Source organism: Heliorestis acidaminivorans (assembly GCF_008933955.1).
In the GTDB taxonomy this organism is placed as follows: domain Bacteria; phylum Bacillota; class Desulfitobacteriia; order Heliobacteriales; family Heliobacteriaceae; genus Heliorestis; species Heliorestis acidaminivorans.
Genome location: NZ_WBXO01000011.1, coordinates 1 through 57,294, shown reverse-complemented (window position 1 = coordinate 57,294; position 57,294 = coordinate 1). Strand labels below are relative to the sequence as shown.

At 39.1% G+C, this 57,294-nt stretch carries 63 protein-coding genes and 3 pseudogenes (1 of these 66 only partly in view); 32 read left to right on the top strand and 34 right to left on the bottom strand.

The window, feature by feature from the left end:
• Both F9B85_RS12175 and F9B85_RS12170 read left to right on the top strand, forming a co-directional pair.
• Positions 1–1,064 carry the 3' portion of a UDP-glucose dehydrogenase family protein gene (locus F9B85_RS12175; RefSeq protein ID WP_151621322.1) on the top strand. The gene continues 310 nt to the left of window position 1, outside the view, so only the last 1,064 of its 1,374 coding nucleotides appear in the window; its start codon lies beyond the left edge, outside the window; it ends in the stop codon at positions 1,062–1,064.
• Complete coding sequence (locus tag F9B85_RS12170; protein WP_207707116.1) at positions 1,039–2,025, top strand: UDP-glucuronic acid decarboxylase family protein; 987 nt, start codon at positions 1,039–1,041, stop codon at positions 2,023–2,025. Before F9B85_RS12175 ends, F9B85_RS12170 begins: the two co-directional genes overlap by 26 nt.
• 96 nt (positions 2,026–2,121) lie before the next feature.
• On the opposite strand, the gene F9B85_RS12165 is transcribed toward F9B85_RS12170, so the two are convergent.
• The 4 genes from F9B85_RS12165 to ytxC form a co-directional block, all read right to left on the bottom strand.
• A complete protein-coding gene (locus F9B85_RS12165; protein WP_151621320.1) occupies positions 2,122–2,700 on the bottom strand; it encodes a hypothetical protein in 579 nt (192 codons plus the stop codon).
• A 109-nt stretch (positions 2,701–2,809) separates the two neighbouring features.
• Entirely contained in the window at positions 2,810–4,735 is a 1,926-nt protein-coding gene (thrS, locus tag F9B85_RS12160; RefSeq protein WP_151621386.1) for a threonine--tRNA ligase, read from the bottom strand.
• A 167-nt stretch (positions 4,736–4,902) separates the two neighbouring features.
• A complete protein-coding gene (locus tag F9B85_RS12155) occupies positions 4,903–5,556 on the bottom strand; it encodes a DUF445 domain-containing protein (RefSeq protein ID WP_151621318.1) in 654 nt (217 codons plus the stop codon).
• Positions 5,557–5,652: 96 nt separating this feature from the next.
• A complete protein-coding gene (ytxC, locus tag F9B85_RS12150) occupies positions 5,653–6,591 on the bottom strand; it encodes a putative sporulation protein YtxC (RefSeq protein ID WP_170270512.1) in 939 nt (312 codons plus the stop codon).
• Between the two features lie 149 nt (positions 6,592–6,740).
• On the opposite strand from ytxC, the gene F9B85_RS12145 reads away from it, so the two are divergent.
• Positions 6,741–7,256 carry a hypothetical protein gene (locus F9B85_RS12145; RefSeq protein ID WP_151621314.1) on the top strand — a complete coding sequence of 172 codons (516 nt, stop codon included), beginning with the start codon at positions 6,741–6,743 and terminating at the stop codon, positions 7,254–7,256.
• Positions 7,257–7,357: 101 nt separating this feature from the next.
• Complete coding sequence (locus F9B85_RS12140; RefSeq protein ID WP_170270511.1) at positions 7,358–7,837, top strand: ribonuclease H-like YkuK family protein; 480 nt, start codon at positions 7,358–7,360, stop codon at positions 7,835–7,837.
• 45 nt (positions 7,838–7,882) lie between these two features.
• On the opposite strand, the gene F9B85_RS12135 is transcribed toward F9B85_RS12140, so the two are convergent.
• From F9B85_RS12135 to F9B85_RS12125, 3 genes are all read right to left on the bottom strand, one after another.
• Positions 7,883–9,337, bottom strand: coding sequence for a GTP pyrophosphokinase (locus tag F9B85_RS12135; RefSeq protein WP_170270509.1), 1,455 nt, complete (start codon positions 9,335–9,337; stop codon positions 7,883–7,885).
• Positions 9,338–9,556: 219 nt separating this feature from the next.
• Entirely contained in the window at positions 9,557–10,525 is a 969-nt protein-coding gene (locus tag F9B85_RS12130) for a MerR family transcriptional regulator (RefSeq protein WP_151621308.1), read from the bottom strand.
• 186 nt (positions 10,526–10,711) lie between these two features.
• The gene (locus F9B85_RS12125) at positions 10,712–11,356 is read right to left on the bottom strand and encodes a deoxynucleoside kinase (protein WP_151621306.1); all 645 of its coding nucleotides are present in this window, start codon (positions 11,354–11,356) and stop codon (positions 10,712–10,714) included.
• A 151-nt stretch (positions 11,357–11,507) separates the two neighbouring features.
• Here F9B85_RS12125 and F9B85_RS12120 point away from each other — a divergent pair, with 151 nt between their 5' ends.
• Positions 11,508–12,230: a peptidylprolyl isomerase gene (locus tag F9B85_RS12120; RefSeq protein ID WP_243138202.1), complete on the top strand. Its 723-nt coding sequence runs from the start codon at positions 11,508–11,510 to the stop codon at positions 12,228–12,230.
• 268 nt (positions 12,231–12,498) lie between these two features.
• Here F9B85_RS12120 and F9B85_RS12115 read toward each other — a convergent pair whose 3' ends face one another.
• Positions 12,499–12,768 (bottom strand): hypothetical protein, encoded by a 270-nt coding sequence (locus F9B85_RS12115; protein WP_151621304.1) that lies wholly within the window; start codon positions 12,766–12,768, stop codon positions 12,499–12,501.
• A gap of 179 nt (positions 12,769–12,947) precedes the next feature.
• On the opposite strand from F9B85_RS12115, the gene F9B85_RS12110 reads away from it, so the two are divergent.
• Genes F9B85_RS12110 through F9B85_RS12100 form a run of 3 tightly spaced genes read left to right on the top strand, consistent with a single transcriptional unit; the run spans position 12,948 to position 16,379 of the window.
• Positions 12,948–13,985, top strand: coding sequence for an HD-GYP domain-containing protein (locus tag F9B85_RS12110; RefSeq protein ID WP_151621302.1), 1,038 nt, complete (start codon positions 12,948–12,950; stop codon positions 13,983–13,985).
• A 38-nt stretch (positions 13,986–14,023) separates the two neighbouring features.
• Entirely contained in the window at positions 14,024–16,117 is a 2,094-nt protein-coding gene (locus F9B85_RS12105; RefSeq protein ID WP_170270508.1) for a PAS domain-containing hybrid sensor histidine kinase/response regulator, read from the top strand.
• Between the two features lie 37 nt (positions 16,118–16,154).
• Positions 16,155–16,379, top strand: coding sequence for a hypothetical protein (locus F9B85_RS12100; protein ID WP_151621298.1), 225 nt, complete (start codon positions 16,155–16,157; stop codon positions 16,377–16,379).
• 70 nt (positions 16,380–16,449) lie between these two features.
• Here the strand turns inward: F9B85_RS12100 and F9B85_RS12095 are convergent, their stop codons facing one another.
• From F9B85_RS12095 to F9B85_RS12075, 6 genes are all read right to left on the bottom strand, one after another.
• Entirely contained in the window at positions 16,450–16,707 is a 258-nt protein-coding gene (locus F9B85_RS12095) for a cell division topological specificity factor MinE (RefSeq protein ID WP_170270506.1), read from the bottom strand.
• Positions 16,708–16,868: 161 nt separating this feature from the next.
• Positions 16,869–17,075: an aspartyl-phosphate phosphatase Spo0E family protein gene (locus tag F9B85_RS15065; protein ID WP_151621293.1), complete on the bottom strand. Its 207-nt coding sequence runs from the start codon at positions 17,073–17,075 to the stop codon at positions 16,869–16,871.
• 137 nt (positions 17,076–17,212) lie between these two features.
• On the bottom strand, positions 17,213–19,090 hold the full coding sequence (gene htpG, locus F9B85_RS12085) for a molecular chaperone HtpG (protein ID WP_151621291.1): 1,878 nt from the start codon (positions 19,088–19,090) through the stop codon (positions 17,213–17,215).
• Between the two features lie 165 nt (positions 19,091–19,255).
• Entirely contained in the window at positions 19,256–19,426 is a 171-nt protein-coding gene (locus F9B85_RS14475; RefSeq protein WP_170270503.1) for a hypothetical protein, read from the bottom strand.
• Between the two features lie 150 nt (positions 19,427–19,576).
• Positions 19,577–20,125, bottom strand: coding sequence for an NADH peroxidase (locus F9B85_RS12080; protein ID WP_151621289.1), 549 nt, complete (start codon positions 20,123–20,125; stop codon positions 19,577–19,579).
• 235 nt (positions 20,126–20,360) lie between these two features.
• The gene (locus F9B85_RS12075) at positions 20,361–21,260 is read right to left on the bottom strand and encodes a cation diffusion facilitator family transporter (protein WP_151621287.1); all 900 of its coding nucleotides are present in this window, start codon (positions 21,258–21,260) and stop codon (positions 20,361–20,363) included.
• A 420-nt stretch (positions 21,261–21,680) separates the two neighbouring features.
• On the opposite strand from F9B85_RS12075, the gene gshAB reads away from it, so the two are divergent.
• From gshAB to F9B85_RS12060, 3 genes are all read left to right on the top strand, one after another.
• Entirely contained in the window at positions 21,681–24,020 is a 2,340-nt protein-coding gene (gene gshAB / locus F9B85_RS12070) for a bifunctional glutamate--cysteine ligase GshA/glutathione synthetase GshB (RefSeq protein ID WP_151621285.1), read from the top strand.
• Between the two features lie 206 nt (positions 24,021–24,226).
• Positions 24,227–25,255: a methyl-accepting chemotaxis protein gene (locus F9B85_RS12065; protein ID WP_151621283.1), complete on the top strand. Its 1,029-nt coding sequence runs from the start codon at positions 24,227–24,229 to the stop codon at positions 25,253–25,255.
• Positions 25,256–25,452: 197 nt separating this feature from the next.
• Positions 25,453–25,854: a hypothetical protein gene (locus F9B85_RS12060; protein WP_151621281.1), complete on the top strand. Its 402-nt coding sequence runs from the start codon at positions 25,453–25,455 to the stop codon at positions 25,852–25,854.
• A gap of 54 nt (positions 25,855–25,908) precedes the next feature.
• Here F9B85_RS12060 and F9B85_RS12055 read toward each other — a convergent pair whose 3' ends face one another.
• The 3 genes from F9B85_RS12055 to F9B85_RS12045 form a co-directional block, all read right to left on the bottom strand.
• On the bottom strand, positions 25,909–26,091 hold the full coding sequence (locus tag F9B85_RS12055) for an aspartyl-phosphate phosphatase Spo0E family protein (protein ID WP_170270501.1): 183 nt from the start codon (positions 26,089–26,091) through the stop codon (positions 25,909–25,911).
• A 174-nt stretch (positions 26,092–26,265) separates the two neighbouring features.
• Positions 26,266–26,445, bottom strand: coding sequence for a hypothetical protein (locus tag F9B85_RS12050; RefSeq protein WP_151621277.1), 180 nt, complete (start codon positions 26,443–26,445; stop codon positions 26,266–26,268).
• 39 nt (positions 26,446–26,484) lie between these two features.
• Complete coding sequence (locus F9B85_RS12045; protein ID WP_151621275.1) at positions 26,485–28,056, bottom strand: methyl-accepting chemotaxis protein; 1,572 nt, start codon at positions 28,054–28,056, stop codon at positions 26,485–26,487.
• 247 nt (positions 28,057–28,303) lie between these two features.
• Between F9B85_RS12045 and F9B85_RS12040 the strand changes: the two genes are divergently transcribed.
• The 3 genes from F9B85_RS12040 to F9B85_RS12035 all read left to right on the top strand — a co-directional run bounded on the left by F9B85_RS12040 (position 28,304) and on the right by F9B85_RS12035 (position 30,495).
• Complete coding sequence (locus tag F9B85_RS12040) at positions 28,304–28,603, top strand: hypothetical protein (RefSeq protein WP_151621273.1); 300 nt, start codon at positions 28,304–28,306, stop codon at positions 28,601–28,603.
• Between the two features lie 3 nt (positions 28,604–28,606).
• On the top strand, positions 28,607–28,753 hold the full coding sequence (locus tag F9B85_RS14470; RefSeq protein ID WP_170270499.1) for a hypothetical protein: 147 nt from the start codon (positions 28,607–28,609) through the stop codon (positions 28,751–28,753).
• 398 nt (positions 28,754–29,151) lie between these two features.
• A complete protein-coding gene (locus F9B85_RS12035; protein ID WP_151621271.1) occupies positions 29,152–30,495 on the top strand; it encodes a TrkH family potassium uptake protein in 1,344 nt (447 codons plus the stop codon).
• Positions 30,496–30,540: 45 nt separating this feature from the next.
• On the opposite strand, the gene F9B85_RS12030 is transcribed toward F9B85_RS12035, so the two are convergent.
• From F9B85_RS12030 to F9B85_RS12015, 3 genes are all read right to left on the bottom strand, one after another.
• Positions 30,541–30,867, bottom strand: coding sequence for a hypothetical protein (locus tag F9B85_RS12030; RefSeq protein ID WP_151621269.1), 327 nt, complete (start codon positions 30,865–30,867; stop codon positions 30,541–30,543).
• Positions 30,868–31,192: 325 nt separating this feature from the next.
• Positions 31,193–31,624: an MASE3 domain-containing protein gene (locus F9B85_RS12020; protein ID WP_170270498.1), complete on the bottom strand. Its 432-nt coding sequence runs from the start codon at positions 31,622–31,624 to the stop codon at positions 31,193–31,195.
• 258 nt (positions 31,625–31,882) lie between these two features.
• Positions 31,883–32,215 carry a CGGC domain-containing protein gene (locus F9B85_RS12015; protein ID WP_151621266.1) on the bottom strand — a complete coding sequence of 111 codons (333 nt, stop codon included), beginning with the start codon at positions 32,213–32,215 and terminating at the stop codon, positions 31,883–31,885.
• Positions 32,216–32,332: 117 nt separating this feature from the next.
• Between F9B85_RS12015 and F9B85_RS12010 the strand changes: the two genes are divergently transcribed.
• Positions 32,333–32,926 carry a LysR family transcriptional regulator gene (locus F9B85_RS12010; RefSeq protein WP_151621264.1) on the top strand — a complete coding sequence of 198 codons (594 nt, stop codon included), beginning with the start codon at positions 32,333–32,335 and terminating at the stop codon, positions 32,924–32,926.
• Positions 32,927–33,139: 213 nt separating this feature from the next.
• Here F9B85_RS12010 and F9B85_RS12005 read toward each other — a convergent pair whose 3' ends face one another.
• Positions 33,140–33,460 (bottom strand): hypothetical protein, encoded by a 321-nt coding sequence (locus tag F9B85_RS12005; RefSeq protein WP_151621262.1) that lies wholly within the window; start codon positions 33,458–33,460, stop codon positions 33,140–33,142.
• Positions 33,461–33,608: 148 nt separating this feature from the next.
• Between F9B85_RS12005 and F9B85_RS12000 the strand changes: the two genes are divergently transcribed.
• Together F9B85_RS12000 and F9B85_RS14465 are read left to right on the top strand one after the other, a co-directional pair.
• Positions 33,609–34,067 (top strand): GyrI-like domain-containing protein, encoded by a 459-nt coding sequence (locus tag F9B85_RS12000; RefSeq protein WP_151621260.1) that lies wholly within the window; start codon positions 33,609–33,611, stop codon positions 34,065–34,067.
• 335 nt (positions 34,068–34,402) lie between these two features.
• Complete coding sequence (locus tag F9B85_RS14465) at positions 34,403–34,540, top strand: hypothetical protein (protein WP_170270495.1); 138 nt, start codon at positions 34,403–34,405, stop codon at positions 34,538–34,540.
• 196 nt (positions 34,541–34,736) lie between these two features.
• Here the strand turns inward: F9B85_RS14465 and F9B85_RS11995 are convergent, their stop codons facing one another.
• Both F9B85_RS11995 and F9B85_RS15060 read right to left on the bottom strand, forming a co-directional pair.
• A complete protein-coding gene (locus tag F9B85_RS11995; protein ID WP_151621258.1) occupies positions 34,737–35,243 on the bottom strand; it encodes a hypothetical protein in 507 nt (168 codons plus the stop codon).
• A gap of 46 nt (positions 35,244–35,289) precedes the next feature.
• On the bottom strand, positions 35,290–35,457 hold the full coding sequence (locus F9B85_RS15060; RefSeq protein ID WP_423245057.1) for a PH domain-containing protein: 168 nt from the start codon (positions 35,455–35,457) through the stop codon (positions 35,290–35,292).
• A gap of 615 nt (positions 35,458–36,072) precedes the next feature.
• Here F9B85_RS15060 and F9B85_RS14460 point away from each other — a divergent pair.
• Positions 36,073–36,216 (top strand): hypothetical protein, encoded by a 144-nt coding sequence (locus tag F9B85_RS14460; protein WP_170270493.1) that lies wholly within the window; start codon positions 36,073–36,075, stop codon positions 36,214–36,216.
• A gap of 155 nt (positions 36,217–36,371) precedes the next feature.
• Here the strand turns inward: F9B85_RS14460 and F9B85_RS11985 are convergent, their stop codons facing one another.
• Positions 36,372–36,620, bottom strand: a complete 249-nt coding sequence (locus tag F9B85_RS11985; RefSeq protein WP_151621256.1) for a HEPN domain-containing protein — start codon at positions 36,618–36,620, stop codon at positions 36,372–36,374.
• A 316-nt stretch (positions 36,621–36,936) separates the two neighbouring features.
• Positions 36,937–37,314: a hypothetical protein gene (locus tag F9B85_RS11980; protein ID WP_151621254.1), complete on the bottom strand. Its 378-nt coding sequence runs from the start codon at positions 37,312–37,314 to the stop codon at positions 36,937–36,939.
• 118 nt (positions 37,315–37,432) lie between these two features.
• On the opposite strand from F9B85_RS11980, the pseudogene F9B85_RS11975 reads away from it, so the two are divergent.
• Positions 37,433–37,855, top strand: a pseudogene (locus tag F9B85_RS11975) (response regulator transcription factor); the annotation flags it as partial.
• The gene (locus F9B85_RS11970) at positions 37,839–39,227 is read left to right on the top strand and encodes a sensor histidine kinase (protein ID WP_151621250.1); all 1,389 of its coding nucleotides are present in this window, start codon (positions 37,839–37,841) and stop codon (positions 39,225–39,227) included. The pseudogene F9B85_RS11975 and the gene F9B85_RS11970, both read left to right, overlap by 17 nt.
• 452 nt (positions 39,228–39,679) lie before the next feature.
• Here F9B85_RS11970 and F9B85_RS11965 read toward each other — a convergent pair whose 3' ends face one another.
• The 5 genes and pseudogenes from F9B85_RS11965 to F9B85_RS11945 form a co-directional block, all read right to left on the bottom strand.
• Positions 39,680–41,149 (bottom strand): potassium/proton antiporter, encoded by a 1,470-nt coding sequence (locus F9B85_RS11965; protein WP_151621248.1) that lies wholly within the window; start codon positions 41,147–41,149, stop codon positions 39,680–39,682.
• 438 nt (positions 41,150–41,587) lie between these two features.
• Positions 41,588–42,127, bottom strand: a pseudogene (locus F9B85_RS11960) (tyrosine-type recombinase/integrase); the annotation flags it as partial.
• Positions 42,128–42,160: 33 nt separating this feature from the next.
• Positions 42,161–42,544 (bottom strand): site-specific integrase, encoded by a 384-nt coding sequence (locus F9B85_RS11955; RefSeq protein ID WP_207707115.1) that lies wholly within the window; start codon positions 42,542–42,544, stop codon positions 42,161–42,163.
• Between the two features lie 903 nt (positions 42,545–43,447).
• A pseudogene (locus tag F9B85_RS14840) lies at positions 43,448–43,616 on the bottom strand (CAP domain-containing protein); the annotation flags it as partial.
• Positions 43,617–43,961: 345 nt separating this feature from the next.
• Positions 43,962–44,171 (bottom strand): hypothetical protein, encoded by a 210-nt coding sequence (locus tag F9B85_RS11945; protein WP_151621242.1) that lies wholly within the window; start codon positions 44,169–44,171, stop codon positions 43,962–43,964.
• A gap of 424 nt (positions 44,172–44,595) precedes the next feature.
• Between F9B85_RS11945 and F9B85_RS11940 the strand changes: the two genes are divergently transcribed.
• Complete coding sequence (locus F9B85_RS11940) at positions 44,596–45,327, top strand: AAA family ATPase (RefSeq protein WP_151621240.1); 732 nt, start codon at positions 44,596–44,598, stop codon at positions 45,325–45,327.
• A 122-nt stretch (positions 45,328–45,449) separates the two neighbouring features.
• Here F9B85_RS11940 and F9B85_RS14455 read toward each other — a convergent pair whose 3' ends face one another.
• Both F9B85_RS14455 and F9B85_RS11935 read right to left on the bottom strand, forming a co-directional pair.
• Complete coding sequence (locus F9B85_RS14455) at positions 45,450–45,596, bottom strand: hypothetical protein (protein ID WP_170270491.1); 147 nt, start codon at positions 45,594–45,596, stop codon at positions 45,450–45,452.
• A gap of 163 nt (positions 45,597–45,759) precedes the next feature.
• Complete coding sequence (locus F9B85_RS11935; RefSeq protein ID WP_151621238.1) at positions 45,760–46,029, bottom strand: DUF4190 domain-containing protein; 270 nt, start codon at positions 46,027–46,029, stop codon at positions 45,760–45,762.
• A 553-nt stretch (positions 46,030–46,582) separates the two neighbouring features.
• Between F9B85_RS11935 and F9B85_RS11930 the strand changes: the two genes are divergently transcribed.
• The 9 genes from F9B85_RS11930 (at position 46,583) to F9B85_RS11890 (ending at position 54,356) form a co-directional block, all read left to right on the top strand.
• Positions 46,583–47,155, top strand: a complete 573-nt coding sequence (locus F9B85_RS11930; RefSeq protein WP_151621236.1) for a hypothetical protein — start codon at positions 46,583–46,585, stop codon at positions 47,153–47,155.
• 329 nt (positions 47,156–47,484) lie between these two features.
• Complete coding sequence (locus F9B85_RS11925; RefSeq protein WP_151621234.1) at positions 47,485–47,769, top strand: site-specific integrase; 285 nt, start codon at positions 47,485–47,487, stop codon at positions 47,767–47,769.
• A 429-nt stretch (positions 47,770–48,198) separates the two neighbouring features.
• Positions 48,199–48,396 (top strand): DUF2281 domain-containing protein, encoded by a 198-nt coding sequence (locus tag F9B85_RS11920; protein ID WP_151621232.1) that lies wholly within the window; start codon positions 48,199–48,201, stop codon positions 48,394–48,396.
• Complete coding sequence (locus tag F9B85_RS11915) at positions 48,386–48,724, top strand: type II toxin-antitoxin system PemK/MazF family toxin (RefSeq protein WP_243138201.1); 339 nt, start codon at positions 48,386–48,388, stop codon at positions 48,722–48,724. The genes F9B85_RS11920 and F9B85_RS11915 overlap by 11 nt, the downstream gene beginning before the upstream one ends.
• 424 nt (positions 48,725–49,148) lie before the next feature.
• Positions 49,149–50,666: an IS21 family transposase gene (istA, locus tag F9B85_RS11910; RefSeq protein ID WP_170270490.1), complete on the top strand. Its 1,518-nt coding sequence runs from the start codon at positions 49,149–49,151 to the stop codon at positions 50,664–50,666.
• On the top strand, positions 50,663–51,091 hold the full coding sequence (locus F9B85_RS11905) for an ATP-binding protein (protein WP_151621228.1): 429 nt from the start codon (positions 50,663–50,665) through the stop codon (positions 51,089–51,091). Before istA (F9B85_RS11910) ends, F9B85_RS11905 begins: the two co-directional genes overlap by 4 nt.
• A gap of 35 nt (positions 51,092–51,126) precedes the next feature.
• The gene (locus F9B85_RS11900) at positions 51,127–52,368 is read left to right on the top strand and encodes a site-specific integrase (RefSeq protein WP_151621226.1); all 1,242 of its coding nucleotides are present in this window, start codon (positions 51,127–51,129) and stop codon (positions 52,366–52,368) included.
• Positions 52,361–53,347 (top strand): tyrosine-type recombinase/integrase, encoded by a 987-nt coding sequence (locus F9B85_RS11895; RefSeq protein WP_151621224.1) that lies wholly within the window; start codon positions 52,361–52,363, stop codon positions 53,345–53,347. Before F9B85_RS11900 ends, F9B85_RS11895 begins: the two co-directional genes overlap by 8 nt.
• Positions 53,334–54,356, top strand: a complete 1,023-nt coding sequence (locus F9B85_RS11890; RefSeq protein ID WP_151621222.1) for a tyrosine-type recombinase/integrase — start codon at positions 53,334–53,336, stop codon at positions 54,354–54,356. The genes F9B85_RS11895 and F9B85_RS11890 overlap by 14 nt, the downstream gene beginning before the upstream one ends.
• 30 nt (positions 54,357–54,386) lie before the next feature.
• On the opposite strand, the gene F9B85_RS11885 is transcribed toward F9B85_RS11890, so the two are convergent.
• Positions 54,387–54,800, bottom strand: a complete 414-nt coding sequence (locus F9B85_RS11885; RefSeq protein ID WP_151621220.1) for an ATP-binding protein — start codon at positions 54,798–54,800, stop codon at positions 54,387–54,389.
• A complete protein-coding gene (gene istA / locus F9B85_RS11880; RefSeq protein WP_151621218.1) occupies positions 54,751–56,388 on the bottom strand; it encodes an IS21 family transposase in 1,638 nt (545 codons plus the stop codon). The genes F9B85_RS11885 and istA (F9B85_RS11880) overlap by 50 nt, the downstream gene beginning before the upstream one ends.
• Positions 56,389–56,652: 264 nt before the next feature.
• On the opposite strand from istA (F9B85_RS11880), the gene F9B85_RS14630 reads away from it, so the two are divergent.
• Entirely contained in the window at positions 56,653–56,835 is a 183-nt protein-coding gene (locus F9B85_RS14630; RefSeq protein ID WP_207707113.1) for a hypothetical protein, read from the top strand.
• Between the two features lie 120 nt (positions 56,836–56,955).
• Positions 56,956–57,102 carry a hypothetical protein gene (locus tag F9B85_RS14450; protein WP_170270488.1) on the top strand — a complete coding sequence of 49 codons (147 nt, stop codon included), beginning with the start codon at positions 56,956–56,958 and terminating at the stop codon, positions 57,100–57,102.
• The last annotated feature ends 192 nt before the right edge of the window (positions 57,103–57,294 follow it).

Genomic DNA, 57,294 nt, shown 5'->3' with positions numbered 1-57,294 from the left:
CACGTCAAATTGGAAAAACACTACAACCTCATCGTTATTACCTTATTGTTAATAAAAGTACTGTTCCTGTGGGAACTCATCAGCTGGTAGAAGGGCTAATTCAGCAAAGTCTTAGTGAGACAGGAACAGAAAAAGTTAATTTTGCTGTGGCTAGCAATCCAGAGTTTCTTCGTGAAGGTAACGCCATTGAAGATGTCTTTTATCCCGATCGCATTGTCGTAGGATGTCATTGCTCTCAAGGTCTTGCTCTTTTGAAGACTTTGTACGAACCGCTAATTGAACAAAAATTTAATTTACCTTCTTCTTTTCCAGCCAGACCATCTAAGATGAGCAAAGTGCCTTTTGTTCAATTTGATCCCATTAGCTCTGAGCTTATTAAGTACGCTTCTAATGCTTTTCTTGCCACAAAGATTACTTATATTAATGAAATTGCCAATATTTGCGACCTCGTAGGTGCCGATGTAAAGGACGTGGCACTTGGCATGGGTCTTGATCAGCGCATTGGTTCTGCCTTCTTAAAAGCTGGAATTGGCTGGGGCGGAAGCTGTTTTGGCAAAGACCTAAGAGGACTAATATCTGAAGCACAACAGAGAGGCTATTCTCCTGATCTACTCTTAGCTTCGCTGAAAAAAAATTATGAACAACGTTATAGAGCTATTTACAAGTTACAAGAGGAGCTAAAAACTTTGCGGGGTAAGAAAATTGGCCTGCTCGGTCTTACTTTTAAGGCCAAGACTGATGATTTACGAGATGCACCGGCATTAGACTTGATTGAAAGATTGCTACTTTTAGATAGCACTGTCAAAGTCTTTGACCCCCTTGCTATGGAAGAATTGCAACGGCTTCGTCCACAGTGGCCTCTTGTCTATGAACAAAATGCCTATGATCTGGCTGAAGGTTGTCATGGCTTAATACTTGTCACAGAATGGGAACAATTTCTTTCCCTTGATTGGCAAAAAGTTTATGAGCTCATGAAAAAACCTATCATCGTCGATGGAAGAAACTTCTTAGATCGTCAACGATTGGAGGAGATAGGTTTTGTGTATTCTGGAATGGGGCGATAAGCAGAAAGCACCAAGGTCTTTAGTTAGTGGTGGGGCAGGCTTTGTGGGCAGTCATCTTGTTGATAAGTTGCTTGCTCAAGGTCATATCGTGACAGCTATTGATAATCTCTCAACAGGTAGAAAGGAAAATTTGACGGAAGCAAAAAAAAGAGGGCCTGCCTTCCGTTTTATCGAAGGCGATATAACCTGCCCTGCAGATCTACCTAGAGAGTCTTTTGACTTTATCTGGCACTTAGCATCGCCGGCAAGTCCGCCAGATTATCGAGATTTAAGTTTAGAAACAATGGCTGTAAACAGCGAGGGCACTCGCCATTTGCTTAACTTAGCTCTTCAAGAAAAAGCAACTTTTCTCTTAGCAAGTACATCGGAAGTCTATGGTGATCCTCTTGTGCATCCTCAAGAAGAAACTTATTGGGGTCACGTCAATCCCATTGGCGAAAGAGCTTGCTACGATGAAAGTAAGCGTTTTGCTGAAGCCTTGACGATGGAATATCGTCGTCGTTTTGGCTTGGACTGTCGCATTGTCCGTATTTTCAATACTTATGGACCTCGTATGCGCTACAACGATGGTCGCGTAGTAAGTAACTTTATTACACAGGCACTACAGAAAGACCCCCTTACTGTTTATGGTGATGGGAAGCAAAGCAGAAGCTTTCAATATATCGATGATCTTATTGAGGGCCTATGTAGTACCATGTATTCTTCTTACTGTAAGCCTATCAATTTAGGTAATCCAGAAGAGTATACGATTCTAGAGCTTGCTCGTGAAATCTTATCTCTAACAGGCTCAAAGAGTAAACTCGTTTTTAAACCTTTACCTGCCGATGATCCTAAGCAAAGAAAGCCCGTTATTGATAGGGCCAAGAAGGTTTTGCAGTGGAAACCGACTGTGCCTTTACAATTAGGCTTACAGCGAACGATCGAAGCATTTCGCAACTATAATCCTCTTCAGCCCAAGTAACAGTAGCATAGGCAAAGAAAGATAAAAGAGCCTTTTTCTAAGATTAGAAAAAGGCTCTTTTATTGTATCTTTATGTCTTTTCATGAATTATTATTCTCAAAAATCACAATAAGGCTCTAGTGGAACTACCATCCCTTTTGCTACAAGACAGCCCTCTTGGACCTCTGGTACGCAAAAGAGAGCTTTGCAATAGAGGTCGCATAATTGCCGTGAAACAATTTGTGTACGCTCCTTGCGATCCTCTGAAAGTAATATTAAGAGGTCAAAGCAAAGAATGACAGAAACGTTGGGGCCTTGTACCTGATAAGTATCTTCATTTATTATTTCAACTTTCGTTCTCAGATTTAAGGGCTTACAGGCTATGATCTTAGCCTCTTGGGGGACGCCAAATATTTTCAACAATTCTTTGGTGATCACTTCTTCTGTCGCTTTGTAATCAACATAAGATACTAAAATGTTTACTGTCGCTCCAGGTATGTCTAGACATGACTTTTCCTTCTCTTCTACAAGTTGTGCTTCTACTTCCGTATCTAATAGCTTGCGCAACTCAATAATACATTTAAACTTTGCTTTTTCTTTTTTTGGTTTTATGCAGGGAAGTTCTATCGATGCCGTGGCGACTTCATTGGGACGCACGACAACAGTCGTTGATGTATCTTTTAAAGTTAGGTCCACTTGTATCGACCCTCCGTTCCACAGTGTCCTTTCGAGCTAGGTTATAGACAATGCATTATATGCCAAAAGGCAAAAAAGGGACCTTCCTTAGAAGATCCCTTTTTATTTCCTAACATTTCAGCAAATCAGTATTTTCTTTTTCTATTATTTCTCGCTTAATTCTCTCCACAAATTCCTCTAAAGCAACAGCGCCAAGGTCGCCTTCGCCACGCTTACGGACTGCGACAGCGCCATTTTCCGCTTCTTTATCACCTACAACAAGCAGGTAAGGAACTTTCTTAACTTGTCCTTCCCGAATCTTATAGCCAATCTTCTCACTGCGACCATCTACTTCAACACGAACGCCAGCTCGCACGAGAGCAGATTTAACTTGCTCTGCATAATCACGGTGTCGGTCTGTAATAGGCAAGATGCGTACTTGTTCAGGTGCTAACCAGATAGGGAAAGCGCCAGCATAATGCTCAGTAAGAATTCCGATAAAACGTTCAATAGAACCGAAGACAACGCGATGAATCATGACTGGTCTGTGCTTTTGACCGTCTTCACCGATATAGTTAAGATCGAACTTCTCAGGCAATTGGAAGTCAAGCTGAATTGTACCACATTGCCAAGTTCTGCCTAAGCAATCACGGAGATGAAAGTCAATCTTCGGTCCATAGAAAGCACCATCGCCAGGGTTGACTTTATAAGCCATCTCACGTTCTTTTAGGGCTTCTTCCAAGGCTGTTGTAGCCATTTCCCAGCTCTCATCACTGCCCATGGATTTTTCTGGTCTTGTTGATAACTCCACATGATAGTCAAAGCCAAAAGTTTTATAGAAGCGATCAACTAGATTGATAACAGCGATAATCTCTGCCTTGATCTGTGAAGGAAGCATGAAGATATGAGCATCATCTTGGGTAAAGCAACGGACTCGCATTAAGCCATGGAGAGCTCCAGATAGTTCATGGCGGTGCACAAGTCCTAGTTCCGCTAAGCGCAAAGGCAAATCGCGGTAGGAGTGAATTGCTGAGCGATAGACGAGCATGCCACCAGGACAATTCATGGGCTTAACCGCAAAATCTTGTTCGTCAATTTGAGTGAAGTACATATTCTCATGATAGTGTTGCCAATGACCGGAGCGCTCCCAGAGAGCTCGGTTTAAGATAATTGGTGTGCGAATCTCCTGATAACCAGCTTGCTCATGTTCTTGACGCCAGAATTTCTCCAGTTCATTACGCAAAATCATACCTTTGGGGAAGAACAAAGGAAAACCAGGGCCTTCCTCCATCATAGTAAATAGCTCTAGCTCTTGACCGATTTTGCGGTGATCGCGACGCTTGGCTTCTTCTAGTCGATGGAGATGCTCGTCCAACTCCGACTTTTTGGGAAAAGAAGTACCATAGATGCGTTGAAGCATCTTGTTCTTCTCACTACCTCGCCAATAAGCACCTGCTAGACTCATTAATTTATAAGCTTTTAAGCGTCCTGTAGAAGGCAAGTGTGGGCCTGCACAGAGATCGCAAAAATCTCCTTGACTGTAAATGCTGATAGGAGTATCCGGTGGAAGATCTTGAATCAACTCAACCTTGTAATGCTCACCTTTCTCCTCGAAAAAGCGGATCGCTTCCTCACGTGGAAGAACTTGTCCTTCAATAGGATAATCAGCCTTAACGATAGAAGCCATCTCTTTTTCAATCGCTTCTATATCTTCAGGTGTAAATTTGTGTAAAGAATCAAAATCGTAATAGAAGCCATCTTCAATGGCTGGACCAATACCTAGCTTTGTGCCAGGGAAAAGTCTTTGTACAGCCTGAGCTAAAAGGTGGGAAGAGGAGTGTCGATAAACTTCTCTTCCTTCGGCAGAATCAAAAGTTAGAATTTCAATATAGCTATCCTCAGTAACAGTTGTCAATAAACTAACAACTTTACCGTTAATCTTACCTGCTAGTGCTTGTTGGCCTAATTTGCGGCTAATGGCAAAGGCCATCTCGCCGATTGTCGTTCCCTGTGGAAACTCCCGGACCGAACCATCCTTTAGAGTTACCTTTACCATATTCACAGTGAGTCCTCCTCATATAAAATCAACCCCTCCTTCCCTCTTTGGAAGTGAGAGGTCTACAATTCCATCTCAAAATTTAATTCTAAACAACCAGTTAGAGCTTGTCAACTTCACTGCAAAAAAGGAAGCCCTTGTGCCAATTCTTTCTCTAAAATATTGCTTTAAGTAAGCCATGACCGAAGCCCATAGGAGATCAGTGCTTGCACTAAGCCTACAATAAAACCAAGAGCTCCTCCAAGAATCACGATGTGCCGCAATTCCTTCGAAGCAACCCGAAGCACTAGTTGCTCCATTTCTACTAGGTCAAGACTTCTAATCCGGTCTTCTACTATCTCTCTCACTGAAACGTGTTCTTTTATGGAAGTTTCGAGTTGTTTGGCCATACGATCTAAAACAGCCGGTGCTTCTTTGTTAACTAGATCTCGTGAAAGATCTGTTACGATCTGACGTATGCCTAGAGGCAGGAAGGAAGGTACTTTTTCTCCAAGACGTGCTGATATAACTTCGGCAAGAGAACGAGACAGCTTCTCCCTTGTCTCTGTTGTATTAATTCGTGCCATCAGATCATCTTGGGAGAGCAGTTGCTCCTCTACAACCTCCCCAATTTTGATGGCCATTTCCTCTTGCCTTCTTGGTATCAAGCCCTGAATAACCCAGGGCAGGAGCGGTAGCTGAATTGGATGGTAGGGTCTAAAAAGCATACTGACAGCTAAGATGTTAGTTACCCAACCAATAATTGCTCCAATAATAGGCATAAAATATAAATCAATCGTTATCATAGGCAAAGAATAGCAGATAAGAGGCTTGTGAAGCAAGTTTTCACTTTCATCTTCCGCCCTTTTTCATCAAAAAATTTAAAGCCAGTAAAAAAAGGCAGTTTTTGCACTGCCTTTATATGTTCCTAATCGATCTTATGTTGATGGATTGACTACCCAGACTTCTCGTTCTCTACCTTTGATAGCGGTCATACATCTTTCGCAACCTGGACAATAGTGAAGACGATCTCCAAAGACAGCTTTGATAGTATTTAAGGCTTCACTGCTTTGTTCGCTTTCTGGTGCATGTATTAGGACTTGTTCGGGAGCTACTGTAATTAATGAACTGATGAGTAAATCGTCATGGCTTATATATTGATCGACTTCTTCTTCCTGTAATCCTTCCATCAAGTCCTGTGAGACTGGATTACCCGCATTATCGACTAAATAAAATTGCCCTCCTGAACGTAAAAAGACATGAATGAGTGGGATACGCGTATCTTGAATTTCTAGAAAGTATTTAAGTAACCGGACAAATTCATTGTATTCCTTTTCCATCATATATTCATCGACAGCTAAATCTACAGCTTCACATAGTGATTTGACATAGTCTTTCAAGCGAAAGCGAATAAAACCATCAATGTGTACTTCTTTGTTAAGAATCATCACATCTAATAATCTTTCAAGAATACGCTCATTACGTCCTACTCGATAGATTATATAGTCTTTCGATGTTTCTTCTTCTTGTTGTAAGATTTTCCTTGCTTTGTCTGTGATGTTTTTCTTTTCTGATTCGGAAAAGTAATAGTACTTTGTCTTTAGATACTTATTGAGGAGCGCTTTTTCCCAGTCATCCAAAATCCATTCAGTGATTTGTCGAGCCGTATACTGTTGAAGAATTAGAGCTATTTCTTCAGATTTTTCATCTTCTGGAACTTCTTCTATTAGACATTGCAACTGATGATTTTTTCCATCAAAAGATTTGACTAGCTCAATTTTCCATCCTTCACCAGTAAGAGCTCCTATCTCACGCATAATTTTTTGTCCTAATACATCCAGGTTGCGGCTTGCTCCTATTGTTACGATTTCTGACAAGGAGCTCACCCCTTTCCTTGCTGTTAGTATATGAAAGAAAAGATAGGAGTATACAGTTTTGACGAATCCCCCTTCAAAAGCAGATTCTAGAATAGTCATGCCACGTTGGTGGGTATTTTAAACGATGACAAGATAAGGAGGGCATTAAAATGTATCGATTATTCTGGCTCTTAGTTGCTTTTTTTGTACTGATTACAGCCCTAACTTCCTGTATACCGCAACGAAGGCCTGCTGAAACACAAAACCAACAGCAAGGTCAGGAGCAAGGACAAGAAGGTCAAGGTCAAGAAGACCAAGAGCAGGAACAAGAAACACCAGAATATCAAGATCTTAAAGCTATGATGATTGATATTATTGAAACTGATGAGTTTCAAGAAAAGTTGGCTCGAAAAATTCGCGATCCCGAGTTTCAAAGCCTCATCGTTGCTCAAGATCCAAAGTTTGAAAAAATGTTAAAAGAAATACTTCGTGAACAAACTTTCCAAGAGCACTTAGCTCTAGCGATGATGGAAGATGAAGTCAAAGAATCGATCAAAGAAGCTCTTAAAGAAGTTCTCGAAGAACCTGATGTGCAAGAAAAAGTAAAAGAAGCAACAGAAGAAGAGTCCGAAAATGGTGGTCAAGAAGAAGGAGAGGAAAAAGAACAAGGTGGTCAGGATAGTTAAGAGAAATTTTCAAAGTTCTTTAATACTATCTTTGGAAAACTGTCGTAACATAGTAAAGAACAGCAAGGTACAGGCTGCGAAACCTAAAGGGGGGTCGCCTTGTGTTATTTCGAGGACAGCTAGGTTTATTACCACTAAATCATGTGGTGGAAGCTTTTCAACGCTTTTCCTCAGAGTACCCTGATGTTAAAGTGTCCATCTGGGTGGGGACAGATAGTCAGAACCACGGTACATCTACCCGTGTGGTTACCTCTGTTACAGCTTATCGCAAGTGCAAAGGTGCTCAATCATATCAGTATATTCATAACCTTAATCGTTTATTACCTCTCGGTGAAAAATTGGAATACGAAACTCATATGTCCATTGAAATAATAGGACAGTTGCGAAAAATTCTTAACGAACAGATGTTGTGCTATGAATTAGAACTGCACATTGATGGCGGACAAAAAGGAAAAAGTCGCCATCATCTGCAGAGAGTAGTAGGTTGGGCTGAAAGTATGGCCTCCATATACAATTACTCTATTCGCACAAAGCCATTGGCATTTGGTGCTAGTCAAGTGGCTGATCGTTATGCAAAATAGACTATCCCCTTGCCTGTAACAGACAAGGGGATAGTCTATCATGCATTAGCGACTGATAACCATTGAAAAAGGCTCAGGACGTTCCTGAAGTTCCGCTTCAATCTGTGCAAAGATGCGACTAAGTTCACTAGCATTGTACAGAAAAGATTCAGGTTCGATGAGCTCCGGTTCATGAAATTCATCCCATTCAATCTCTGGATAAGTGTAAGATACTTGCACTTTACCGATAACGCGATAATTCATCTTAAAGTAGAGAATTAATGTTTCCGCTTCTCCGTGGTGAGGATCCCATTCTGAATCTACTTGTACAGTAAGTCGATCTCCCATAACAGCCTTGAACAAAGTGACTGTTCCCACATCTAGAGAAGATGACTGTAAGGCTATGGATATCCCTTTGCGAACTGCCGTTTGTTGTAGCCTTTTACGCAAGGGACTTCTTACCTTCTCTGAGAAAAATTGGTATATCTTTCTGCTTAGGTGCTTCGTTTCTTCTTGTTCTTTCTGTAACCAATCACGATTAACAGAGCTTAAGGGTGCTAGTTCACGTCGTAAAATAGGAATAATGAGGGAGTAACAAACTTTACATAGTCTTACTGGATCGGCCGTCTTCTCTGCAATACTGGTGCAATTGGTTGTGAGCACGCGAACTTTCTCATGGAGCAAAAAAGGAGTATCACAGCAGGAGCATCGCGATAAGGTCTGCGGATTAAAGCCTGACGGCGCAATTCCTTGTTGGCCTAATAAGAAACTCAGCTCTAGAATACTCATTTTTTCAAAGTAGGAAGACGGATCAAGGTTGGTAATTGGTTCTACTTTGGAGCCTTTTTGTTGAAATAGGCTATTAACGAGTTTCTCGGCATAAGCTCGGATGGCATCAGTCTCTAATTCCCGCGATACTGCCCAACGCATGACCATCATTTTCTCGTCCATATTACTCGTTTCTTCTGCAATTAGTCGCAAGTTTTCTGCAACGTGACCAGGGACTTCTAAGCCATATTTGTACATCATGGAGTGTTGTAAAACGGCCCAAAAATGTTGTCCTACGGTCCTGACTTGTATCTCAGCATAGCGAGTGGCTGGTCCTTTTAGATCGTTGAAATCGTATTGAACAATTAAATGATAACTTCGGTAACCACTTTGTTTGGGGGACCGGACGAAGTCTTTCTCATCAACAACCTTAAAGTCTGTTCTCTGGCGTAGCACATCCACAATGCGATCTATATCATCAACATGTTGCACAATGATGCGCAGGCCAGCAATATCTTTGATGAGATGAATTGTTTCATCTGTAATTTGCCAGTCATAACGTCGTGCTTTTTCGATGAGACTTTTTCCTTTTTTGGTCCTACTCTCGATAAATAAAATTACAGGTCTCCCAAACTTAAGTTCTAATGGACTCTTAAGCGATTCCAGCTTCACTCTTAGTTCAGATTCAATTTGTCTATAACATGCCAAGACCTCATCTAGTTGTTGAGAGTTGAGAGTCACTTTTTCTTTCACCTCAACAGCCTCTAATCCATGTGCAGGAGCACACATTCTCTTGTTTCGACAATCTCTCACTGAGTTCCTCCCAGCTTTTCATTTTACTTTATTAAAATTACTATGATGACTCTTAAGAGCTATTTTTTTTAGAAATTTTCTCAACAAAAAAAAGAAGCCATATAGAATAGCTTCTTATAGCTTTACTTGGCAATTTGTCTTGAAATTCTCTTTATCTCTTTACTTAGATAGTGCGGGAGAGTTGCTTCCCCAGAAGCGACTGAACCACCCTTTGATACCTTTAGAGTTATTAGGTTTGCTTTGCTCTCTTTGCGTCTTATGTCTCCACTTAATGATCATGTCTGTGGTTCGATCGACAGAGCGTTTGACACCGTCAACGGAGTTTTTCATGTCTTCAAGGTGCTGTTCTAGCATCTCGGTGCTCTTGTCTTGTTGACTAGATATGTTGCTCACCACTTCATTCACGTCCACAAGAAGCTTTTTCACTTCTCCCACTGTAGACTGGTTGTCTACAGTAAGTTTGTGTACAAAAGCTTGACGCATTTCGGAATCAGTCTGACTGGCCGCAACATCTTGTATGGATGCTCTCATTTCTCCAATAAGGGCATCTAAGTTGTCATGCCAACCATCAATACCAGCTCTTACATCTTGGAAGTTCTGATTGCTATTATGGCGCAAACGGTCTACAGCCGCTTTCAATTCGCCATTAACACTTTGTTGTACATTGACGACTCGGCTTTCTACTTTACTAAGATGTTGATGAACACCTTTCTTCAAACCAAGTACGTCTGCTTGAACTTCCACCATTTGCTCAATGAGCTGTTCCATTCTCTGCTCCCATTGTGGAATCTTGTGCATGAATTCGGTGACCTCTGATGGCACCGCGACAATGGGTTGAGTCTGAGGAGTCTCTTCAGGAAGAGGTACTACCTCTTTTGTCTCTGGAGACTCTTCTGGTGTTGGCACCTTTTCTGGACCTTCTAGTCCCAAGATGCTTGATTGTATACCCCGACGACGTCCAAAATCTTTCAGACTGCCCAGGGGAATAAGATACTGAAACCCTCCCGGAATTTTCTGTTGCTTGGCCGGCAATTCGCCACGGTGAATTGCATCACGAATAGTATACCTTTGCAGGCCCATCGTCTTAGCCGCTTGCGCAACAGTCAACTCCTCTGGCAAGCTAATCATCCTGTTCCCTCCTTTTTGAATGCTCTATTCGACAGCCCCTATGGAATTTCCTTCCATATCGTAAACTTTTTTGGAAATATTTTTCATTTTTTTATAATCTTTGAATAGGATGTAGATTGCTCAAAAGAAAAAAGGCTTTCCTCTAGGAAAAGCCTCATTGCTTTAGGGTTTTCTTTACTTATGCTCTTATGCTTTAGACTCATAATAGGCTGTAATAATTTTATCAAGTAAGCGGTTGCGATCTTGTGAATTATGGACAAAGTCCATGGAAGTAACATCGACTGTAAGTAAGTTAGCTCCGCAGTAGGATTGGTAAGTATCATCATAACAGTAATTAAGTCTTTCCCAATAGGCACTTTCTACGTCTAATTCATCACAACGCCCTCTTTTGTGAATGCGACATATAGCTTCATTAGTATCTACTTTCAGTCGTACCATAAGGCGTGGCGGCTGTAAGTCTGCAAGCATGCTTTGCAACAAGTTGTTATAAACGGCAAATTCTTCTGCTGTTAAGTACCCATCTTGTCGATACATACGGGCAAAGATAGCGTCTGAGTATATGGAGCGGTCCATAATAGCACGTTCCATAGAAGATGCTTCTCGATATTGTTTATATCTATTTGTCAAAAAGTTAATTTGCATGGGAAAAGCCCAGCGGGCGCGGTCATAAAAGAATTTATGTAATAACTGGTTTTCATCTTCAAAAACTTCATTATAGGCGACTAGATTTAACTGTTCTGATAGGATTTGTACAAGACTGCTTTTGCCAACGCCTGTAACGCCATCAACTACAATCTGCACTTGCCCCTGCTTGTCTTGATTTAATGCCATTGACTATCTCGCTCCTCTTCCCTTTTGCTATTTCTTCATAATTCTATGGAAAAAAGGTATTGTCCTTCTAGGCTTGTCCCTTTTTCTAAAGACCATTATACTAAGAGGTGTTTTGTGTTGCGAAAAAATAGACTTGAGGAGTGTTATGTTAATGTTGCCCTTAGTGAGCGTAAATTCCAAAGTGAAAAAAATGCTATTACTTGCCTTATGTAGCTTTGTCTTGCTAGCTGGTTGCACAGGAGGCGGCGATGAAGGTCCTAGAGGCACAGGAACTGAAGAAGGTCCACAAACGAGTCCACCTTCTGTAGCTATGAAACAAAATCAATATTCTCAAGCTCCTGAGATGATCATTGAGCCAGAGAAAAACTACATTGCTACAATTGAGACTTCTTACGGCACTATGAAAGTAGAGTTACTTCCTGAGGCGGCACCATTAGCTGTCAATTCTTTCGTTTTTCTTGCTCAAGAAGAGTACTTTGATGGTATTCGCTTTCACCGAGTAATTGAAAACTTTATGATTCAGACAGGAGACCCTCTCGGACTAGGCTTTGGTGGACCTGGCTATACTTTTGCCGATGAACTACCACCTGCTCTTCCTTACGCTCCTGGTGTACTAGCCATGGCTAATGCTGGCCCCAATACGAATGGAAGTCAGTTTTTCATTGTTACAGGCAGTGAGACATCTCCTTCAATTCAGTTTCTGAATACACAAGCTCCTAATTATACAGTCTTTGGACGCGTCATTGAAGGACTAGAAGTAGCGCTAGAGATTTCAAAAGCGCCTGTAGAAGCTAGTAATGGTGGAGAACAAAGCTTTCCTGCAGAAGAAATCATAATGGAAAGAGTGACTATAGAGGTTTCCGAAAAGAATTAATAAGTAGTTAAAGTATTGAAACAGAAACAGACCTACCTAAAGTATTATAAAAAGGTGCTAGCCTCTCTTTGAGCTAGCACCTTTTTTTATCAAGTTAATTAAATTACCATTCTTTTACTTGTTCTGCCAGAGAAGCTTAAGCTCTTTGCTACTATTAACCTACCGACTTTGTTCCTTGTTCTTTTTTGTCCAAATACTATATACTATCATAGAATTCCTAGCTACGTCATCTGTGATTATTTGTAAAAAAAAAGAGGCCGACTATTAGTCAACCTCTTTCTTCTTCCTCTTCTCTTATAACAGAGTCTTCATGCAAAAGCAGTTTAGCCCTGTATAAGTCAGAAAGGGGGACATGAAGATCTACACCTCGTAAAGTTCCACCAGTAATTACCTTCATGAAATGATCTTTATAAATTCGCCGCACAGGGATTTCTGCGTTAACAAGAATAGCCTCTACCATATCTGCTTCATATAGTTTTGCGTTCATCAAAAAAGTCCATTCATCTTCATCATTGAACCATTGAATATTCATCACCATTGTTACCATCACCCCTGTCAATTCTATGTTAATATCTATATGGATAATACTAAAATCTCGTACGCAAAATAGTTTATATAGAAGGATTCAAATAACTCTTTGTCGAATAAGCATTTTTTGAAATAATTGTTTTGCGAGCTAACTATCCTTTGGCGCTTTATAGTTAGGGGGTTCACAGCATGTTACGTATATCCATTGAATTAGTAGAACCAGGAACTGTGTTAGCAAGACCCGTTTACGATGGACGCGGTGGAACATTGCTTGGTCGAGGCGTTATTTTAACCCCTTCCTATATTCAACGTTTGAAAGAATTTTCTATTCCTGTTGTTTATATAGAAGGCCCATTAAGCGATCTAATAAGTTACGAAAACGTTGTTTCTGATAGAACATATACTAAAGTAATAAAAGAGACTAGACAAGTACTAAAGATGCTTACTAAGCCACAAGCTGGATTAGACATAAGTAGTGCTCAACGTTCTGTAGAGTCTATCTTAGACGATATCATGCGTAATCGCGGGATACTTCTTGATGTAACGGCCCTCCATGATTTTGACGAGACCATTCTAGTTCATAGTGTTTCTGTCTGTGTATTGTCTGTTATTATTGGGATGCAATATAATATGAGTCGCCAAGAGTTATATTTACTCGGCGTAGGTGCTCTTCTTCATGACATTGGCATGGTTAATTTCCCTAAAGATCTAGTTAATAAACCTGCCCCTTTTACAGAAGAAGAGATGGAGATTATACACCAACATCCTATAGAAGGCTTCAAAATGTTACGAAAGACACACCTTTTGATTGCCCATGCTGCTTTTCAGCATCAAGAGCGTTATGACGGTTCCGGCTATCCGCGAGGTTTGAAAGGTAATGATATTCATCTTTTTGGACGTATCGTAGCCGTAGCCGATGTTTTTGATGCATTGACCTCCTCTCGTCCTCATCGTAAAGCTTGGTCAGTTCGAGATGCTTATGAATATACGATGAGTTTTTCTGGAACTTATTTTGATCCTGAAATATTACGAAAATTCTCTGAATCGGTAGCAGTCTACCCTAATGGCACTATTGTGAAGCTATCTAATGGTACCGGTGCTTTAGTGGTAAAGCAAAATAAGGGCTTTCCACTTCAACCTGTAGTATTTACATTACAAAACAATCGTGTCGATCAGCAATATGATTTATTAGCTTTAGAGAATAGTGATATCACCATCATTAGCTAATTTTTTCACTGATGATGTAAATGAGAGGTGATAAGACAATGACTGAGCGACGTGAAGTCCACAAGTATCTATTTGAAGAATTAGTTGCTTCATTAGTAAAAGGTCCTTGGGGCGAAGTTAGTGAGAGTAAGTTTCTTCAAGCTATTGATGAAATGCCTGGACTAATTTGGTTAACTAATGAAGAAGGTTATTTCTACTTTTTTAATAAAAGTATACTACATTTCAAGGGACGCTCTCTTGATGAAGAATTAGGTATGGGTTGGACACAGTCGATTCACATAGAAGATCTTCAGTCTTGTCTGACTACCTTTCATAGTTCTTTTCTGGAACGAAAAAAAATAATTCATGAATATCGTTTACTTCATCATAGTGGAAACTATCGGTGGGTCTTAGAATCAGCTATGCCTAGGTATGGAGAAAATCAAGAATTTATCGGTTTCATCGGTTACTGTGTTGATATTACGGATTATAAAGAAACGGAAAAGGAACTCACTTCCACTAAAGAACAGATTCAGAATATTTTTGATAATCTTGAACAAGTTTTCTGGTCTATGGATATGGGCCTTTTTCGTTTTTTAACTATCTCTCCAGCCTGCGAGCATATACTAGGCTATACTACCACCGCTTTCTATGAAAACGCTCTGCTCTGGCAAAATATTGTATATCCAGACGATCTTGACATCTTTTTCTCTATGGAAAAAGATTATTGGGCAGGTAATATAACGGAGAAAAGTTATCGTATTATACATAAAAATGGAGCTATTCGCTGGGTAAGTAGCCGCATTGTACCTGTTCTAGATGCTCTGGGTAACTTAAGTCGTATTGATGGTTTGGTCACTGACATTACAGAGCAGAAACGGATCGAGAAGGAGCTCCAATTAGCTAAGGAGGCGGCGGAACAGTCTAGTCGTGCTAAGAGCGATTTCTTAGCTATGATGAGCCATGAATTGCGCACGCCCATGAATGGTATTATCGGTATGTCTGAACTATTAATTGAAACACCTCTCCAGCAAGATCAGCGCGAGTATGCTAATACCATTTTAGAGTCTTCTTCCCTACTTCTCGGCATTCTCAATGACATTCTAGATCTATCGAAGATCGAAGCTAATAAGATGAATCTTGAGCTTGTAGAGTTTCATCTTGCCGATCTAGTCTACAGTTCTATTAAACTTCTTCGCATGAAGGCTGAAGATAAAGGACTTAAGCTAATTGTTGAACTAGACCCTGCTCTAGATTCTTCAGTTTTCAAAGGTGATCCTGTTCGTATGCGACAAGTACTGCTCAATCTACTTAGCAATGCTGTGAAGTTCACAGAACATGGTGAAGTTGTTCTTAGTTGTAAGCTTTTAGATGTACAGGATGATTTGTCTACAGTCTACTTTGAAGTATCCGATACAGGTATTGGCATCTCTAATGAAGCTCAGGAGAACTTATTCCAACCTTTTACGCAAGCTGATTCTACAACATCTCGTAAATTTGGTGGCACTGGACTGGGACTTCATATCTGCAAACGCTTTGTTGAACTCATGGGTGGTCGCTTTGGCTTTTCTAGCATGCTCCATCATGGCTCTACTTTCTGGTTTGCTGTTCCAATCCTCCGCTCCCATAATGGTTGTCAGGTCCTTCAGTTTACACAAGCACCTATTAGTTCTTTAGATGTACCTTCACCTTCACATACTCCTTCTGATACCAAGATGATTCAGCAAACTTCTCTTGTAGATTCTGCTCAAGATGTGACCGTATTACTGGTAGAAGATAATCCTGTTAATCAGAAATTAGCTACAGCTCAATTGGGAAAATTAGGCATTTCTGTTCAGGTGGCTAATAATGGTCTGGAAGCTGTGAGGACTCTGGAAAATGCTTCCTTCAGTCTAATTCTAATGGATTGTCAAATGCCGGAAATGGATGGTTTTGAAGCGACACGTATTATTAGGAAAAGAGAAAGTAAGAGTTCTAATCGTATTCCTATTATCGCAATGACAGCTATGGCTATGCAAGGCGATAGAGAAAAGTGCCTAACTCACGGAATGGATGATTATATTAGCAAGCCAGTAAGTCTAGGCGTCCTCAGAGAATTATTACAAAAGTGGTTATCTATACCTAATCGACCAAATCAGAAAAGCCAAGCCTAGTCAGGAGGCGAAAAAAATTCTGGGAAAGAAAATTGCCATGGCTTTTTTTGCTTTTTCTACTTTTGTTTCTATAGCAGTTCTCAACATTATTATTGCAGGCCTTGTTGCCGCCTTAATATCTTTTCTTTTCAATCTTAACTTAACCTTAGAGGAATTGGCCAAAGTAGGCCTTATAGTTTTTTCTGCTAATCTTATTATCGCAATTATCAAGAGACCCCACGCCTTACTGAAGCTCTTTCATTGGTTTTGGAAAGGAAAATAGTAAAGCTATAGCAATAAAAAAACCGTAACTGTTTCTGTTACGGTTTTTTTATTGCTATAGCTGAATTATATTAGATTCTTGTTGCAGTTCGAGGAATGTTAGTTACATCTGGTATGTAGATTATTATTTTTTTCGTATCTTGTTCCGAACTCAAGTTAACTTTGACTTTCGAGCAGTCAATTTCTATATGCTTAGAAATAACTTTAATCATATCTTCGGTCATTGCTTTTATCAGTTGTGGAGTTACTTCTGCATCTTTATCATCTATAAAAATAATTAATTGGTTGGGATCTTGCAAGAAATCGCTTTCCTTGAATACAACATTCACTATAGATCACCACTTTCCACGAAACTTTACCTTACTCTCTTTTTCTACTTTTTTCGACAAGGCAATCTATTTTCCTGCTCTTACATGAGACTTTGGTCCCAAAATTTATCATTTTAAAAGAACATAGAACTATCTGTTCTATGTTCTAACCATCACTACCACTATGGGTAAAAATTTTTTTTAGATACTGATTGACTCGAATCTTTTTTGGGGAATTTTTTTATGTATTCTGTAACTAGTAAATCTAATTCCCGAGATATCCGATACAATATATCTGTATCCTCATCATTGTTCATTGCTCGATACATTTCTTTTCTTTTTTTGTCTATCTCGATTAATAAATCCAGTTTATCCCTCAAGAACCTCATTCCTTTGCAGGTGGGATTATCTGTTTTATTCTACATTGGCTTACAAATTCCTTCATCAAGCTGAAAAATGTCTCATGTTTTGCAAAATAATGGCATCTCGGGGCAAATTAAAGTGAGGCTTTTCAGCCCCACTTTTCTTAACTCATTAGCTTACATATATTATTGGAAAACTCCACTGGATCTTCTACTGCTAATCCTTCAATCAGTAAGGCTTGGTTGTACAATAAGTTTGTATATAGCTTAAGCTTCTCTTTATCGCCCTGACCAGCTTCCTTCAGTTGTTGAAAAACTGCATGGTTGACGTTAATTTCTAGTACTTTATCAGCCTTGATATTTTGGTTGTTCGGCATAGCGCTCAAGATCTTTTCCATCTCAATGGAAAGATCGCCATCGTTGGTCAGGCATACAGGATGATTTTTCAACCTTTTGGATGCTTTTACTGACTTGACTTTGTCGGCTAATAATTCCTTCATTTCTGTGAAGAGATCTAGATTAGACTGATCATCAGCATCGGAGGTATTAGCTTCTTCGCTTTCAATACCTAAGTCTCCGCTCGATACAGACCTAAACTCTTTTTCCTTATAAGCCCCTAGCATACGAATGGAAAATTCATCTACATCGTCTGTAAAGTATAAGATCTCATAACCTTTGTCATTCAGCAATTCCGTCTGAGGCAGTTTGTCAATGCGCTCAATCGATTCTCCTGAGGCATAATAGATGTATTTCTGTTCTTCTGTCATGCGGGATAGATATTCATCGAGAGTAACCATCTTTTTCTCTTTCGATGAATAAAAGAGCAATAAGTCTTGTAGGTCCTTTTTGTTAGCCCCATAATCACTGTAAAGGCCATACTTTAATTGTCTACCAAAAGATTTGTAAAACTCTTCGTACTTCTCTCTGCTGTTTTTCAGTAGATCTAAAAGCTCATTCTTAATTTTTGTTTTGATGTTCTTGGCGATTAATTTCAACTGCCGATCATGCTGTAACATTTCTCTAGATATATTGAGCGACAAGTCTTCCGAATCGACCATCCCTTTGATGAAACTAAAATAGTCAGGTAGAAGGTCAGCACACTTATGCATAATTAAAACGCCATTGGAGTACAGCTCTAGGCCTTTTTCATATTCTTTGGTGTAAAAATCAAAAGGCATTTTCTCTGGAATAAACAAAATAGCTTTGTAGCTAATCGTTCCTTCTGCACTTATGTGTATATGTTTTATTGGTTTGTCAAAACCAAAGTGCTTTTCCGCATAGAAGTTGTCGTAATCTTCTTGGGTCAATTCGTTTTTGCTCTTTTTCCAGATCGGCACCATGCTGTTGACGATCTCTTCTTCTTTGTATTGTTCGTATTCTTGTTCAGTGCCTTCTTTTAGTTTCGATTTGATTAGTTCCATTTTAATAGGATAGCGAATGAAGTCAGAGTATTTCTTGATGATTGATTTCAGACGATATTCCTCTAAGAATTCGTCGTAGTTCTCATCGGCTGTATTCTCTTTGATCTTAAGCACGATCTCAGTTCCGACGTTTTCTTTGCTGCAACTTTCGATGGTATAGCCGTCTGCGCCTTTGGATTCCCACTTATAAGCTTCATCACTGCCTAAGGCTCTGCTGGTCACTGTAACCACATCGGAGACCATAAAAGCAGAATAAAAACCTACGCCGAATTGACCAATGATGTCAAAGCCCTCTTTTAATTCTGTTTCTTTTTTGAAGGCGAAAGAACCACTTTTGGCAATAACACCTAAGTTTTCTTCTAGTTCTTCTCTAGTCATACCGATACCAGTATCTGAGATTTTCAAAAGCCTGGCTAACTTGTCTACTTCAACTTTAATGAAGTAATCTTCTTTGTTAAAGTTCAGGGCTTCATCAGTTAAAGCCTTGTAGTAGATTTTATCAATGGCATCACTAGCATTAGATATTAGTTCTCTTAAGAAAATCTCCTTATGGGTGTAGATGGAGTTCACCATCAGATCTAGCAGTCTTTTGGATTCAGCTTGAAACTGTTTTACTGTCATTGAAAACTCATCCTTCCAGCAACTGAAAGCATTCCACTTTCAATTTTTTTATACTTAACTGTTAGCACTCTTATCCCGAGAGTGCTAACAGTACTTTTTTTACCAGAAAAAATCCATGATGTCAATAAAAATTAGCAAAGAGCCTTTGCTCTATTTTCAATCAAGTTATGAGCGATGCTCTTGTAGCTGTAATATTCCTAAAGATATAACTCCAATTGATAATAAAGTTATTGCACCTTTAACATCGATTGTGCCTAAAATATTAAGCACCAATGTACTAACGCCCATCGAGACTGCCGTTGCTTTCAATATAAGAGAAAAAATATTTCTATTCATAAGCGACTCCTTTTTTAGCTAGCTCTTCATACTAGCTTTTTCCCGAAAATAAGTTTACTAATTCCAACAGAAGAAAAAAAGAGTCCCCTTCATAGCGAAGGGGACTCTTGCTTTACATAGCACTTATCTATGCAGTGAATTAAGTTGTTCTTACTTTTTGAAATGGCGATCGAGCAGACCTTTGAAGGCCGCGCCATGACGAGCTTCGTCTTTGCACATTTCATGAACTGTATCATGGATGGCATCAAGTCCGAGTTCTTTGGCTCTTCTGGCTAGATCTAGCTTGCCTTGACAAGCGCCATATTCAGCTTCAACTCGAAGTTCAAGGTTTTTCTGAGTAGAAGTAGTTACAACTTCACCAAGCAGTTCGGCAAACTTAGCGGCATGTTCCGCTTCTTCCCAAGCAATTCGCTTATATGCTTCAGCTACTTCAGGATAGCCTTCGCGGTCCGCTTGACGGCTCATAGCTAAGTACATACCAACTTCAGTGCATTCACCCACGAAGTTCATTTTAAGTCCTTCGATAACTTGCTCATCTATTCCCTTGGCGACACCAATACGATGTTCATCGGCCCAAGTTAATTCACCAGCCGCTTTTTCTTCAAACTTACTGGCAGGAGCTTTACAGGTAGGACAAACTTCTGGTGGAGCATCGCCTTCATGGCCATAACCGCAAATAACACAGATAAACTTTTTCACTGAGGAAACCTCCTTGAAATACTTTTAGAAATAGTTACTCTTAGCATATTCGTTGCAAGAGCTCCAATTCCTGCTACTCTTTTGAAATATTTTGTGAAAAATCACAAGATAATTAGATAATAAATTTATGTATTGAATGCCTGAACTTTGGCGAAAAGAGGTCATAGTCCATATTAAAACCCGTCAGCTTTTGACGGGTTTTAATATGCCTTAATTTCTTGTTAATTTCTTAATCTTAGGAAGGTTCTTGACTGTAGGGATTAACGTGAACAAATACTTTATTAATGTTACTGTGCTTCTTAAGTAAAGCCTCTTTTACCTTTTTAGAAATAGAATGTCCTTCTGCAACAGTAATAGTTGGATCTACACTAATTTTTATATCAACAACAATGTAGTGTCCATGTGTTCTAGCTAGCAGTTCATCAACCCTACTTACACCTCGAACCTGTTGGACTGTTTCAATATATGGTTCTGTTTCTTCCTTGTCTAGTACTTGCTCCATCATAATTAAACCTGACTCTTTTGCTAAAGAGTAGCCTATCTTGATTACGAGGAGAGCAACAAGTAAGCCTGCTAAGGGGTCTAGATACAGTAAGATGGGATAGTTCATTTGTTGCCCTATAATCGAACCTAGTACTCCAACGAAAGCGGCTATAGAGGAAAGGGCATCAGAGCGATGATGCCAGGCTTCAGCTTGTAGTGCGGGGCTATTAATCTTTTTGGCAAGGCGGTTTTTATACTGAAATAACAGTTCTTTTACAATAATGGAGATCAGAACAGCTATTAAAGCTATGCCTTTAGGAGCACTTGGCACTTCGCCAAAAAAAACTTTGGATGCTGAAAGGGCTATTTCTACGCCCACAACGATTAAAAGTATGGCTACAATTATGGTGGCGACGTTTTCTGCTTTCCCATGACCATAAGGATGGTCGGCATCTGGTGGCTTCTGAGCTGTTCTTAAGCCAGCTAGTACGGCAATTGATCCTGCCACATCTGAGGCTGAGTGGGCCGCATCTGCTATTAAGGCACGACTACCAGCAAGCCAACCGACAAGACCTTTCATAACTGCTAATAGCCCATTAAGGACTATACCGACCCAGGTCGCGAATTCAGCTTGTTTAAAACGATTATCCACAATAAATTACACCGCCATGAAAATATATACCTCTTTGGCACTTCTATTTATGCCAGTAGTATGAGCTTCTATACTTAATTCTGAACGGAGCAAACCAAACAAATAATAAGGGTATTTTGTATTTTATCACGTTTCATGGCTTTGATGTGTAAAAGGTCAATAAAGTCCTCGTCACCTGAAGAGAAAGTGAAAAAACAGACCAATTTTTAGCAGAGGTAGTTTGTCAAAACAGGATTTTTCTTTTTCATGGCGAATCAATGGCGAATCAATGGAAATCCATTATCGCATACTTAAGCTTATATGGTAGGATAATATTATTCAGGCTTATATATGTAGCAGAAAGTTCAAGAATTCACTTAGGCTTACCTTAGACCTCCTATCGTATTATCCTGCTAACTCCATAATGAATAGGGTGTTAATATGCATCGATTAGACAACAAGCTAATGGAATACATAATAAAAGAAAATCTCACGCTTCAATTATTTAAAGGTGATTTTGGGCTAGAAAAAGAGAATGTCAGGGTCGACGGTCAGGGTAAATTGGCTTTGACTCCTCACCCTGAAGAATTTGGTAGTAAACTGTACAATCCCTATATCAAAACAGATTTTTCGGAAAGTCAAATTGAAATGATCACTCCAGTCTGTGGAACTATTGAGGAAGCCTACAGTTTCCTAGAAAATCTTCAGGATATAGTCTCCTTAAATATTGGCGATGAATATCTATGGCCTCAAAGTAATCCACCTATTTTACCAGAAGAGGAAGCTATTCCAATCGCTGTTTTTGAAAGTGAAGGCAAATCACAAAGCGAGTATCGTCATAGGTTAGCTGAAAAATATGGTCGAAAGAAGCAGATGCTTTCGGGGATACACTACAATTTTTCTTTTGATGAAGATTTTCTGAAGATTTTACATGAGCAATTTGGCGCTAAGGAGAGTTACCGCTCTTTTAAGGATGCTCTATACCTTAAGGTAGCTAGAAACTTTTTGAGGCATCGTTGGCTATTAATCTATCTGACTGGTGCCAGTCCCGTTTTCCATAAGACTTATGGGGAGAATTTTGAAGCTATTAGCGAAGCGCTAGGAAGCGATTGCTTGTACTTTAAAGACTTGACCTCCTTAAGGAACAGCCAATGGGGCTACAAAAACGAAGAAGATTTTATTGTAAGCTACGACTCTTTAGCTGGTTATATTAAGGATGTTCAGTCCTTAATTGATGCCGGAAAGATTGCCAATGCCAGTGAGTTTTATAATCCCGTTAGGTTAAAAGCAAAAGGTCAAAAGGGCAACTTAGAGCTGTTGAAGGATGAAGGCATTAAGTATCTTGAGCTTAGAATCTTCGATCTGAACCCTTTGAGTAAGAACGGTATATTTATTGAAGATGTCTATCTTGTTCACCTCTTTATGATTTATATGTTATTACTAGAAGACTGTCCCTTCGGTGCTAAAGAGCAAGAGATTGCCAACCAGAACCATGACATAGCGACAATGCTAGGCAGACAAGCAGATGTACCTATTTATAATGAAGCTAGACAGTTAGTTCCCTTAAGAGAAGTAGCTCTCGATATACTGGCAGACTTAGAAAGAATTATAGAGGTACTAAATACCAAAGTAGATTTATTTACCACTTTGATAGACTCTTCCAAAGCAAAGGTTAAAGATCCGACAAAAACTTATGCTCAGAGAATTATTGAAGCAGTTCGTGAGCAATCCTATGTAGATTTTCACTTGGAGATAGCAAAGGAGTATTTGGAGGACAGTAGCAGTAAATCGACTTTATGTGGCTTTGAGGATCTGGAGTTATCAACGCAAATCTTGATCAGAGATGCTATCACTAGGGGAATTAGCTTTGAAATTCTTGATAGAGAAGAGAACTTTCTAAAGCTCACGCAAGGCTCTAAGGTAGAATATGTAAAGCAAGCAACCAAAACTTCCAAGGATTCTTATATCTCTTACTTAATCATGGAAAATAAGGTTGTAACCAAAGAATTGCTTAAAGAACAGGGCCTAACTGTACCTGCTAGTCTTAGCTACAGTTCAATTGACGAGGCGAAGTTATCTTTTGATAAGTTCCAGGGTGCTAAGATAGTTATAAAGCCAAAGTCGACAAATTATGGAATTGGCATATCCATATTCAAGGAGCACTTCACTAAGAAAGAATTTGATAGGGCTCTGGAGATTGCTTTTCGATATGATCAAACTGTCTTAGTTGAGCACTTTGCGCCTGGTAAAGAGTATAGATTTTTGGTCATAGGCAACGAGGTAGTTGGAGTACTTCAAAGAGTACCAGCGAACGTGCAAGGAGATGGCCACAAGAATATTCGGGAACTAGTGCAGGTAAAAAATAAAGACCCCTTAAGAGGTCAGGGCCATAAAACACCTTTGGAAAAAATTGCTCTCGGCGAGATAGAGGAAGGCTTCCTAAAGTCACAGGGGAAGGATTTTGACTATATCCCCGCTCAAGGCGAGGTCGTCTTTTTAAGGGAGAACTCCAATATTAGCACGGGTGGTGACAGTATCGATTATACCGATACTGTTCATGAAAGCTATAAGCAGTTAGCCTTGAAGGCGGCACAAGCTGTTAGAGCGAATATTACAGGCGTTGATATAATGATTCAAGATATTAACAAGCCTTATGATGACTCTAATTATGCCATAATCGAGTTGAACTTTAATCCAGCTATGTATATGCACTATTACCCCTATCAAGGTAAAAGGCGACCGGTAGGAGAAAAGGTGTTAAGTTTGTTATTTGACAAGTGAGCGGGTTGATAGGTAGGGTAATTTCTTAAGTAAAAATGTTATTTGATCATATTCCTTTATTATCGTTAATTGTGTTATAATGGAAATCTAAAAACCCATAGACAATGAGGTCTAAAAAAGAGGTAACTATACTTCTTTTTTAGACCTTTTTTATATTTTTTGTTACACATAAAAAACCTTGATTCTTAAAGGAGATAGATGAAAAAATGAATAAAATATTAATATCTCAACAAGATAACGGTCTTTCTGATCTTTTAAGTCGTCTCACAAAAGGGACAGATAATTTAAAAAAGGCGCTTTTATCTATTAATAAAGTTTCAAAACAGACTAACTTGCTTTCAATAAATTCATCGATCGAAGCCGCAAGAGCAGGAGAAGTCGGTCGTGGCTTTCGCATCGTAGCTGAAGAAATAAAAAAACTAGCCGATACAAGTGCTATTGCTACACAAGAAAGCTCTAAGCTAATTGAAGAAATTCATCAAACCTCTTTAGAAGTTGTTGCTGTTCGTACAGAAGATGTTGCTTATGATACAATTGATAAAGTTGAGCGAAATCTTTTTGAACGCAATTGTGATGTGCAAGCATGGGCCACCTTTGAAGAAATTCGCAAGTGCTTACAAGATAATGCCCCCAATCGATTTGAAAAAGCTACCGCATTAATGAAAAATATCATTCATATATACGAGGTGTATCGAGATCTTTATCTAACAGACTGTAATGGAAAAATTGTAGCCGCTGGCATAAATCAATCATTAATTGGTTCAGATGCATCATCTGAGAAATGGTTTGTTGAACCTATGAAAAGTGGTAATGTATATGGAAGTGATCTCTTTTACTGTAACCGCTCGAAAGGCTATTCCTTGGCCTATTCCTGTCCCGTTAAAGATTGGAATGGCAATATCATAGGCATATTCTCAACACGTTTTAACTGGGACTATATTTATGATATTTTAGATTCTGCTAGAATTGGAAGGGAAAGTAATCTTTATATGGTGAATCGTAAAGGTCTTATCATAGCTTCAAAAGATCGCTCTGGTATATTACAAAGAGATTTATCTTCTCTAGAAGCAGTACGTCGTTCTTTTCAAGGAGAAGAGCAAGGCCATACCCTTGAAGCGAACCAATTCGGTAAAATTCTTATTTTCGGATTTGCTCGTTCGCGAGGTTACAACTCATATCTTGGCAAAGATTGGACTGTGGTGGTTGAGGAAGAATTTGTACATAGAAAAGGTTAGATTCTAGCCGGAAAGCATAGCCCTGCTGGCTTTGATTTTCTCTTTAATATTTGGTTCTAAAGATAAAAACTTTCCACTGCGATACCCCTTTTATTTGATTTTTTCGTGATTGATTTACTCTTTTAAGGGAAAATCTAATCTATATGATAATAAATATTGTTCTTGCCTTTTTTTTGCCCTGGATGTTTGGTCTTTTTTTGTACAGAAAAGATAAGTTTATCGTCTTATTGACAGCCCCAATTGCTTCTGCAATTGCTTTTCTTTTTAACGAGCTTGGCTTTGCTTTGGGCTTTTGGCTACTTTATCCTATTTATGACCATGTCTCTATAAGTGCCCTGCCCTTTAATCTTGGATTTTACCCAGTCGTAGCATCTTTTTTCGGATATTTGCTAATCAGGCGTTCTATGAGCCCTCCATGGTTGATTCTGTTATTTCCCACTGCACTTACTGTGGGTGAAACCATTGTCTATTATCTTGGTCTAGTCACCTATTTTAATGGATGGCACATGGGCTGGACTTTTGTTTCTTACCTCGCTTGGATTTTAATCATTTACTTTTACTTGAAAGCAATCTACCCTCTCCTAGAGCCTGAAAAATAAAAAGATCATAGACTTATTTGTTCTATGATCTATCTTTCTTTATGCAAGTAATAGTTAACAGGCTGATTGAACTAAATCTCTATCACTCGGATATTTTTTCATATATTCAACAATTAAGACATCAAGTTCACAGGATAGCTTTAAAAGTTCTTCGTAAGCTTGCCCTAGTTCAGCGGCTCTGTACATTGCTTTTCTCTTTCTATCTATCTTTCTCAGCAAAGTTAATTTATCCCTCATAAACCTCATTCCTTTGTAAATGGAATTACTTTCTTTATTCGACACTGGCTTACAAATTCCTGCAGGTTGGTGAAAGATCTTTCTAATTTGCATGGAACTGTTGCATTTTTTCTAAATAAAAAGTGGAACAGTTGATCAACTGTCCCTTGAACAAGAATGGTTTGTAATTTCTTTCTAACGAACCATACTTTTACGTAATTCATCGAGTAGCTTCTGTATTTTCTCCCAGTTCTCAATTGTAGAGATAGATGCTTCAGAGTAAATTAAATCGAACTCTTCTTCTGACATTTCACTAATTCTCTTTTTCAATTCTTCAGTTTCTAATTCTAATAATTCATTAACTTTTTTAGACAATCTCCTCCCCCTCTCTAAAGAACGTTATCCCTTTCTAAGTCACAATCTCTCGACCATTGTTTTTAATCTTTCTGCGATTTCCATAAGTTTTCTAGCATTTTCAGCTACTTGTTCTGCTCCTGCAGATTGTTCTTCTGTTGTGGCTGATACTTCTTCTATGCTTGCAGAAATCTCTTCACTGACAGCTGATATATTTTGTGCCGACTTAACTACTTCTTCTGAGCTTGCCATCATTTCTTCTGTTGCCGCCGAGACCTCTTGAATATCGTCAATAACAGACTGTACTGAAGTAGATATAACTTCAAATTGTTCTTCAACCTCTTTTATCATCTTCGCTTCATCTGATACAACAAGAGCGGCTTTTTCAATTTCCTGTACGATATAACCAATCTCTTCTTGTACAGTATGAACAATATTGGATATATCGACAGCTGCTGTTCCTGCTTGCCCTGCTAATTTTCTTACTTCATCTGCTACGACAGCAAAACCTTTTCCAGCTTCACCGGCTCTAGCCGCTTCGATTGCCGCATTGAGAGCTAATAAGTTGGTCTGATCGGCAATGGTTGAAATGGAATTAACGATTTTTCCTATCTCTGCTGACTTGGCCGATAGCTGAGATGCTGCTTTTTTGTTATGACTAACAGCATTTTCTATAACAATGATTTCTGCAGACACCTTATGCAACTGCTCTATACCAGACTTTGTTAAGTTCATAGCTTCCACGGAAGCTGATGAAACGGAGCTTGTTCTATTTGCGACATCTTTTAATACTTGAGCTAGTTGTTCTAATAAGACTGTTGATTTTTCTGTGTCCTTAGACTGTTCCAATGAACCTCTTGCTAGTTCTTGTATAGTAAGTGCAATTTGCTCTGAACCTTTTCCTGATTCTACTGATGTTTTTTCTAGTTCTTGTGAAGATTTATTTATCTCAATAACATATTCATTAAAGCTTGCTACAACCTTCCCAACAGAAGCCGTTAAATCCTTGCCTACTACCCAAGAAACCGTACTAGCTAAAACGAGGAGAATAGCAAGCAAGCCGTAAATTAATAGCTCTATTTTCTGGGAATATAAGTATTTTTCTTCTGCAATATCTTGATTCAGTAGTACAAGCGAATCGAAAAGACGATCTAAATCCGTTCCTAAGACTTTCATATCTCCTTGCATAAGTATATCTAACTGTTCCATATCTTTTTGCTGACTAATCTGTAAAGCTCTTTCTTCGAAGTTTTTTAACTTAGGAAGCATTCCTATAAGCTCATTCATTAGTTTTTCTTCTTCTGGGACAAGATAGGATTCTAAATATCTCTCTACTGCCTTTTCTATTTCGTTAAAATGCTGATATATTTCTTGTGATTTACTTTCCATTTCAGCTGTATCATGACTGATAATGTGTTCCCGTAAAAGAACTTTCATAGTCATTAAATGATGTCTTGCTGTTGTGATTTCTTGTAATGGAATTACTCTATCATGGTAAACTTCATCTAGCTCTGTGTTAACTATGAAAAGTCCAGCTACTGCTACTGCAACTGTTATCATCATGATACTTATTATTGTAATGAGACCCGTTTTTACTTTACGGACAATGGGTAGTTGACGAAACCACTTCATAATGTTCCCCCTTTCTTTTTTGGTAAATATTTACAATTTAGGATATGTTCTTTTATTAAAAGGGTTAATTATAAGAAGCAAAAAAAAGCGTGAGGCTTAATGCCCCACGCTTTTCGTAAAGGTCTGCACCTATGTTCCTTGATAGTACCCCACACCGATGGTATCAATATGTCCGTTAATACAGAAATCAAGAATACATCTTCATTTTACCAAGCATAAGCTATACAGAGAGGAGCTGTTGGCTATTATGCAAAGAAACAAAGAAAAGAACTGCCGAAAAATTACAGACTACAGTACCAATGATTTATTTTTAGGCAAAAATCTTGACATCGTTACAGCAGCTTTGTTGCTAACAGGCAAACTCAAAGTGGACTCTGTAAAGCTTTATCGTGGATCGCCTGTTGTATCCGTAGAACTGCTCGGCAAGTACTTGAACAATAATAACGAAAAATCGAATAAATTGGCCGAGTTTTTGAAGAAAAATGGCGATATGACTATTGATGAAGTTTTCGAGGCCTTTCAAAAAAGAATGGAAAAGGATGATTAATCCATGACCTATCAAAAGGATAAGAAAAAAGAGAAAGACTTCTCTTTTCCCGGTCAGGCTTTGTCAGAAAGCATAGCTCTGCTGGCTTTGATTTTTTTGTTAATATTTGGTTCTAAAGATATAAAAGATTTAACAGACGCACCGGAATAACGTCGGTACTTCTCTCCCAAATAGCTGTGATGGGATATGTTTTGTATTTACAAGTAATTAGGATTAAACACCAATCCATAAACATAGAGGGACTTTTCCCCTTTATGTAGAATAAGGAAATAAGAAGTTAAGTTATGAAAAGGAGGCCTGTAATGACTGTTTAGTAAGCCATTACAACATTTTCATACGATGTATTGGATTTTTACTTCAATTCATAGAAACTTATGGCCTTTTGCTTATGTTCATAATCGTGATGATGTTCGCATTTTAGAAAGTAATATTATTTATGATATGCACACACATGACATAGATATAAGGAACTTGGATGTCAAGTTATCCGTATCAAGTTTTAACAATGACGGTTAAATGACTTCAGATTAGGAAGAAGGACTATCAGCATGCTTGTCTATCGTGGGAAGCTTGCTTCCTATCAGATTATGTTACTAGGTTTTGGGATTATTATTTTGCTGGGAGCAGTCTTATTACATTTGCCTGTATCATATGCCTCAGGTCAAAGCCTGGGGTTTATTGATGCTTTATTTACTGCTACTTCTGCTGTCACTGTAACGGGTTTGATTGTTGTAGATACAGGAAGCCATTTTTCTCTATTTGGTCAGATTGTCTTAATGGCACTAATTCAAGTCGGTGGTCTCGGATTTATGGCTTTTGGCGTTCTTTTTGCTGTAGCACTAGGAAAACGTATCCGACTTAAACAACATTTAATGATTCAAAACAGCACCAATGCTATCTCAACTCAAAGCGTTATTAAGCTTGCTCTGGCCATTGTGATTATTGCTTTTTCTTTTGAAGCCGTTGCAGCACTTGTACTTGCTTTTCGTTGGTATGAGGAATTAGGGATGGCTACTTCTCTATACTATGGTCTTTTTCATGCTATTTCTGCTTTTAATAATGCAGGTTTTGCTCTGTGGTCTGATAGCTTAATGCAGTATGTTGGCGATCCTGTTGTGAATCTTATCATCTCTGGTCTTTTTATCTTTGGTGGGCTTGGCTTTACAGTTATATTAGATATGTACCACAAGCGTAATTGGCGGAATCTGGCACTTCATTCGAAAATTGCTATCATCACTTCCACCTTACTTATTGTCATAGGCTTTTTCTTTTTTCTTTTTGTTGAGTTGTTGAATCCAGCTACCTTAGGTAACTTGCATTGGAGCGAGCAACTCTGGTCTGCTTACTTTCAAAGTGCTGTGACAAGAACAGCAGGCTTTAACACAGTCGATATTGGGGCCTTGATGCCTGCAACCCAGTTGTTCTTTTTGTTTCTTATGTTTGTCGGTGCTTCATCCGGTTCAACAGGTGGCGGTATCAAAACGAATACACTGGCTATTCTCGTTGCATCCATGCTTTCGATTATCAAGGGGGAAAAAGAGGTTCAACTCTTAGAACGACGTATTCCGCGTGAGACCATTCTTCGAGCTTTGGCTGTTATTATGATTTCTTTGGGTATTATTTTATTTGTTACGTTGGCTTTAACTTTAACGGAAGAAGCCAGTCACAACGAAGTATTGATGATTCTTTTTGAAGTGGTCTCTGCTTTCGGTACCGTTGGCTTATCCATGGGTATAACCGATCAATTAAGCGATATAGGCAAACTTCTTATATGCATTACTATGTTCATTGGCCGTCTTGGACCTCTGACGATTGCTGTTGCATTGGCTCAAAAAGTTGAGAAAAGACAAAAAAGAGTCAAGTATATTGAAGGAGAGGTTTTGATCGGGTAAAAGATCACGACGTAACCATGTCAAAGGGCTTTCTATATCGCTCCATCAGGCTTTGAACGGCACGAACACAGACTTTGTCATTTCGCTGAGAATCAAAGAGATATTCACTTTCTTTGCTACAGGTTGATGCCTATCAAAAAACTGTAAACCAGAGAAAAAGTGAGTAGCCAAAAACTGGCCAATACTTACTACACCGATCATAATAATGAAATTACGAAGTGTCTCTTGAACAACAGTTATCCAGAATCCTTGCTTTTTCGCTTTCGACCACTTTCGATAAAACCTTTGATCAAATTCACCTGCCTTGACGATTCGAATCGTTGCAGAGACAATTAAAATGACAACTACCTGACTTGATTTCAGCGTTTTCACCTCCGAGTGACAATGAGCGATTAATAGCGTCTAACTTATGGACTCTTGATTGAACTAGCATTCACTTAAATCGTACATACATCGAATCCTTTTTGCAATTTGTTTGGGTGGTGCATACATGCTGTTGATGTTCTTGACAAAGATCCCTTTGGTGGAGGCAAAATTATCGATTCATATGGTGGTAAGTCTCTCCATCATCAATCGCATGGTGAAGCGTTGTTTTTCCTTGTCGGAGCTGGGACATTGGTCAAGGCAGTTTTGCCGTTGAAGACTTAAATAGGGTTATAAACAAGATATTTTATCTGTTGGAAGCTCACGCAATAAATCAGGATAAGAAGATAAAGTCAGATCTAAAAGTTATATCTAATGAAAATAGCAGTAAAACGATTGCTTCAACGATTCTTACAACGAGTCGAAATCTATTTGCTAAGTCGTATTCTCCTGATATATGTTGAAAAAAGTCAATTCCTGCTAAAGTATGGCTAAGATTAAATACGGCAACAGCAAGGAAGGCAAATCCAATCATATGTATTTTAGGAGAAGCCCTATCAAATAAAAACCAAGTAATCATAAAACCAGACAAGGCAAAAAATATGGCAATAAGTTCGACTGCTGTATGAGCAAAAACAATATTAGAGTCCTGGATTACAGCAATTAGAAAAAAAGAGACTAAGCAAGCAACGAAGATAAAAGCTAAAAACTGCAATAATGTCTCAAATAATGGAGGAACTCGCCTCACTAAATTTAGGCTATTCAAGATGACATTCCCCCTAAAACGTCAAGATAATCTCATTATAGACGTTGTTACAAGGAGTATATGTCGAATTTTGACAGTTGGCGTTATTTAATTTTTTACACAACAGAAATTCCTGCACCACCTCCCTCAACCGTTCATGCGCTGCTTCAATATACTGCTGTTCAATATCAAAGGCGATAAACCGTCTCCCCAGCTTTTTCGGGCTTTTCTTTTTTACTAACTGTTGGCCACAAATAGTCGCAGCAGAGATTCTTATTTTTAATGAGTCCACTCTAGCAAAATAGCCTTTTCACCAATATGTTTCTTTATAGATGAAATCATTTGCTCTTTATGGGGGCAGGCGAATCCAATAGGGCTGCCTTTTGTAATGCAAGATGCTAAGACTATCGCTTCGACACCACGGTTTACCATTGTTTCGGCTCGGGTTACGCTTTTTTTCCCTGGACAGCCTCCGCAACTGTTAAAAGCAACGATCTTGATAGGTTCAGAAAATTGTTCAAAAACGCCTTTGTTTTTTTTGGCTACAACAAAATCTGTTATTCCTGGACAGAAATCTTCTGTTTGTTGACACCGAATGATTCCAACTTTCATAAAAAGGGCCTCCTGCTACTGCATTTTCTCAGATATATTTGGCTATTATTTTAAGCGATGATATCCTATAATAAAAATATTTTTTTTTACTGAATCCATAAGAAAAATATATAGGTTGTGGCACCCTTGAATTTAAATCACTTGAGAATTTTTTATGCAGTCGCAAAAGCCCAAAGTTTTTCAAAAGCAGCTGAAGAACTATTTGTGAGTCAACCTAGCCTTTCTGTTCAGATCAAACGCTTTGAACAAGATCTAGAGGTTAAGCTTTTTCATCAAGTAGGAAGGCAGATTGTATTAACCGATATTGGTGAAAAAGTTTTCCTATACGCACAAAAAGTTTTCTCTGTCGTTGATGAACTGGAGCATCATCTTCAAGCTTACAAAGGCCTTAACCAAGGTAGATTGGTTGTAGGTGCTAGCACCACCCCTGGAACGTATATGCTTCCTAAAATTCTTGGACAATTTAAACGAAACTTTCCTGCCATTGAGGTAACTTTAGAAATCGGCAATTCCAAAGAAATCGAAGAAAAAATACTGAACCATCAGTTGGAAGTGGCTTTTGTCGGAGAAGATGTTATTGAAGAACGGTTACATATTGTCCAAGTGCCTGAGTTGATGATTTCTCGAAGTATTAACGTAATTTACCTCAAAGATGTTGCATTGTCTGTCCCTGCTGTTGCTCTTTTAGACAAAAAATGCCCCCCTCAGTAGCAGATTTTAATTATTTCATCTGTCTACCTTAAGGGGAGCATATCATTATTCTGACGGGTCTCTCTTTCTACCAGTATCCAAAATATCATTCACTGGCGAAGTCTAACTGTGTACCTCCCTCACATCACTTTGAGTTAAAGCCAATTGGAGGTCAAATATGCTAAACAGCTTTAGAAACATCACAACTACAAACTTTGGTGTATGGGGACGTAGTTATAGGGCGACGGTTTTAAACAACGTTGCCTTTGGAAGTGGTTGCTCTAATTGGTGAAAAATAAAAAAAAGACGAAAAGCGTTTAATAACACCCTCACATCGGCACTTTTCTTTAAGTGTTCTTCTGGCTTGTCCTGATAGTATTCTCGATCCACGACAGGCAATAGAGCATACAGCTTTGGGTTGCTGCGTTCTAGAATCTCTTCGTACTTCATTGCACCTACGTCAACAGTACGATAAGAAAAGTCTAGGTGCTGTCCTGGAGCGACAAAGTATTTGAGCCGTTCTTTCACTCTATGGTTATAGTCATGAGTAGACAAACGAACCCTATCAGTGGTATAATATGGTTGAGAAAGAAAGAACATGATCTGTATCGACTAAATACCAGCCTGGCTGTACCGAGCAGCTTTAGGGCTGGTTTTTTGTTAGGTCTAGGCTTTGTATTTTGTCGAAGGAGGAAGGATAGTTATGAGTTATCATTTTGAAGTAAGCCAAGAACCTGCTCAACCCGTTCTATCAATTCGTACAAGATCAAGAGTTGATGACTTGCCAGCACTTTTTAGCAAAGCTTATGAAACTATTTTTCAGCATCTCCATAAAATTGGAGAAAAACCTGCTGGTATCCCCTTTGGAGCCTATTACAACATGGATATGGATAATCTCGATATAGAGATAGGCGTTCCTGTGTCTAAGCAACTTAGTGGCAAAGGCGACATCCAAGCTAGTGAAATTCCAGCGAGTCATCAAGTATCCTATCTGTATAAAGGTCCATACAAAGATTCGGCCTCTGTTTATGAGGCTATGCAAAAGTGGACGATGGAAAATGCTTATAGTCCCACTGGTGTAGTCTATGAATTTTACTACAACTCACCTCTGGAAGTTCCAGAAAGCGAGCTGTTAACGAAGATCGTTTTTCTTCTAGAGTAAGAATAAAATTTGCTTATCTAAATCTTCAGGTTTATTAAGTTAAGGCATTTCAACGATGTAAGGTCTATCAAAATTACGATAAAGAACTTGCTGGCGATCAATATGTAAATACAGGCACAGGCTTTGTGTGTTACGACGTCAAAAGGGACAGCAGTTCTACAACGGAATCTAACGAGAAAGTTTCATCAGCTACTGGCAAAAGCTAACCTTCCTTTATATAGCCTATTTTCGATACGGAAAACCTTTGCTGTTCAACTGCTAGAGATGGATGTCCGGCCAGAAGTTATACAGGAGTTGATAGGGATCGGCAGTTTGGATAAAAAGGAGGTTGTAAAATGGAGTTTATTTTAACTCCTATAGCATTTTTAGCTCCTATAGCATTTGTTTTCGCTCTGGCGGCTATTTCACAAGTAGGTTCACTAAAAAAAGATATAGCATATTTAAAGAGTGAAATAGAAAAACTAAAAAAATAAGATGAAACTTTTATGCAACTTACTGGAAGCGATAGTTCAACAGCAATACCACTTATAAGGAAAACACCATCAGCACGATGATTTTCAGTCAGCCGATTATTGAAACAACTAACAGAAGAACAGTTATCGGAAAATAATATGAGCCAGTTGGTTTGGCAATAAGTTTCTTGTTTGTCATGAGTTGCCCCGCTAAACTCTATAGCAAGTGATAGTAGTAATAGTTTGCACGTTCAATAAATTCATTCAACTCGATATATTTCAATGCGATAAATACAGACAAAAAACAGATCGCCGTAATCAAAAAAGCTTTTAATTTAGTAATCTCTCTACTACTTTCTTTACTTCGCCATAAAAGAGTCAAAATAACAATCAAAAGAACAGTATAGATTCCTAAAAATAACAGGCTGACTCTTTGCTGAATAATTTCATCTACTGCTTCTTTAAACTGATGAAGTTGGTTGTGGTTGTTTTCGTTTTCTCTTATACCTACCCTAACTTCTTCTACTGATAGGCCGACTGTCCAATTGTATTCTACCTCTTCTACCTTAACTTGTTCTATCTTATAGAAGGAAGTACCGCTATTTCCTGTCCATACACTTTTAATTTCATCTCTTTGTATGAACAAGAAAGTTGTAAAAAGCAGAGTTATGGTGACAAAAACAGCAATCACCATTGCAATCTGTCGTTTTAATAATGAACTCAAAATAGACACCCTCCCTCCCATAAACAGAACGAACATCTTAAGGAAATTAGCTCCGTATACTGCCTTCAATTTTCATCTGTGGACATCGCTGCTTTAACTTCGAGACAAAGTCTTCCTGGTGTTCTGGCGATATAAAAACGCTGTTAGCAGGTTCACCATGAATTATTTCTAAGCGTTCGATAGAAAGTGCAGGTCCAGACTGAAAAGTTCGGATTTTTCGTATCCTTCCATCAGGACAAAACCCACCTTATTGTTGATTTATGTTTATTTTACCATGATTAAATTTGTAATTCACTAAAACAAAATCCTATGGAAAACTGGATCAGCGAGAATGGCTGATTACATACGACAAAACCCGTCATTTCTGACGGGCTTTTCTTTCTTTGATACAGATTAACTACAGCAGTTTGTCAGACGTAACAAAACCAGAACCCCTTCCTTTTTCGCCCAACTAAAAATACACTATCGCTACTTTGTACTGAAGCCAATATGTTACAATAGATCTAGTGAATTGAAATAGGAGTGGTTTGTTAGTATGGATCGAAAGAATAGTATCATTCTTATTAGTTCTCTTTTGTTGCTATTCTCAGGTGTCTTTTATTTTTACCATGATTATAATCAGAAGGTATTAAAGAGAAGCATATATCCTATAATGCATGAAGATATTAGAGCTAAAGGCGCCAATTAGCAAAGTTATCACAGATTGATAGTATGTTAAACGACCAACGACCTAACCCTCTTCCTCCCTGTTCCAAAATATCGTTCACTGGCGAAGTTAAACTGTGCAATGATATTAATTAAGCTAGAGAATAATAAAGGAGAGTTTGCCTTGAAGAAGATTATTGACAACAGAGGCGAAGAACATGAGTGGATGCTTATAATCGCTACAATTTGTTCTTTTGTTACTTTTAGAAAAATATCAAAACTTGAACAATATAAAAACAAATTAAAAGGTACATTTAAACCTTACTAAAAATTAGGGGGTCTCCTTTATATGATTAGCTTATTATTTTGAATTTGCTCAACAATCGAATTAAGTCTAGCCCTAGTGATACACAGAAAAAAACCGCCAGAAATCATGAACTACACCCTACCTCTTCCCCTGCTTCGCCAACGAGCGAACCACTATCAGCATTTCTCTTTTGCTAATACAACCATAGGTTGATAATCTGCTCTGTGCCTAACCTCAAATAATTTATCATATAATGAACCAAATTTTTTGGGCACTACCATTGTTTTTACCATATTAAGATGAAAAGCTGCTCTTACGGCAGAATGCTTTTTTAATAACTGCTCTTTTTCCATTGCAGTTAACACGGCAGCTACAGCATAAAAAACAGAATAGCAAAGGCGACTCACTGTTATGATTTTAGGCACTTTACTTTTTGGGCCTTAGAGAATCATCGAAAAAAGCACGATACTCTGAGAGGTGAACCACCTATGTTAACACTAACAACCTTTGATTTATTTTTGATGGGAACTATTGTGGTAGTAATAACCCCTTTGATGCTTTTGGTCGTAAGAAGGGTAAAGCATCTGATACCTACGAAAAAATGGTTCGCTACTATGGTGACCCCTTTTCAGTTGATAAAAAGTACATAGTCATTGCTTCGGACATTTTGCTTCAAAAAAGAAAAACCTCCGTTTAGTGGAGGTTTTTCTTTTTTACAGTCATCAGCGATACCTAGTGTTCCTAGAAGTGATCTTTGTCACCGCCTCTTTCGCCGCGTTCCCAATCTTTAGATTTCTCTTTATGATTTTCCGATGAACGTACCGTAACGTAGAGAATATTTCCTTGTAGGTTTTTCTGTATAAAGGCTCGATCACCAAGTTGAATGGTTGTCGTATTGACGGGCACTCCCGTTAGGTTTATGGTTTGTGTTCGGAAAAAATTGGCCACTGTAATTCTTGATTCAGTAACATTCGTTACTACACCTTTTACTTGGAAAATGGCTTGAAAGCCAGCTGAAGCCGCTGATAACAGGACGATTACGATGACAATGCCTATGAGTTTCTTTTTGTGAGCTTGAAGAATATCTTTTGTCTTTTGGAGCACTTCTGTCATCTGCATTGTTCCCCCTCCTTTTTTGTACTGGTTCTAAGGTGAGGATAACAAATTAAAATTACAACGCCATTAGAGTCAGATTAGAATTGAATTAGAAATGACTTCTAAGTCTTTTGTTTTACAAGAAAAAGTGCAAGGTCTTGACATAGGTGCCGATGATTACTTAACCAAGCCTTTTGCCATTCAAGAGTTAGTGGCTCGCATCCGTGTGGCTCTTCGCAAACAAAAATCAAGCTCCCTTCATAGGGAGCCGGAGCTGCGAGTAAAAGACTTAGTTCTTTATCCTCAACGCTACCATGTACAAATATATAAAGAAACCATTCATTTAACCAAAAAAGAATATGACCTCTTGGAATATCTCGTCCGCAACAAGCAAGTGGTACTAAGTCGCGAACGGATTCTCCAAGAGGTCTGGGGTTACGACTATATCGGAGACAGCAATGTTGTTGATGTCTATGTCCGGTATTTGCGGAGTAAGCTTGATGAACAGTTCGGTCAAAAATATATTCATACAGTAAGAGGTGTTGGCTATGTGGTCAAAGATTAAAAAGCTCCCCATACCAATATCTATAAAAATTAACATACTCTATACGAGTATTCTTTTTTTGATTCTTCTTATTACCAGTGTTCTAACAATGACCACACTTTATTACATGCTCTATCAGCAAGCGAAAAATGAAGTTCTAGTGAATGCTGATAACGTAATGGTCTATTTGTCAGAGGGAAAACCGATGAATGAGCAATTGTTGCGTGCTAATGTCCTTTCAACAGATATAACACTTCGAATATACGATTCTTCCAATTTTGTCATTTTTGATAGCAACCCTTACATGGATGATGGTAAAAAAGAGAATCGTCGTCAAATGGATCGCCCCCCTAAAGCACCAAAAGATAGATTCGTTAATCAAATTGGCAAGCCTTATTACACTCATACGATAACTTGGAAAGGCAATCAGACCTATACTTTGAAATTCATTAAGCCCATGTTTGGCCAACTTGATTTTCTAGAGTATTTGGGCAATAGTTTGGTGATTACGAACATCATTGGCTTATTCATTACCATTGCTTCTGGTATTTACATGAGTCGAAAGATTCTACGTCCGATCCATGACATAACTTCAACGGCTAGAGAAATTGAAGTAACCGATTTAAGCAAACGAATTCACCTAGGCGAAGTCCGCGATGAGTTACATGATTTAGCGAGCACTTTTAATCTTATGTTAGATAAGATCCAAAATGGCTTTGAACAACAACGTCGCTTTGTCTCTGATGCTTCCCACGAGTTACGCACTCCTATCACAATTATCAGCGGCTATGTCAATATGCTGGATCGCTGGGGCAAAGAAGATCCATCTGTTTTAGAGGAAGGAATCGAAGCCATAAAAACGGAAGCCTCTAACATGAATCAACTTATAGAGAAATTATTGTTTTTGGCAAGGACTGACCAAGGAAAGCAAATTATGAATAAAGAGCCGATTGATATAATGCCATTGATTCAAGAAGTGTATCAAGAAACCTGTCTCATTGCTCCAAATCACCAAATTCTTTTAGGGCAAAATGAGTCTGCTGTTGTGTCTGCAGATGCTTTTTTTCTTAAGCAAATGTTACGAATTTTTATTGATAATAGCATTAAATATACACAGTCAGGTGGGATCATTTCGATAAGTTCGCGAAAAGTCGATGGGCATATGAATATTTCGATTCAAGATAATGGGATAGGCATCAGTGAAAAAGATCTAGATAAAATTTTTGAACGCTTTTATCGAGTTGACAAGTCTCGGTCAAAGGAAACGGGAGGTATAGGACTAGGACTATCGATAGCTCGTTGGATCAGCGAACAACATAACAGTGTAATTCATATAGATAGTTCCTTGGGAAAAGGTACGACCATTACTGTAAAAATTCCATTGCCTCTTTAGCTTCTCGCTCTGCGAATCTGATGATTTTGTAGGGCAAAACAAAACCCGCCAGATTTTTCTGACGGGCCTTTCTTTCTACAGCGATAACTACAGCCTTAACGTACGGCCAGAAGTTATACAGGAGTTGATGGGGATTGATAGCTTGGATTATTTCATGGAGAAGTACGGTTGTGTTTCGCAGAGATTGAAGGTTAACGCTGTTGAGAAGATAGGGATGGCGATGAAGGAACAACAGCAGAGTTACGGCATGGTAGGTTGAGTTAATGGATGACTACAGATAACTCAACGATTCTTTCCGATAGCTTAGCGAGCATTGCGATAGCCACAGGTAGCCAAAACGAAAATACGATCAACTGGATCAGCGAAAATAGTGGATTGCTTACGCCAAAAAACCCGTCATTTCTGACGGGCTTTTCTTTCTACAATCGCAACTACATCTTTAACTCAAACGATCAACTAGAACAGCGACCAAGCTTAAACCAAATTTTTAAGTTTTTCGAGTGTTCTTTCGGTGTTAAGACGTAGATTATATCATTAGCCATCATTTCTGTTTGTCCTCTTGGTGCGATTAATTCACCATCTCGAATAAGCCCTACGATTAATACACTATCAGGAAGACAAAGCTCAATCACTTGTTTCCCTACGGCTGCATCGTCTTCACTCAAAAAATATTCTATTATATCTGCGTTAGCCTGGCCAATTGAAACCAATTCTAAACTATGAGGAGATACGGGTGCTTTATCACCAGTCAAGCCTAGTTTTTCAGCAAGTGGAGACATTGTTAAGCCCTGAATCAGAGTCGAAGTCAAAACTACGAAGAATACAACGTTAAAAAACATCTGGCTATTTTCAAGACCGGCCAACATTGGGTAGGTAGCCAGAACAATCGGTACTGCTCCACGAAGTCCTGACCAGGAAAGAAAAACTTTTTCCTTTATGGAAAACTTAAAAAACAACAAGCTAATAAATACACTTATAGGTCTCGCCAATAAGATAAGAATAGCAGAAAGTATAAGCCCCTTAATAATTACATCGCCAATCAGTTGAGAAGGAAAAACAAGCAAACCTAAAACAATAAACATTAGAATCTGCATCATCCAGGCAAATCCTTCATTAAATCGAAAGACAGAATGGCGATAAGGTACATCCGAATTTCCAATAACAAGAGCTAAAATATAAACAGCAAGCAGTCCACTGGCATTTATCAAAGCTGTTGAACTATAAACAAGTACGGCAAAGCCAAGTGCCAATATAGGATAGAGTCCGCCAGAATCAAGGTTGATCCGATTCATAATAGCTACAGCCACTTGACCCATTGTATATCCAATAACCAAAGCAGCTCCCATTTGCCAAATAAAAGATGGTATCATCAACCAATAGCTTGACGTATCCCTCAGGAGCAGTTCAATAAGAGCAAGTGTTAAAAACATAGCCATCGGATCGTTCGTTCCTGATTCTGCTTCTAAGGTAGAAGACAGTTTTGAGCGAATACTTTGTCCTTTAAGAACAGCAAATACGGCCGCTGCATCGGTTGAGCCAACGATAGCTCCAAACAACAGTGCCTCCAGCCAACCAACACCTAATATGTACTTGGCAGCAACAGCAACAACGCCTGCTGTTAATAACACACCAACAGTAGCGAGAGACAATGATGGATAAAGAACCGGTCGGATTCTTTTCCAATCTGTCTGCATCCCGCCCTCAAAAAGAATAATGATAAGGGCTAAGATACCAAATAACTGAGCTAATGAGGCATTGGCAAAATCAATTAATCCTAAACCATCACTGCCTACTAGCATACCTACACCAATAAAAAGAACCAAGGCAGGCACACCTAAATAATTTGAAAACTTGGTGGCAACTACCCCTGTTAGAAGTAATAAGGCAAATAAAAACACAAAGTAATCTGTGTTAATTATCAAATCGGTCACTGAACCACCTAGCTTTCTCTACTTATCAACCTACCTTATTGAATTATTCTTAGCTTATATCCTAATATGAGACAAGGCATCTTTGCATCTTAATTCGCAATTATTTATTATAGAATTCGTATATTAAAGTCCAATTATATATTTTAATACTTCAACTGGCTATTTGTCAATATCTGGGCAGCAGATAGTAAGAATCTCTACCAACTCCTGTCGATAACGACTACCAGTCAATTATCCAACTAACGGGAGCGACAGTTCAACAGCAATATACGTAAAAACCCGCCAGAATTTTTTGAACTGCACCCTGTCAAGTAGACAGTGTGCAGTTCATCATTTCTGACGGGTCTCTCTTTCTACACCAATAACTACAGCGTTAACTCAACCTATTAACTACAACAGTCATTCTGCCTACAGTCAACCACAATAACCCTACCTCTTCCCCTGCTTCGCCAACGACCTAACTCTCTTTCTACCTGTATCCAAAATATCATTCACAGGCGAAGTCAAGCTATGAACTTCCCTCACATCACTTTGAGTTAACGCTAGGTATCGTTTCGTCATATTCAAATCAGCATGACCAAGAATACGTTGAACCGTAAACACATCTGCCCCATTTCGCAAATGATGCAAGGCCGAGGCGTGTCTAAACATATATGGCGTTACGTGAACACCAATGTTCTTACCATAAGCCTTCACTTTCTTCCCCCAGCTTTCCAAAGCTAACTTCCTACCATCTTCTGTGCAGAAGATCGGCACATCGCTGCCCCATTCATCAGGTCTGTAACGTAGAAACTCATTAATCGCATTGACCACCTGTGGTAGCAACGGCAACGTCCGTTGTTCATGGGTCTTCGCATGTTCCTCACGAATAATTAACTCACGTGATCGGAAATTGTAGTCATTCGGAGTTAACGACAATAACTCATTGGGCCTTGCAGCTACTTCGATGGACGTAAGCATCAACGTATAATCCCTTAACCCTGCAAAGGTTTGACGGTTTGGCTACTGTAATAACTCTTTTAACGTCTCTGTCGATAACTCAACGATACGATTCGTCTGCTTCTTACCCTTAATGTTCTCTAAGGGATTGCAGGGAATTACGCCTTGGCTGTGTAGCCACCGGAAAAATGGCGATAAGGTACGTAGCTTGCCGTTAAAGTAGTTATTGGACTTGGTGCCGGAAAAGTGTTCTTTAACTGCTGTAGTTAATGCTTGCTTGGAGCCACTGAAAGCTTCGGGGTGGTTACGGAAGAAACGGCTAATGTGGCTTCTGTAATCTTCGATGGTTCGAGGACGAAGGTTCTCACTTTCTTTTTGAAAAAGAAAATCCTCCATCGCTGATTCCCAGCTGTCGTAAGTTACGGACAATTTTTTCATTTTTCTCATCGTCTTTTCATCGCCTTTCTGACAAGTTTTCTGGCCAGAAATAACGAAAAAACCGCTGACCTACTTTGTAAATAGGCCAACGGTTTACTCAATTTTATCACAGTTTTAACGATTTTTCGGTGCTTTACTTGAAGCTTTCAAAAAGCCCAGAAAGCCCGATATATCAATAGTTTCAAAGGTTTTGGCAGGGGAGACAGGACTTGAACCCGCAACCTACGGTTTTGGAGGTCAAATATGTAAAACCGTTGGCTAAAACTGCGACGTTATTGAGTTTTTCCCTTATCCGTGGCCAGATTACGCTACGATCTCAACTCGTACGGTTTTTTGAATCGCAGGTGTGCTGACCACTATATCTAGTTGTTTTAGCACTAGCAACGGCATTTTCTGCCTAGATAAAGGGCTGTGGGGACTGTGGTGGCAGTCTTTTTTTCGTTTTGTGGAGATGTGTCGTGAGGGGAGTAGTGTAGTTATAGGGTGACAGGTTGGAAAAAAAGTTGGGTCTGTTTAGATATAAGGCTGTAGTTTACTTGCTAAATACAACAAGCAAAAAACTACCAATGAATAAAGCTAGATATATAGAATACCGCATCTTCTTAGATTTAATATTTTTATCAAGTAGGTCTCCAACATAATAGAAAAAAACTATTCCGATAGTTAGAGCAAAAAAATCCCACAAGGCTGTTGCGATATGCTCCCTCAATGCAAATAATAAGAAAAGGACAAGAAGTAAAATAGTAAGCTTAAGCCGACTGCTTATCTCCATATTATTCACCTCAACCTTTACCTAAAAAAAGATGGTGCAATAAACCAATTTTCTGTTTTATGTATTTCTATTCATAGTCAACTAACCCCTTCTACAAGAACGTAAATTTGTTTTTTTACGATCAAAAAGAAACGTGAGGCTTAATGCCCCACGCTTTTCGTAAACATTTGCACCCATGCTCCTTTGTAGTACCCCACCCCAATCGTATCAAAGTTCGCATTTAAGGATATTTGCCCTATGCCCTTGACTGTTCATCCAAGCATTCATAACTTCCTGTGGCGTTCGCTGCCCCCTTGCAATATTCTCGCCTACATAAAGCATGTTCGGATTCGTAATCTTGTTGACCCTTATCAACTCAACCAAAGTTATGCCTTGCTGCTGTGCAATCAAAAGCTGCTTCCCTACGTTGACGAACCTTTAACTGCATATTGTTAAAAACTGGATATTCCGTATTGGACACTTTATCAGGATGTCGTTAACACGCCCTCGCCATTGCTACTTCTTCATATTCAATTTTTGCAACTTTTCTGTACATTAATACACGTATATATAATATGGAAGGAACTCGTCGAGATAGAGAGAGACAGGCACAGGCCGTATTTAAGCTATGTCTGTGTTATTATAATTACAACGAATCTTCGTGAACTATGCCAGCTAAGAGATTGGCTTAAATAGCACTTTCCTTTTTTCTTCCAAAGATAATGTACTGTCTAGAATCACTTCAGTACTTTTCTTCAAGTGTTCTTCTGGCTTGTCCTGATAGTATTCTCGATCCACTACAGGCAGTAGAGCATACAGCTTTGGGTTGCTGAGATTACGAAACTCTTCGTGCTTCAAGCAACTATTCCGGATTGTTTGAGCCACCCTTCCGGATAATGAGCCCCTTAAGGTACTTGGCATTATTTATAGCGATGTCGCACAAACACCGCCACCTAGATTGTCCGTTCGAGACCGCCGTCTGTCAATGGCAAGGGGCTTCGCCCGCCTCTTCGAGGCCCATTGACATCCGTCAGTCTCGAACGGGTACGGCATTTAGGCGGTGTTAGTAGCTTTGTGTGTTTTTTATGTGGCTCAAAACCTCCGGAAATGTGGCTCATTTTTTCCGGAGAAGTGGCTCAACTACCACCGGAATTGCGGCTCTCTGGAACCGTAATATTCAGAGGCGACATTCTATATTCGATTCACGCCCTGTCCACCCGATACGTTTATGCCAAACTGAGCCCAATATGTTACAATAAATCGTACATACATCGAATCCTTTTTCTGCAATTTGTTTGGTGGTGCATAGATGCTAGAAGAAAAGCGAGATATGTATATCCGAAGTATTCGGATTCGTAAAGAAGAATTACCTTCATATTCGGAATATCCTTTTTCCCTACCAGCTGTTCGAGAACTAGATGAAATCAGACTTCATCCTAAAGTGACTTTTTTTGTAGGGGAAAATGGCACAGGTAAGTCAACATTATTAGAGGCTATTGCTGTCGCTATTGGTTTCAATCCAGAAGGTGGAACGAAGAATTTTAACTTTTCTACCCAGGATTCTCATTCAGATTTACACCGTTATCTTACAGTAATCCGCAGTCCAAAAAAACCTAGAGACGGATTCTTTTTACGAGCAGAAAGTTTTTATAATTTCTCTACAAATGTTGATGTTCTTGGCATTATCGATTCGTATGGTGGCAAGTCTCTTCATCATCAATCGCATGGTGAAGCGTTTTTTGCAACATTCATGAACCGTTTTATGGGTCGTGGAATTTATATCTTAGATGAACCAGAAGCTGCACTTTCTCCTACTCGTCAAATGGCAATGATCTCTCGAATCCATGATTTAGTTGGTTTGGATTCACAATTCATTATCGCTACTCACTCACCAATTATTATGGCCTATCCTGACGCAACGATTATGCACTTTTCAGAGGAAGGCATCGCTGTGATTGCCTACGAAGAAACAGAGCATTTTCGTGTTACCAGAGAATTTCTTATGAATAGAAAAAGAATGCTGGAAATCTTGATGGAATGAAAATTTAAGCTGTAACATTTTATTGCAAAAACCCGCCAGAAAATTTTCTGACGGGTCTCTCTTTCTACAACCGACAAAATGGTGCACAAAAAGTCGGACGGATATATTCAACTACAGTTATTCTATTGATAAATGAGGGAGGTCATTTCGTAAAGGCCAGCTACCACATTACGGCCTGCCAAAGCTAGTAGTGGATAGACGTAGACGATAACACCTACAATTTCTTTGCCGTTGACCAGTTTGTAGATTTCTTGGACGGCCAACGTCATTACCCTTGATCTCTTTGCTACAGATAATGCATTTAGGTTTATCCCATAGACTTTTCCACAGCTCCGTCAACTTTCCTCCAATTAGATTTCGTATTGGGAGATGCCTTTCTTAAGAATCTTTTTTTGTGAGGATTTTCATTAGCTATTAATTACACCTAATAGTTTAATAATTAGTATAGTTCAGATAAGCCGTATACGCAAAAATAACTGCCAATATGGGTAGAAGAGCACCGATACTACTACAAACAATTCCTGCTATTGCAATGTTTTTACCTTTTTGTTCAAGACGTTTTATTTCTTGTAGTCCCAAGATTCCAAGAATTAAGCCAACAACACCAAGTATAAGTCCTATAGATACTAAGATAGCAGATAATATGGAGAATATACCCAGTACCAGTGAAGCGATAGCTTTACCATTCGTCATATCACTCATTCTTCCCCCCTATGTAATTCTCTGGTGAATTGTTTCCGGCAAGAGTATATACGTATTATCCTAGGACAAATTCATCCACTTTACAAGCGACTGTTTCAATAAGAGAGGCGTTAACTGATTTTGTACTTGGAAGACACCGTCCTCCCTCTTTTTATGAAACTAAAAAGACCCTTATCCAGCTACTTCGTAGATTGGCCACGTTTGATTCGTTACCCCTTTTGGTATGGGAAATATACCTATCCTACCCTGTTTTCGTAACAGGAGGCAAATTAGATATTTCTGTGGCGATTCACAGAATGTAGATACAGGCTTTGTGGTTACAACGTCGAAAGGAACAGCCGTATTGCAACGGAATCTTACGAGGAAGTTTCATCAACTCCTGGCGAAAGCAAACCTTCGCCGTAAGAGATAAAAAGTTATATTCACGGTAAGATATCGGCAAAAAGCTACTATGTTCATGATGGATTACGAGCATTTATTTAACTAGCGAGCAGTTTAGTGGAACAAGAGTTTTATTATTGTAGGGGTCTACTATATAGAGAGGAGATAAGGTATGAAAAAGTTAATGATTACGCTTCCTATTTTATTGGTTATCGTATTTATATTTTTTATTAGTGAATTTAGGTTTACGGCAGTAAGTTCTGCTAAAAATCATTCCTTCCTTGAGAACGATGCAGAGTTGATAGGCGAATATAAAGTAGGTTCATCTTTTATTTTTTTGTTTAAAAGTGACAAGGAAGAGTTATACCGAACTGTATTAACTGAAAAAGATGGGCTTTTTTATCGTAGTAATGTATCAACCTATACACCATATAGCTCAGATAAAATTCAAACAGCTGGTGTTCTAAACGTCTCAACAGGAAATACGGACGCAACTTTTATAAGTATCATCTCCAACGATGAAGAAGTCTCATATATAGAAGTTGGTGTAGAGCCTAATGTAAAAAGTAAGAGAATTAACATGGGAGAACGTGTTACTTTCTTGTTTCCAGTTAGTAAACAAATATATTTACTTAATCCTACTGCATTTAATAAAGATGGGGAAAAACTTTTTTACTATGGTCTTCCCAAGGATACAAATGTATTCAATACTGATGATATTAAGTGGCATAAAGTAGCCGAATAAAAAATAATTTTAGCCTGCACTTTTGCCAAATAATTGTTTAACTAATGGGTGCGATAGTTCACAGCATATACGTAAAAACCCGCCAGAAAAATGATTTCTGACGGGCCTCTCTTTCTACAGCGATAACTACAGCCTTAACTCAAACGACTCACGCAATTAACTACAACAGTCATTCCTATGTTCATAGGCCGTCTTGGACCTCTGACGATTGCTGTTGCATTGGCTTAAAAAGTTGAGAAAAAGTCTTGTGGGGGGGTTCTCTTTCGCCAGCCATTCGGTAAAGCGAGTCCAGCTATTACGATAAGCCTTCTGGGTCTTGATAACTTTAGTTGATTCTGTTTACAGCTAGGTCGGCTTTACGAAAAGCTGTTGAAGAAGGTCATGTAACGGTCAACATTGCTAATACCGTACATAAACCACGAAAAGAAAATAACAACGAAAACACCGATATGGCCTATATGAGTCCAACGGAGATGGCGACTTTCCTTGCCATCGCCAAAGAGGACAGACTGTGTATCGCTTTTCAACTATTGCTAGGAACGGGGTTACGAGTTGGTGAACTGCTGGCCCTTCGGTGGGATGACGTGGGTTATACAGGAGCTTATGGGCATTAACACTTGGACTACTTCATGGAGAAGTACGGATGTGTTTCGCAGAAGTTGAAGGTTAACGCTGTTGAGAAGATTGGGATGGCGATAAATGGCTGACTTCTACGATTGAACTTTATTTATACTGAATTATCGTTTACAATTGCTGTAAGAGGTGATTGACCGATGCCTACGTCTTCATTTGAAGAAGACATCGTAATTGAGACTAACGAAGCAGCGAAGCGATTCCTGAATTATTAGAGTCGAATAAACGAGAGTCATCAAAAAAGACATCTATTTTGAAAGAGATCGAAAGATGCGAAGTCTTGTTAAAAAAGTTATATTCACGGTAGGCTAACAGTAAAAGGCAACTTTAGCTCATGACGGCTAACGGCTAGTTATTTAACAACGAGAGTTTCGTAAGATAAAATACTCATGAAAGAGGTGAAGAACATCATGAATACTGCTAAGGAACGACTATTAAAAATTATTGATGAAATTCCAGAGCAAGAAGTCAATAAAATCTTAGACTTTGCTGAATATTTAAAAGCAAAAAAAGAAAAAAGTTTATCAGAAGATTTAACAAAAGCGAGTGAAAGTAGTATTGATTTTTGGGATAATGATATAGATGATGAGGTTTGGAATGATGCATAAACAAGGTGATATTGTTTTAATTCCAGTTCCATTCAGTGACTTAACAAGTAGTAAACAACGTCCTGTTCTAATTATTTCAAATGATGATTATAATCAAATAACCGATGATGTTCTTGTTGTTGCTATTACATCAAAATTAAAAGACCTTGATTATTCAGTCTTGATTGAACAAAAAGACTTAGACGAGGGTGCCCTTAAAGTTATATCAGCAGTAAGAGCAGACAAAGTTTATACACTTTCAAAAAGAATCATCAGGAAAAGATTTGGTAAAGTGAACACAGAAGTATTAAATAGTGTACGAACTAAAATAGAACACTTAATAAAATAGCAATTAATACTTGTCTAGATGGACTGCGATAAGCAGTCCTTTTTGGTTAAAAACCAGCCAGAAATCATTTCTGACGGGCTTCTCTTTCAATAACATACAGCCTTAACTCAAACGATTAACTACAACAACCCTACTTCTTCCCCTGCTTCACCAACGACCTAACCCTCTTCCTACCTGTATCTAAAATATCATTCACTGGCGAAGTTAAACTATGAACTTCGTACATAATCTAGGCAACCTCCTTACGACGATATAATGTTGCTATCTTACGAATGGCAGCGTTAACGTGATTGCAATCGCTATAATAAAAATTGACCACTAGAATAAAAAACGCTAGAAAAAAAGTTGACCACCCTGACCATCAAACCTGCTAAGCTGGAGTTGACGAGACAACAGCAAAGGCAGGTAGAAAAGGATGATCAAGGTGGATACATATAAGTATATCAAAGATCTTCACATTAAGGAACGTAAGTCAATCCGACAAATTTCTAGGGATACTGGGCTTTCTCGCCAAACAATCCGCAAAATCCTATATGGTTCTGTAGAAGAAGTTACACAGTACAAAAGAAATGTGCCGCCACCAGCACCACTTAAAGAACAATATGCTCCCATCATTAGGGATTGGATAGTCGAGAATCTAACAGCTCCACCGAAACAACGCTACACCGCGAGTCGTATCTATGAACGCCTCCAAGAGGAGAAAGGTTTTGCAGGCGGTGCATCAACAGTTAGGGGTTGGGTAAAGGAAATAAAGCACGAATTGAACATTGAACGTGTTGAGACCTACGTTCCTCTAGAACATGACCCCGTTGGCCGTGCTCAATGTGATTGGACCCCTGCTGTGGCAAGAATAAATGGTCAGGACATTAAGGGCGATTTATTTTTAATGCGGTTTAGCAACAGTAGTGCTTTTTATATCCGTTTTTACCCACACCAGAGACAAGAAGCATTTTTTGATGCTCACGAGAAGACATTTGCTTTCTTTAATGGCGTGCCACAAAGCATTCTCTACGATAACCTAAAAACTGCAGTTAAGCGTGTACTTGTAGGACGCAAACGAGAGGAACAGGATTCTTTTGTCAAGTTTCGGGCTCACCATGGCTTTGATAGTGAATTTTGTAATCGAGCTAAAGGAAACGAAAAAGGTAAAATAGAGGCTCTAGCTCGCTACGTTAAGTGGCACATCTTCACGCCAGTACCCGAATTCCCTACCATCGAGGCCCTCAATAACTGGATTGAAGAACGTTGCCGCAAACTGAATGCCAGGCCAAGGGGACGGAATCAGCAAAGTTTCTGGGATGCCTTTGAGCTTGAAAGAGACAAGCTATTACCCATCTCCATTCACACATTTGACTGCTGTAACAGAAAAGAAGCCAAAGTCAACCGTTTTAGCTTGGTGCAGTTTGACCGTAATCAATACTCAGTGCCCACCGAGTACACTGGTAAAATGGTCACAGTAAAAGGCTATGTGGATAAAATAGAAATCTATTATCAAAAAAGCAAAATAGCCGCCCACGAACGCTGTTACGACTCAGGAAAGCAAATGTTTCAATTGGAGCATTACCTAAAGCTTTTGGAACGCAAACCTCGTGCTGTAGGCCAAGCAAAACCAGTACGGCAAGCGAATCTTCCTAAACCCTTTGCCAAGTACCATGAAGTGGTTCAAAGTATGGACCCAGAAGAAGGAGACCGCCAGTTTGTAAAGGTACTGTTATTACTAAAACGCTTTCCTGTCCACATAGTAAGTGAAGCTCTAACCTTAGCTATAAAGCAAAACAGACTTAATCCAGCAGATGTAGAACAGATCGTCGACACAATTGATGAACCAAGTACAAAAACAGTAAGTAGCACCAAAACAGAGGTTATGAAACCGACTGGCCAAGTAGCTCCCACCCAATTGCAACGTTATGCGAGCTTGGTTAAAGGTGGTGTTGGTGCATGAATCAAATGACGACTTCACATTACCTAAAGGAGTTACGTTTACCGGCAGCAGCAAAAGCACTGCCCAACCTACTGCGGGAGGCACAAGATCGAGACTTTAACCATCTAGAGTTCTTAAGTGCTTTACTCCGTCAGGAGCTAGACCAGCGAGAGGAAAATATGGTTGCCAGAAGGATTAAACAAGCACGTTTTCCACAGATCAAAACTCTAGAAACCTTTGACTTCAGTCTAATATCCACAGTGAGTAAATCCCGTATCTTAGCCCTAGCCCAAGGTCAATACATAAACGAAAAGCGACATGTAATTTTTATGGGTAATTCTGGGACAGGAAATTATCGAAAGTATTTAGTTATGGAAAGAAATGAGCGTATCTCCCGCTATATCAAGGATTGTACGTTGATTTCTTTCGATAACACCTCAGAATAGATAATGAATCTATCATGTCTATTGGGAGGTAAGTCATGGAAACAAGAAAACCGATTGAAGCGCTCTCTGCTGAGGTGATCAAGGAACTTGAACGATTGAACTACGCATACAACACCGTATGTGGGTTGAGAGCTTCGTTCAAAAGGATCTGTGCATTTGCACAGGACAGAAATGAGCTGTATTTTTCCGAAAACCTAGGAAAGGAGTATTTAAAAGAAAAATACAGCTGCACAACGGACTACTATCTGGAATCATTTCCCCCAAAAGCAAAACAGGCCATCCGGTCAGTCCGGCTTCTCGGCGATTACCAACTCCATGGTGTTGTCATTCGTAGGATCAAGAAGCGCAAAGGTTATGTGAAGCCGCCGCAGTTCGAGGCAGTGCTAACTGCATATGAAAAAGAATGCAAAAGCAATGAATACTCCTTACGCGGAATGCGTACCAGACTTCAGCGATTATTCTTTTTTGTCGATTATTTGTCACTGCGCAGAGTTGCCGACGTAAGCGCAATTACGCCTGAGATCATCTCCGACTATGTCATTAGCATCTACCCCAATCATGAAAAAAGCATTGGGTCGATTCTGACGACTCTACGGGTGTTCTTGCGGTTTCTCTATTTGAACGAATACATAAAACAAGACTTATCGCTGACCGTACCAAAACAGAATAAATACTATTACCCTCCCGTACCATCAACCTGGGAACCGGATGAAGTAAGAAGGATGCTTGATGCGATTGATCGTGGAAGTCCACTTGGAAAACGAGACTATGCAATTCTTCTTCTTGTTGCAAAACTTGGAATACGAGCTGGAGACATTAAGGCATTGAAACTTTCGGACTTAAATTGGACTTCCAAAACGATTACCATCACGCAACAAAAAACAAAAGTTGAAGTTGCCTATCCGATTTTGCATGACGTAGGATGGGCGCTCATCGATTATCTCCAGCATGCCCGACCTTTGTGCGACACGCCATATTTGTTTGTCCGACTGAACGCGCCTTTTGAAGCCTTTGGTGAGAATGCCAATCTTCATAATATCATTACAAAATATACTCGCTTGGCCGGAATTGCAATTCCCCGCGGAAAAAGGCACGGGCTTCACTCGTTGAGGCATTCGTTAGCAAGTACGCTATTGGAACAGGGAGCCTCTCTTGCTGTGATCTCTGAAATACTGGGGCACGTAGATTCGAAGTCTACTTCAGTTTATTTGCACGCTGATATGAAAGGGCTGAGAGCCTGCGCACTTGATCCCGAGGAGGTTCTGCTTGATGATTAAGGCTCACCAATTCAAAAGTGTTCTATCTCCCTTAATTGAAGGTTTTATCGCGGAGAAGCAGGCTGTAGGGTATGAATTTAGGAAAGGAAGCAAGTTGCTAAAGATATTTGACTCCTATATACATAGCCAGCGCCTGACAGAAAAGGTTTTAAGTAAGCAACTGGTGATGGACTGGACCGCTAGAAGACCCAATGAAACGATAGCCACACAGTGTGGCAGGATTTCATTGTTGCGGGGATTGGCAGAGTATATGAATCGCGTAGGATATTCAGCGTATGTATATCCCCGGGCAATGTCCAACATAAACAGATATTCATACATCCCTTACATATTCTCGAATACTGAATTGAAACGAATATTTGATGTTTGCGATCAATATCCCGTAAGCCGTTACGCACCTAACAGGCATTTAATCTTGCCACTATTACTTCGAATGCTTTACGGAAGTGGCCTCCGAATTTCCGAGGCGGTGAAGCTGACTCTTCAAGATGTTGACCTGAACAATGGGTCTTTATATATTCGTGATACTAAGTTCAACAAAGAACGGATATTGCCAATCTCGGATAGTCTTAACGAGCGATGTCAAGAATATTGCAAGTCTGTTGAACTTGGAAAGTCTGAAAACCCGTATTTCTTTCCTTCTCCCTATGGCGGACATTATTCTGAGGCGACTCTGTACAAGCTCTTTAGGCATGTTCTCTGGAAAGCAGGAATCTCCCATTTAGGGAGGGGAAAAGGACCTCGCATTCACGATTTTCGACATACCTTCGCCGTACATTGCTTGAAGAAGTGGGTTTTAGACGGAAAGGATCTTAATAATAGTCTCCCTTATCTTTCGGTCTATCTGGGCCATGAAGATATACGTGGTAGTCAAAGGTACTTGCGACTGACTGCTGATTTATATCCTGAGATAACAAGCAAGGTGGAAAAAAGCTGCTCATATATCATTCCGGAGGTCAAAACGTATGAAGCAGACTGATTTCGCGAAAACCCTTACTCGATATTTGACGGACTTTCTACCCGGACAAAGAAACGTGAGTCCCAATACGATTAAATCCTATCGTGACACCTTCAAGCAATTTCTTGCGTTTATGCAAGAGCAAAAACAGACCAAGCCAGAAAAGATTTCATTTACTTCTGTGACTACAGCAAACATAAAGGATTTTTTACAATGGCTAGAAACGGCTAAGCATGTAAGCATCAGCACTCGGAACCAGCGGTTAGCTGCCATACACAGTTTTTTCAGGTATGCCCAGACCGAGAATCCTGAAATCCTGTTCGAGAGCCAAAAAATAATCAGCATCCCATTTAAGAAGAAGCAACAGCAGACGATTCCCCATCTCTCCATGGATCAATTGGCCTATTTGTTTGAACAACCTGATACTTCAACGAAACGAGGGCGCCGCGACTTGGCATTAATGGTCATTCTCTATGATACTGGCGCGAGAGTACAGGAATTAATTGATCTTAAGGTCTGCGATGTGAGGTTGACCAAACCCACAACGATCACTTTGACGGGTAAAGGCTATAAAAAAAGGAATATCCCGATTATGGTTAAAACTCGAGGTGTTCTTGAAAGCTATATGACTGAAAACCATTTACTTAACAATGGGCGACAGCAAAGTCCTTTGTTTTACAACAGCAGATACCAATCGTTTACAAGACCCGGTGTTACGTATATCCTCAATAAGTATTACAAGCAGGCAAAACTCAGACATCCTGAGGAAATTTTTCCGGAAAATTTGCATCCCCATATGCTGAGACACTCAAAGGCTTTACATCTTCTAGAATCTGGTGTCAACCTAATTTACATCCGCGATTTGTTAGGGCACGTTAGCGTGACTACAACGGAGATATATTTGAAGTTTGATACAGAGGTCAAAAGAAAGGCTTTGGAAGCTGCATATCCTCAAGTAAGCAACACGGAAACTCCAGCGTGGGAGGAAAACACGGACATCCTTCAGTGGTTGCAAAACCTCTGCCGCTAATAATTATTATGGAAAGATTTTTGGAAATGCCTATGCATAATACTTAGGCGCTACTAAAAATCTTTCCATAACCAAAAACTTTCGATAATTCCCTGTACCTGGATTTCCAGCTAGGATTACGTTTCGCCCTTCAGGTATAAATTGAAGTGTTCTAAGCAATTTTAGTTTCTTTTGTGCATCTTCCGGTAAATCCAAGAGAGATAAGTCTTCAAGGTATTTCTTTTGTCTAAATTCAGCTTTATGTATTCGATTGTAGCGAGCTGTTTCTTGCCGTGCTTCACATTCTTTTGCTAATAAACAAGCCAAAAATTCTTCGTAACTAATATTGCGTTGGTTTGCTTCTTGTATATGATCGTCTAAATTTTTATGTAATGTAGGTAGCTTAAGCTCTTTACTACACTCCAGTATAGCTTCTTTCCATGCTTTTAGTTGCGAACGGCTCATGAACGTTATCCTCCTTCGATTTAATCAAGTGGGTGTGAAACATATCATCATACATACGCAAATGCTCTAGTGAGCGTTCTGCAATCTCCTGAGCCGTTTTAGAAACGGGTGTTTGTACAACTGTCATATCACGGTTTTTAGCACACAGTATTTTGACTTTATCGGTAGTCACGTGACTAGGGTGTATCGCTTTTAATGTAGCTATTGCTTGCTCTACTTCAGCAAAAGTAGCTGTATCACGAATATATTGCAACAACTGTATAAATTCTTTCTCTCTTTTGATAAAATAGGTTTCATAAAGATTTTTTATTTTTTTAGGGGCCTGATGCAATGCTGTACTCCCAGCTAATGCACCAGGCTTTTTCTTTAGTGTTTCCAAGTAATGATTGAGATCAAGTCGCCATTCTTGACAACCTGTTAGTCGATCATGTTCAGCCACTTGTTTTTCATGCAGAAAACAATAAACTCGAGTTGAGTATACTTTGATCATGAGTAACTCGCCAACAAGATGATCCGGCACAGAGTAGCGATTTTGGTCTATTGTAATTGTTGAATATTTATCGACTCTCCCGTAAGTCACTCTAGCCGCATCAAAGGGTGGTAAGTAAGGGAGCAGAAAGGAATGTTCCTCTTCAAGGCGCTGAATCGCTGTCTGACCATGCTCACTCTGCGTTTTACTATTTTGTAATTGACATACCTCCTGTAGATATTGGTTGGCTTCAGCTAATGAGCTAAACTCATCACGAAAGGCGAATGCTTTTCGTCTGATCACTTCTACTGAGCGTTCAACGTGACCTTTTTCATTACCACGTCGGATATTACACAGCCGATATTGAAATCCGTAATAAATGGATAGTTGTAATAAAGCCTTTGTCGGCTCTTTTTCTGTTCCTACAAAGCGTTTTACCGCCACCTTCATGTTGTCATACACCATAGTTTGATGGTTTCCTTTGAGATGTTGAAAAAACAAAGCATGTGCTTCTTGGAAGCATTCTGTTGTTTGTTTGGTGAATAAATAGGCCATTCGATAATTACCGTAAGCTGTTGTAAATAGGGCCATCTGAAATGTTTGTAATTTTCCATTAATTCTTAACTTAACTTCACCCCAATCAAATTCACAGATTTGACCAGGCGCATAGAGCGCCTTGATATATGCTTCTTTTACTTTACGTTCTAGGCTACGTATGGTTCGGCGAACTGTACTATAACTTATATTGATACCTTCTGCTTCAAGTGCTTCAAAGATATCTATTGCTTTCTTCTGTTGCTTCTTTTGTCCTCGATTTCTTTTTGCTTCATTTTCCTCCAGGTGGGTCTTAATCTTCTCGATTATTTCATCGGTAATTTTGCGTTTAGGTCTAACTCCAACATTGTACTTTGGAGCCGTTGTCAATGCATCAATCAAAGACTGTATGTCTACTGAGCTATTACCCTCCTTCAACAATTGCTCTCTTCTTTCTTCATATTGCCGTATGTATTTGCCAACTGTTTCTCGATGCACACCTGTTATTCTGGATATTTCTCTATACGACTTACCTTCGTGAGTGTACATCATTAAAATCTTTTGCATCATTTCTATCATGATCATTCTCCAGACCCCCACTTGATGACATAATCAATCCTCAAGTAGGTTATCATTGTTGGCCGGTTTGTCAATGACCACGCTGGCCTATTTTTAAATTATCATAAACAACCCGTCATTTCTGACGGGCTTTTCTTTCGTTAATCATAGAAACTACTAATGTTTTACTGAAAAAACAATTGATTTTGCGATCTTACCTTTTCTTGCAAACCAAGAATACATCTTAATTTTACCGAGCATAAGCTATACAGAGAGGGGCTGTTGGCTATTATGCACGGAAACAAAGGAAAGAACTGCCGAAAAATTACAGACTACACGACCAATGATTTATTTCTAGGTAAAAATCTTGACATCGTTACAGCAGCTTTATTGCTAACAGGCAAGCTCAAGGTGGACTTTGTAAAGCTTTATCGTGGATCACCTGCTGTATCCGTCGAGCTGCTAGGCAAGTAGTTGAACAATAGTAATGAAAAATCGAATAAATTGGCCGAGTTTTTGAAGAAAAATGGCGATATGACCATTGATGAAGTTTTCGAGGCCTTTCAAAAAAGAATAGAAAAGGATGATTAATCCATGACCTATCAAAAGGATAAGAAAAAAGAGAAAGACCTCGCTTTTCCCGGTCGGGCTTTGTCTGAAAGCATAGCCCTGCTGGCTTTGATTTTCTTGTTAATATTTGGTTCTAAAGATATAAAAGATTTAACAGATGCACCTGAATAAATTATAGCAAATTTGTTTGGTGGATCTCTTTTCGTTAACTACAGAAACTAACTATAGTAGTCATTCAGCTAACTACAATATCCTACCTCTTCCCCTGCTTCGCCAACGAGCGAATCAATATCAGCATTTCTCTTTTGCTAATACAACCATACACTCTAGAAAGTCTTTTGCATCTGTCAAGTAATCCTGAAC

What these genes read in the sequence shown, in the direction of transcription:
- thrS (WP_151621386.1), bottom strand. Translation starts at nt 4,735, where the DNA reads ATGGTAAAGGTAACTCTAAAGGATGGTTCGGTCCGGGAGTTTCCACAG.
- F9B85_RS12145 (WP_151621314.1), top strand. Translation starts at nt 6,741, where the DNA reads ATGTATCGATTATTCTGGCTCTTAGTTGCTTTTTTTGTACTGATTACA.
- F9B85_RS12130 (WP_151621308.1), bottom strand. Translation starts at nt 10,525, where the DNA reads ATGATTAGCTTGCCAGAGGAGTTGACTGTTGCGCAAGCGGCTAAGACG.
- F9B85_RS12125 (WP_151621306.1), bottom strand. Translation starts at nt 11,356, where the DNA reads ATGGCATTAAATCAAGACAAGCAGGGGCAAGTGCAGATTGTAGTTGAT.
- F9B85_RS12120 (WP_243138202.1), top strand. Translation starts at nt 11,508, where the DNA reads ATGTTGCCCTTAGTGAGCGTAAATTCCAAAGTGAAAAAAATGCTATTA.
- F9B85_RS12115 (WP_151621304.1), bottom strand. Translation starts at nt 12,768, where the DNA reads ATGGTGATGAATATTCAATGGTTCAATGATGAAGATGAATGGACTTTT.
- F9B85_RS12110 (WP_151621302.1), top strand. Translation starts at nt 12,948, where the DNA reads ATGTTACGTATATCCATTGAATTAGTAGAACCAGGAACTGTGTTAGCA.
- F9B85_RS12105 (WP_170270508.1), top strand. Translation starts at nt 14,024, where the DNA reads ATGACTGAGCGACGTGAAGTCCACAAGTATCTATTTGAAGAATTAGTT.
- F9B85_RS12100 (WP_151621298.1), top strand. Translation starts at nt 16,155, where the DNA reads ATGGCTTTTTTTGCTTTTTCTACTTTTGTTTCTATAGCAGTTCTCAAC.
- F9B85_RS15065 (WP_151621293.1), bottom strand. Translation starts at nt 17,075, where the DNA reads ATGAGGTTCTTGAGGGATAAACTGGATTTATTAATCGAGATAGACAAA.
- htpG (WP_151621291.1), bottom strand. Translation starts at nt 19,090, where the DNA reads ATGACAGTAAAACAGTTTCAAGCTGAATCCAAAAGACTGCTAGATCTG.
- F9B85_RS14475 (WP_170270503.1), bottom strand. Translation starts at nt 19,426, where the DNA reads ATGAATAGAAATATTTTTTCTCTTATATTGAAAGCAACGGCAGTCTCG.
- gshAB (WP_151621285.1), top strand. Translation starts at nt 21,681, where the DNA reads ATGCATCGATTAGACAACAAGCTAATGGAATACATAATAAAAGAAAAT.
- F9B85_RS12065 (WP_151621283.1), top strand. Translation starts at nt 24,227, where the DNA reads ATGAATAAAATATTAATATCTCAACAAGATAACGGTCTTTCTGATCTT.
- F9B85_RS12055 (WP_170270501.1), bottom strand. Translation starts at nt 26,091, where the DNA reads ATGAGGGATAAATTAACTTTGCTGAGAAAGATAGATAGAAAGAGAAAA.
- F9B85_RS12045 (WP_151621275.1), bottom strand. Translation starts at nt 28,056, where the DNA reads ATGAAGTGGTTTCGTCAACTACCCATTGTCCGTAAAGTAAAAACGGGT.
- F9B85_RS12040 (WP_151621273.1), top strand. Translation starts at nt 28,304, where the DNA reads ATGCAAAGAAACAAAGAAAAGAACTGCCGAAAAATTACAGACTACAGT.
- F9B85_RS14470 (WP_170270499.1), top strand. Translation starts at nt 28,607, where the DNA reads ATGACCTATCAAAAGGATAAGAAAAAAGAGAAAGACTTCTCTTTTCCC.
- F9B85_RS12035 (WP_151621271.1), top strand. Translation starts at nt 29,152, where the DNA reads ATGCTTGTCTATCGTGGGAAGCTTGCTTCCTATCAGATTATGTTACTA.
- F9B85_RS12015 (WP_151621266.1), bottom strand. Translation starts at nt 32,215, where the DNA reads ATGAAAGTTGGAATCATTCGGTGTCAACAAACAGAAGATTTCTGTCCA.
- F9B85_RS12000 (WP_151621260.1), top strand. Translation starts at nt 33,609, where the DNA reads ATGAGTTATCATTTTGAAGTAAGCCAAGAACCTGCTCAACCCGTTCTA.
- F9B85_RS14465 (WP_170270495.1), top strand. Translation starts at nt 34,403, where the DNA reads ATGGAGTTTATTTTAACTCCTATAGCATTTTTAGCTCCTATAGCATTT.
- F9B85_RS11980 (WP_151621254.1), bottom strand. Translation starts at nt 37,314, where the DNA reads ATGCAGATGACAGAAGTGCTCCAAAAGACAAAAGATATTCTTCAAGCT.
- F9B85_RS11970 (WP_151621250.1), top strand. Translation starts at nt 37,839, where the DNA reads ATGTGGTCAAAGATTAAAAAGCTCCCCATACCAATATCTATAAAAATT.
- F9B85_RS11955 (WP_207707115.1), bottom strand. Translation starts at nt 42,544, where the DNA reads ATGAGAAAAATGAAAAAATTGTCCGTAACTTACGACAGCTGGGAATCA.
- F9B85_RS11940 (WP_151621240.1), top strand. Translation starts at nt 44,596, where the DNA reads ATGCTAGAAGAAAAGCGAGATATGTATATCCGAAGTATTCGGATTCGT.
- F9B85_RS14455 (WP_170270491.1), bottom strand. Translation starts at nt 45,596, where the DNA reads ATGACGTTGGCCGTCCAAGAAATCTACAAACTGGTCAACGGCAAAGAA.
- F9B85_RS11935 (WP_151621238.1), bottom strand. Translation starts at nt 46,029, where the DNA reads ATGAGTGATATGACGAATGGTAAAGCTATCGCTTCACTGGTACTGGGT.
- F9B85_RS11930 (WP_151621236.1), top strand. Translation starts at nt 46,583, where the DNA reads ATGAAAAAGTTAATGATTACGCTTCCTATTTTATTGGTTATCGTATTT.
- F9B85_RS11920 (WP_151621232.1), top strand. Translation starts at nt 48,199, where the DNA reads ATGAATACTGCTAAGGAACGACTATTAAAAATTATTGATGAAATTCCA.
- F9B85_RS11915 (WP_243138201.1), top strand. Translation starts at nt 48,386, where the DNA reads ATGATGCATAAACAAGGTGATATTGTTTTAATTCCAGTTCCATTCAGT.
- F9B85_RS11905 (WP_151621228.1), top strand. Translation starts at nt 50,663, where the DNA reads ATGAATCAAATGACGACTTCACATTACCTAAAGGAGTTACGTTTACCG.
- F9B85_RS11900 (WP_151621226.1), top strand. Translation starts at nt 51,127, where the DNA reads ATGGAAACAAGAAAACCGATTGAAGCGCTCTCTGCTGAGGTGATCAAG.
- F9B85_RS11895 (WP_151621224.1), top strand. Translation starts at nt 52,361, where the DNA reads ATGATTAAGGCTCACCAATTCAAAAGTGTTCTATCTCCCTTAATTGAA.
- F9B85_RS11890 (WP_151621222.1), top strand. Translation starts at nt 53,334, where the DNA reads ATGAAGCAGACTGATTTCGCGAAAACCCTTACTCGATATTTGACGGAC.
- F9B85_RS11885 (WP_151621220.1), bottom strand. Translation starts at nt 54,800, where the DNA reads ATGAGCCGTTCGCAACTAAAAGCATGGAAAGAAGCTATACTGGAGTGT.
- istA (WP_151621218.1), bottom strand. Translation starts at nt 56,388, where the DNA reads ATGATCATGATAGAAATGATGCAAAAGATTTTAATGATGTACACTCAC.
- F9B85_RS14630 (WP_207707113.1), top strand. Translation starts at nt 56,653, where the DNA reads ATGCACGGAAACAAAGGAAAGAACTGCCGAAAAATTACAGACTACACG.
- F9B85_RS14450 (WP_170270488.1), top strand. Translation starts at nt 56,956, where the DNA reads ATGACCTATCAAAAGGATAAGAAAAAAGAGAAAGACCTCGCTTTTCCC.